Raw genomic sequence first — 57,671 nt, 5'->3', positions numbered from 1 at the left:
TAACCCCATATGCAACACCTGCAGCATATTTGCTGTGCCTAATGGATACCACGGGTCGAAGACGTCATCATGGCCAAAGCAGACGTTGATCCCCGCTTCCAGCATCTCTTTCACTCGCGTGACGCCACGACGTTTCGGGTAAGTGTCAAACCGCCCTTGCAGATGAATATTCACCAGCGGGTTGGCGACGAAGTTAATCCCCGACATTTTCAACAGGCGGAACAGGCGTGACGCATACGCGCCGTTGTACGAGTGCATAGCCGTGGTGTGGCTGGCGGTCACGCGCGCCCCCATGCCATCACGATGCGCCAGCGCCGCGACCGTTTCGACAAAGCGAGACTGCTCGTCATCAATTTCGTCGCAATGCACATCGATCAAGCGATCGTATTTCTGCGCCAGGGCGAAGATTTTGTGCAGCGATTCAACGCCATATTCCCGCGTGAACTCAAAGTGCGGAATGGCGCCAATAACGTCAGCGCCCAAACGCACGGCTTCCTCTAACAGCGCTTCACCGTTGGGATAAGACAGAATACCTTCTTGCGGAAAGGCGACGATTTGCAGGTCTACCCACGGCGCAACCTCTTGCTTCACTTCCAGCATGGCTTTCAGCGCGGTGAGCGTAGGATCTGAAACGTCAACGTGAGTACGAACGTACTGGATGCCGTTAGCCATCTGCCATTTCAGGGTCTGCATCGCGCGCGATTTCACATCTTCATGCGTGAGCATTGCTTTACGTTCTGCCCAGCGCTCAATCCCTTCAAACAGTGTGCCGGACTGGTTCCAGCTCGGTTCACCCGCCGTTTGCGTGGTATCCAGGTGGATATGTGGCTCAACAAACGGTGGAATAGACAGACCGCCTTCGGCATCAAGCACTTCGCCCTGCGGTAACGATGCGGCTTCCTGAGGCTCAATCCGGCTAAAGCGCCCGTTTTCAATCGTAATCTGCCATAATCCTTCGTGTCCCTGCAGACGCGTCTGACGAATAGTGATGTTATTGTTCTGCATGGCTGACCTCTGGTGATTTAGCAAGGCTGCGGTTGAAAAGTGGATTCAGCAGGATATAGCTGAAGACGCCGCCGAGTACGGCGTTGACGGGCACAATACCAGGAACATAATGTCCGGCGGCGATGCCCAGCGCGACGGAAAGAATAGCAATCCAGTTAACGGGAATAAAGCGCACGGTGTTGAAGTCGGCATAGCGGCGACGGTTCAACAGATAGTCGGCAATAATCACTCCGCCAATCGGTGGGATGGCAGATGACAGGAACGTCAGCCAGCCGACAAAATTATTGTAAAGCCACAGCGCGCACACGGTACCGATAATCCCGTTCACCACCGACAGCGTACGGCTGGAAAGACCGGTAATATTGGCGAAGCCCAGACCCGATGCGTACAGCGCGTTATCGTTGGTGGTCCAGATATTCAGGCCAAGCACCACAATCGCGGGCAGCAGCAGCCCCTGCGCTATCATCACGTCAGAGATATCCGCCTGACCGACGGCGGCAGCGCCTGCCGCGCCAAAGATAAACATCAGCGAGTTGCCGAGGAAAAAAGCGACCATCGCAATCAGTACGGCGCTTTTGGCATGACGCCCGAAGCGGACGAAGTCGGCGGTCAATGTACCGGCGCTGACAAACGAGCCCACCACCAGCGCCAGCGCGCTGGAAAAATCCAGCGGCGTCTGCGGCGCTATCGTTTTTAAATGCTCCAGCCCACCCACGCCGCTGACCGCCAGCCAGACGGAGTAGCTGCCCAGAATAACGATCGCGGGTACGGCAATGATAGACAAAATGGTCAACGCCGAGATGCCGAAAAAAATGGTCAGGGTCATCAGTAGACCCGAAACGGCAATCAGAATATTGGCATCAATGCCCGTCGCTTTACTGACCGGAATAGCGAACATCGCTACGCCAACGCCAACGCCAAACCAGCCTACCTGTGTGCCGCCTAGCAGCAGCGAGGGAAGCCATGATCCTTTAACGCCAAAGGAGTAACGTGCAAGGAGGTGGGTGGAGAGTCCGGTTTTTGCGCCGATGTAGCCAAGAAATGCAGTGTAGATACCGAGGAGGAGATTACCGAAGAGAACTGCGAGGAAGAAATCGTGATAGGTAAGACCGGTGCCGAGTGTCCCTCCGGTCCACATACTGGCGGAAAAAAACGTTAAACCCAACATGACAAACGTCAGTGGAATCACACCCTTCCGCGCCGCCAGAGGGACGGGGCCCTGGCTATAATTGTTGTCCTGCGACACAACGCCTCCATGAATTTTGCCCAAAAAATCCGCCGCATAATATACAGTTCTCAGAATAAAGCAAACGTTTTCGTGTGATATTTTTTTGATAATTATTCATGACATTAATGGTTCGCTAGTTTTTCTCCGTTGTCAGTGAACCACCGCGTGTGAGTTGAGTTTCCAGCATGGTTTGCGAACGAATAAGTTCGTCTGTGAGTAATTTTTCGTCGGGCAACTGCACTTTGTACTCGCTCGCCATGATGGTGTTTGGCAGGCCAGTCAGCGCGTAATGCGCTTCCCCCGCGCCTTTCCCTGCGCACAAAACCAGGCCGACTGGCGGGTTTTCTCCGGGCATTGTCCAGTGCTCTTTGGCATAGTTCAGGTACATATTCATCTGCCCGGCATCGCTATAGCTGAATTTGCCTACTTTCAGGTCAACGAGCAACAGGCAGCGCAAACGACGATGGAAGAACAGCAGATCGACGCGGAACCAGCTATCGTCTATGCGTAGTCGGCGTTGGCGGCCAACAAAAGCAAAATCGTCACCGAGCTCCAGCATAAAGTCCATCAGGTGGCTGAGCAGCGCGTCTTCGAGATCTGATTCGGAATACTCGTCCTTCAGGTTAAGAAATTCCAGAATGAACGGGTCGCGTATGGCTTGCTCCGGCAAAACGTTTGGCTCGGCGGGTGCAGGCTGCTGCAACATGGCGGATTTGTCGTGGGACAGTAGTGTTCGTTCGTAAAATTGAGTGGCGATTTGCCTGTCGAGCTGCCGTACGGACCAGCCGTTACGTAGCGTCTCTTTCTCGTAAAAAGTGCGGGCATCGGGATTTTTTACCGACAAGAGGCGGACATACGCCGACCAGGGGAGTGGGAAAGATTTAGCCAGTTGCGCCAAATGGAGAGATTCTCCAGACACTGTCTGGAGAATCTCAATTTTTTGAAAATAAAGATAAAACTTTTTAAATTGCCATAGATTACTGGCAGAAAAACCTCGTTTATATCTTTGGCTTAAATCCTGTGATAAACGATCAATTAGCTGTTCACCATAAGCAGCTCTGGCTTCACCGCCTTGTTCAAATTCAACAATGCGTCGACCCATTTCCCAATAGGTTGCTGTCATGATGGTGTTGATGCTGCGAACGGTTTGTGTCCGCGCTGTGTCCAGCAGTTGAACAATTCCGTTATGAATTTGCTGATATTCATCAGACTGTGGCGCTAAAGTTGGATTCGTCATGTCATCCCTTACGTGATAGTTTCATTGTGAAATTAGAACGCTATCAATACGCTTCAGGCGTAAACGGATCAATCTATGAACGGATTTTACATGGCATTACATCTCGATTTACGAGCGGGTTTCCAGAATCGGCAGGAGAGATATTGAGGAGAGGAATATCGGCTCCCCAGCCATCAGCCAAGGCAGTAAGCGGGGAGCCGGAAGGGTTATACTTCGAGGTAGTTCATAATCCCGTCAGCCGCTTTACGGCCTTCCGCAATCGCCGTCACCACCAGATCGGAACCGCGCACGATGTCGCCACCGGCGAAGATTTTCGGGTTGCTGGTCTGGAAAGCATTATCGCTGCGTTCCGGCGCGATAATTCGTCCCTGCGAGTCCAGTTCCACGCTGTGTTTCGCCAGCCATTCCATGCTGTGTGGACGAAAACCAAACGCCATCACCACCGCATCAGCCGGAACCACATGCTCGGAACCGGCGACGATCTCCGCCCGCCGACGGCCTTTGGCATCCGGTTCGCCCATTTCAGTGCGCACCATTTTTACGCCGCTCACTTTGCCGTTGGCATTGACTTCAATGCCCAGCGGTTGAACGTTAAACTGAAATTCGACACCTTCCTCGCGCGCGTTCTTCACTTCGCGTCTGGAACCCGGCATGTTCTCTTCATCACGACGATAAGCACAGGTTACGTGCGTTGCGCCCTGACGAATGGAGGTACGTACGCAGTCCATTGCGGTATCGCCGCCGCCCAGCACCACCACGCGCTTGCCTTCCATACTGACATATGGTTCGTCGCTGGTTTCGCCAAACCCCATGATCTGCTTCGTATTGGCGATCAGGAACGGCAAAGCGTCGAAAACCCCGTCCGCATCTTCATTTTCCAGCCCGCCGCGCATCGACTGATAGGTGCCGACGCCAAGGAATACCGCATCGTAATCTTTCAGCAGATCTTCAAGCTGTACATCACGACCCACTTCGGTATTAAGTTTGAACTCAATACCCATGCCGGTGAAGATCTCGCGACGGCGGGTCATCACCTCTTTTTCCAGTTTGAAAGCTGGAATACCGAAGGTCAGCAGGCCGCCGATTTCCGGATGGCGATCAAAAACCACCGCCTTCACGCCGTTGCGGGTCAGCACGTCGGCGCACGCCAGCCCTGCCGGACCTGCGCCGATAATCGCTACCCGTTTGTCCGTCTGGCGTACGCCGGTCATATCCGGGCGCCAGCCCATCTCAAACGCTTTATCGTTGATATAGCGCTCAATGTTACCGATGGTCACTGCGCCGAACTCATCGTGCAGCGTACAGGAGCCTTCGCACAGGCGGTCCTGCGGGCAGACGCGGCCACACACTTCCGGCAGGGTGTTGGTCTGGTGCGATAGCTCAGCCGCCTCAAAAATACGCCCTTCGTTAGCCAGTTTCAGCCAGTTCGGGATGTAGTTATGTACCGGACATTTCCACTCGCAGTAGGGGTTACCGCAGGACAAACAGCGATCCGCCTGGGCTTTCGCCTGACCTTCAGAAAACGGTTCGTAGATTTCAACAAACTCGATCTTACGGATCTTCAGCGGTTTCTTCGGCGGATCAACGCGCTGCAGGTCGATAAATTGATAAACATTCTGGCTCATTTCAATTCCTTACTGCGCCTGCACGCGCAATTCTGCCGCACTACGACTACGGTGGCCCAACAGGGCTTTGACATCGCTGGACTTGGGCTTAACTAACGCGAATTGGGTTGAGAAGCTTGACCACCTGGACAGGATCTCTTCGCCGCGTTGCGAACCAGTATGTTGCACGTGCTCGGTGATCAGGCCGCGCAGATGCTCTTCGTGGATAGCCAGCGAATCAACGTCCAGTACTTCTACCAGTTCCGGGTTCACGCGTTTACGGAATTCGCCATCTTCGTCCAGCACATAGGCGAAGCCGCCGGTCATCCCCGCGCCGAAGTTAACGCCGGTTTTACCCAGCACGCAGACGATGCCGCCGGTCATGTATTCACAGCCGTTGTCGCCGATGCCCTCTACTACGGTAATCGCCCCGGAGTTACGCACGCCGAAACGTTCGCCCGCGCGGCCCGCCGCGTACAGACGGCCACCGGTGGCTCCATACAGGCAGGTGTTGCCGATAATGCTGGCTTTATGACTGAGGAAGGCGGAACCTACCGGTGGTCTGATGGCGATCAAACCGCCTGCCATACCTTTACCGACATAGTCGTTGGCATCGCCAGTCAGATATAACTCCACGCCGCCCGCGTTCCACACGCCAAAGCTCTGGCCTGCGGTACCGCTGAAGTGCGCTTTAATCGGATCGGAAGCCAGCCCCTGATCGCCGTGGGTCTGTGCGATATAGCCGGAAAGCGACGCGCCGACGGAACGATCGGTGTTGCGGATATCAAACCAGAAGGTTTTGCTCTGGCGCTCATCAACAAACGGTTTTGCCTGCTGCAACAGCTGCGCGTTCAACACGCCGTTATCAAACGGTGGGTTGTTCTCGGTGCAGTACAGCGCTTTGCCAGGATGCGGCTCCGCAGTTTCCAGCAGACGAGACAGCTCCAGCTTCTGCTGCTTGGCGGTGAAGCCATCCAGCTCTTTGAGCAGGTCGGTGCGGCCAATCAGGTCAACGAGGCGGGTGACGCCCAGTTCAGCCATCAGCTCGCGGACTTCACGGGCGATAAATTCAAAGTAGTTGGTTACTTTGAACGGCAGGCCGTGATAGTGGTTCTTACGCAGTTTCTCATCCTGAGTCGCAACACCGGTTGCGCAGTTGTTCAGGTGGCAAATACGCAGGTATTTACAGCCCAGCGCGACCATCGGCCCGGTACCGAAGCCGAAGCTTTCCGCGCCGAGGATCGCCGCTTTAATGATGTCGACGCCCGTTTTCAGGCCGCCGTCCACCTGCAGACGAATCTTGTGACGCAGGCCGTTAGCGACCAGCGCCTGCTGCGTTTCGACCAGACCCAGCTCCCACGGACAGCCGGCGTATTTCACCGAAGACAGCGGGCTGGCGCCTGTGCCGCCGTCGTAGCCGGCGATGGTGATGAGGTCTGCATAGGCTTTTGCCACGCCGGTAGCGATGGTGCCGACGCCCGGTTCGGAAACCAGCTTCACGGAGATCATCGCTTTCGGGTTGACCTGTTTGAGGTCGAAAATCAGCTGCGCTAAGTCCTCGATAGAGTAAATATCGTGGTGCGGCGGCGGAGAAATCAGCGTCACGCCCGGTACGGAATAACGCAGTTTGGCAATGTATGGGGTGACTTTATCACCCGGCAATTGACCACCTTCGCCCGGTTTCGCGCCCTGAGCGACTTTAATCTGAATGACGTCGGCATTGACCAGGTACGCCGGGGTGACGCCAAAGCGACCGGAGGCTACCTGCTTGATGCGCGACACTTTGTTGGTGCCGTAACGCGCCGGGTCTTCGCCGCCTTCGCCGGAGTTGGAGTTGCCGCCGAGGCTGTTCATCGCTTCCGCCAGCGCTTCGTGCGCTTCCGGACTTAATGCGCCGATAGACATGGCTGCGGTATCAAAGCGTTTAAACAGCTCACTGGCGGGCTCAACCTCGTCGATAGTCACCGCCTCGCCGTCTGGATGTATCGCCAGCAGATCGCGCAGCGTTGCCGCCGGACGCTCATTGACCAGTTTGGCGTATTCCTGATAATCGCTGTACTCGCCGCTCTGTACCGCCTGTTGCAGGGTACGCACGACATCCGGGTTATAGGCGTGATATTCGCCGCCGTGGACGTACTTCAGCAGGCCGCCAGGGCTAATGGGTTTGCGCGCCAGCCAGGCGCGTTTGGAGAGATTCAGCAGATCCTGCTGGAAGTCATCAAAGCTCGCGCCGCCGATACGGCTGACCACGCCCTGGAAGCACAGGTTTACCACATCATCGTGCAGTCCGACCGCTTCAAACAGTTTGGAGCAGCGGTAAGAGGCAATGGTCGAAATGCCCATTTTGGACATAATCTTGTACAGCCCCTTGTTGATGCCGTTACGGTAGTTCTGCATCACGGTACGGTAGTTTTTGGCGATGGCCTGGGTATCAATCAGACGCCCCAGCGTTTCGTAGGCCAGGTACGGATAGATAGCCGTTGCGCCAAAGCCGAGCAGTACCGCAAAGTGATGCGGATCGCGGGCGCTTCCGGTTTCTACGATGATGTTGGCGTCGCAGCGCAGGCTTTGTTCTACCAGACGCGTTTGCACCGCGCCCACCGCCATCGGCGCGGGGACCGGCAGGCGATTCTTACCGATATTGCGATCCGAGAGGACCAGCAGCACGGTGCCGTTGCGCACCATCTGTTCCGCTTTATCGCACAGCGCCTTAACCGTCGCGTTCAGTGTGGTTTCGGTCACGTCGAAGGTGATATCCAGACGGTCAGCGCGATAATGCTCCTCTTTCATGGTGGTGAGCTGTTTGAAATCGGAGTACAGCAGAATTGGCGATTTAAAACTCAGGCGATGGGCCTGACCTTCCGCTTCGCAGAAGACGTTCATTTCGCGACCGATGCTGGTGGCGAGCGACATGACGTGCGCTTCACGCAGCGGGTCGATAGGCGGGTTAGTGACCTGCGCGAACTGCTGGCGGAAGTAGTCGTAAATAATACGCGGCTGGCTGGAGAGCACGGCAAAGGGGGTATCGTCGCCCATTGAACCGACGGCTTCCTGGCCGTTTTCGCCCAATACGCGGATAACCGAGTCCAGCTCTTCGGCGCTGTAGTTAAACTGTTTCTGATAGCTGGCGAGCAGGTCATCGTCCAGTTCGCGGCTACCAACTTCTTCATCAGGCAGCTCTTCAAACGGCACCAGGCGGCGGACGTTTTTCTCCATCCACTCTTTATATGGATGGCGGCTTTTCAGATCGTCATCGGTTTCCGCGGAATGCAGAATACGTCCGCCGCGGGTGTCGATCACCATCAGCTCGCCTGGGCCGACGCGGCCTTTCTCGACCACTTCATCCGGCTGATAGTCCCAGATACCGACTTCGGAGGCGCAGGTGATCAGCTTATCTTTGGTAATGACGTAGCGTGCCGGGCGCAGGCCGTTACGGTCAAGGTTACAGGCGGCGAAGCGCCCGTCGGACATCACGATGCCTGCCGGACCGTCCCACGGCTCCATATGCATGGAGTTAAAGTCAAAGAAGGCGCGCAGATCCTGGTCCATATCGGGGTTGTTCTGCCAGGCGGGCGGCACCAACAGGCGCATGGCGCGGATGATGTCCATCCCGCCTGCCAGCAGCAGTTCCAGCATGTTGTCCAGCGAGCTGGAATCCGAACCGGTTTCGTTAACAAACGGCGCAGCGGACTGTAAATCCGGGATCAGCGGCGTCTGGAATTTATAGGTACGGGCGCGCGCCCACTGGCGGTTGCCGGTGATAGTGTTAATCTCGCCGTTATGCGCCAGGTAGCGGAACGGCTGCGCCAGCGGCCAACGCGGCACGGTGTTAGTGGAAAAGCGCTGGTGGAACAGACAGATGGCCGATTCCAGACGCAGATCCGCAAGATCCAGGTAGAAACGCGGCAGATCCGCCGGCATACACAGACCTTTATAAATGTTGACCAGGTTCGACAGGCTGCATACGTAGAAATCCTTGTCGTTCTGCAGGCGTTTTTCAATGCGTCGGCGGGCGATAAACAGACGGCGCTCCATATCGCGCGGACGCCAGCCCGCCGGAGCGTTGACAAAAATCTGCTCAATACGCGGCAGAGAGGAGAGGGCGATTTCACCGAGCACGCCTTCATTGGTTGGCACATCGCGCCAGCCGACAATCGACAGGGTTTCCTGCTGTAATTCTTCTTCGACAATATGGCGTGACGCGGCGGCCAGTTCAGGATCTTTATTCAAAAAGATCATCCCGACGGCGTAGTTTTTGGCTAAGCGCCAGCCGCGCTCTTCGGCCACGATGCGAAAGAAACGGTCAGGTTTTTGTAACAGCAAGCCGCAACCGTCGCCGGTTTTACCGTCGGCAAGGATCGCGCCACGGTGCTGCATCCGGGCCAGCGCGTGTATGGCGGTACGCACTACCTTGTGGCTAGGTTCGCCTTCTATGTGGGCGATCAGGCCGAAACCACAGTTATCCTTCTCAAGGGATTTATCGTACAACATATCAGTGAACCTCCCCAGGCTCTACGGGACGCTCTCCCAACCGACGGCGCGCGGGCACAGCAAGAGCATGGCGACGGGGCTGGCGCATCATACGCTTACCTCGCATTCGCCCTCTTTGTGTCCTTTGCGCATTGGTAAATACGGTTAAGAGGGAATCTCAATTACTGCATAAATATGATGAGCAGACGGCTCATCCAGAAAGCTTCCAGCGGATCCCCAACTTATCGGGAATCCACACCCAGGTCAAATGGCAAACTGATTTATGCAAAAGTGTGCTGTAGCACAGATAACTTTTTGAATGTATTGAAATTAAAAGGTTTTTTATAGAGGGGCTGCTAATACGGAGCGGCAGAAAGCCTGTGATCTGTCTCACTATAAGAGCCGCTCGCCAGACGTTATCTGACCTTGTTTTTTCAAAAATCTTGGCATTTTATGCTGTTTTAAGCGTGAGCAGTATTGAATGCTACTGTTTTTATCGATGACCCAGCAAACGCTGAAAAAAGAGGGGAATATCAGGAAAAATCATCAGCGGGATTATGAATGAAATATCGTTTATTTTGCTTGATTATGCAACGGATAAAAGCCTTCCGGGACGATTGATCCAGGTCATCGCCAAAGGAGACTAAAAATGGCAGGCTTTGGCCTCTTTTTAAGAGGCGGTCTATCAGATTATGCAGTTACAGAAATTAGTCAATATGTTTGGTGGGGATCTTTTACGTCGGTATGGGCAAAAGGTTCATAAGCTGACGCTTCATGGCGGTTTTAGCTGCCCTAACCGCGACGGTACCATCGGGCGTGGCGGTTGCACCTTCTGTAATGTCTCCTCTTTTGCCGATGAGGCGCAGCAGCATCATTCGATTGCCGAGCAGCTTGCGCATCAGGCGCATCTGGTGAACCGCGCTAAACGTTATCTGGCCTATTTCCAGGCCTACACCAGCACCTTTGCGGAAGTGCAGGTGCTGCGTTCCATGTATCAACAGGCGGTCAGCCAGGCCAGTATCGTCGGGTTATGCGTCGGTACGCGTCCGGATTGTGTCCCGCAGGCAGTAGTAGATTTACTGTGTGAATATAAAGATCAAGGCTACGAGGTATGGCTGGAACTGGGATTGCAAACCGCGCACGATAAAACCCTGCACCGAATTAACCGCGGGCATGACTTCGCCTGCTATCAGCGTACCACCCGGATTGCCCGGGAGCGCGGGCTGAAAGTGTGTGCGCATCTGATTGTGGGGCTGCCGGGAGAAGGGCAGGCAGAATGCCTGCAAACCATGGAGCGTGTGGTGGAGACGGGCGTTGACGGTATTAAACTGCATCCGCTGCATATTGTGAAAGGCAGTACGATGGCCAAAGCCTGGGAAGCGGGGCGGCTGAACGGCATCGAACTGGACGACTACACGCTAACGGCAGGTGAGATGATTCGTCATACGCCGCCGGAGGTGATTTATCACCGAATTTCAGCCAGCGCTCGCCGTCCGACGCTGCTTGCCCCGCTGTGGTGCGAGAATCGCTGGACGGGGATGGTTGAGCTGGACAAATACCTGAATGAGCATGGCGTACAGGGCTCTGCGCTGGCCCGTCCCTGGATACCACCTGTAGCGTAGCGTGATGAGGGGCGCTACGCATATTTCGCACAATATTCAACGCGGTTCCCATAATTGGGTATTATGTGCGAAGTTGTGGTGAAGGAATCCTCTATGAAGCAAATTCGTATGCTGGCGCAATACTATGTCGACCTGATGATGAAATTGGGTCTGGTGCGCTTTTCCATGCTCCTGGCGTTGGCATTGGTGGTGCTGGCGATTGTCGTGCAGATGGCGGTGACCATGGTGCTGCATGGTCAGGTTGAAAGTATCGACGTTATTCGTTCCATCTTTTTTGGCCTGTTAATTACGCCCTGGGCGGTCTATTTCTTATCCGTTGTTGTTGAACAACTGGAAGAGTCAAGGCAGCGACTGTCGCGTCTGGTGCAAAAGCTGGAGGAGATGCGCGAGCGCGATCTCAAGCTTAACGTACAGTTGAAGGACAATATTGCCCAGCTTAATCAGGAAATTGCCGATCGCGAAAAAGCGGAAGCGGAGCTGCAAGAGACATTTGAACAGCTAAAAGTAGAAATTAAAGAGCGTGAAGAGGCGCAAATCCAGCTAGAACAGCAATCCTCTTTTTTGCGCTCCTTTCTGGACGCCTCGCCGGATTTGGTTTTTTATCGTAATGAGGATAAAGAATTTTCCGGCTGTAACCGCGCAATGGAATTGCTAACCGGCAAGAGCGAAAAACAGCTGGTGCATTTGAAGCCGGAAGATGTGTACTCTCCCGAAGCGGCGGAGAAAGTCATTGAAACCGATGAAAAAGTATTCCGCCATAACGTCTCCCTGACCTACGAACAGTGGCTGGATTACCCGGACGGACGAAAGGCCTGCTTTGAAATTCGTAAAGTGCCTTATTACGACCGTGTCGGTAAACGTCATGGCCTGATGGGATTTGGTCGTGATATTACCGAACGTAAGCGTTATCAGGACGCGCTGGAACGCGCCAGCCGCGACAAGACCACGTTTATCTCTACCATCAGTCATGAGCTGCGCACCCCGCTTAACGGCATCGTCGGTTTAAGCCGCATCCTGCTGGATACCGATCTTACCGCCGAACAGGAAAAATACCTTAAGACAATCCATGTCTCCGCCGTGACGTTAGGCAATATTTTCAATGATATCATTGATATGGATAAGATGGAGCGGCGTAAGGTTCAGCTTGATAACCAACCGGTTGATTTCACCAGCTTTATGGCCGATCTGGAAAACCTTTCCGGTTTGCAGGCGCAGCAAAAAGGGCTACGTTTTGTGCTTGAGCCGACGCTGCCGCTGCCGCACAAAGTCATTACCGACGGAACGCGTCTGCGCCAGATTTTATGGAATTTGATCAGCAATGCGGTGAAATTTACTCAGCAGGGCCAGGTGACGGTGCGGGCGCGCTATGATGAAGGCGACATGCTGCACTTTGAAGTGGAAGATTCCGGGATCGGCATTCCGCAGGATGAGCAGGATAAAATTTTCGCCATGTATTATCAGGTGAAAGACAGTCATGGCGGTAAACCGGCGACGGGTACCGGTATCGGGCTGGCGGTCTCCCGTCGGCTGGCGAAAAATATGGGCGGCGATATTACCGTTTCCAGTCTGCCGGGCAAAGGATCGACCTTTACGCTAACGGTTCATGCGCCAGCGGTGGCGGAAGAGGTGGAGGACGCCTTTGATGAAGACGACATGCCGCTGCCCGCGCTGCATGTTCTGCTGGTCGAAGATATTGAACTGAACGTGATCGTGGCGCGTTCGGTACTGGAAAAACTGGGGAACAGCGTGGATGTCGCGATGACCGGCAAGGCGGCGCTGGAGATGTTCGCGCCGGGCGAATATGACCTGGTCTTACTGGATATTCAACTACCGGATATGACGGGGCTGGATATTGCCAGAGAACTGACCCGTCGCCACACGCGGGAAGATTTACCGCCGCTGGTAGCGCTTACGGCTAACGTTCTGAAAGATAAAAAAGAGTATCTGGACGCTGGTATGGACGATGTGCTGAGTAAGCCGCTGTCGGTGCCGGCCTTAACCGCGATGATTAAAAAATTCTGGGATGCCACCGATAAAGAGGAGAGTACCGTGACGCCTGAAGAGAGCGATAAAGCGCAAGCGCTGCTGGATATCCCGATGCTGGAACAATACATCGAGTTGGTTGGGCCTAAATTGATCACCGACGGTCTCGCGGTGTTTGAAAAAATGATGCCTGGCTATTTAAGCGTGCTGGAGTCCAATCTGACGGCGCGTGACAAAAAAGGCGTCGTTGAGGAAGGGCATAAGATTAAAGGCGCCGCCGGTTCGGTAGGGCTGCGTCATCTGCAACAGCTTGGCCAGCAAATCCAGTCGCCGGATCTTCCCGCCTGGGAAGATAATGTCGCGGAATGGATTGAAGAGATGAAGCAGGAGTGGCAGCACGATGTCGCGGTGCTGAAAGCCTGGGTGGCAAACGCGGAAAAAAAATGACCCCGGTTTGACCGGGGTGCGCGAATACTGCGCCAACACCAGGGAAATCGTGGCTGCGCCGTGCTTATTATGATGATGTCAAAGGCGCAGTCCTGTTTTCAGGCCGCACGCAGTTAAGATAGCAAATCCTAAATGATTTGTTACATGAATCATTTAAATATGTGAAGCGTAGCATTTTAATCAAAATTATTAATGGGCTTGAGTCGGTTGCAGGAGGATGTTCACCATGAAAAAAATTGGCGTAGTGCTCAGCGGATGCGGCGTCTATGACGGCACCGAAATTCATGAGGCCGTTCTGACGCTGCTGGCCATTGCCCGCAGCGGCGCGCAGGCTGTCTGCTTCGCGCCGGATAAACCACAAGCGGATGTTATTAATCACCTGACCGGCGAAGCGATGGCGGAAACGCGTAACGTTCTGATTGAGGCGGCGCGTATTACGCGGGGCGATATTCGTCCCCTGTCCCAGGCTCAGCCAGAGGAGCTGGATGCGCTCATTGTGCCTGGTGGTTTCGGCGCGGCGAAGAACCTGAGTAATTTCGCCAGCCAGGGGAGCGAATGCCGGGTGGATAGCGATGTCGTCGCGCTGGCGAAGGCCATGCACCAGTCCGGCAAGCCGCTGGGATTCATCTGTATCGCGCCCGCAATGTTGCCGAAAATCTTTGACTTCCCGCTACGTCTGACAATAGGGACGGATATTGATACCGCTGAAGTACTTGAAGAGATGGGCGCCGAACACGTACCTTGCCCGGTTGATGATATCGTTGTGGACGAGGATAACAAGGTCGTGACCACCCCTGCCTATATGCTGGCGCAGGATATCGCCCAGGCGGCAAGCGGCATTGATAAATTAGTGTCGCGCGTGCTGGTTCTGGCGGAATGAGCAAACGACGCATCGCGCCGTTAACGTTTTTGCGCCGTCTACTTTTACGTATCCTTGCTGCGCTCGCCGTCTTTTGGGGCGGCGGCATTGCGCTGTTTAGCGTGGTTCCGGTGCCTTTTTCGGCGGTGATGGCGGAACGGCAGATTAGCGCCTGGCTCGGCGGAGAGTTCGGTTATGTGGCGCATTCTGACTGGGTCAGTATGGCGGATATCTCGCCGTGGATGGGGCTGGCGGTAATTGCGGCGGAAGACCAGAAGTTCCCTGAGCACTGGGGCTTTGATGTTCCGGCGATTGAAAAAGCGCTGGCGCATAATGAGCGGAATGAGAGCCGTATTCGCGGCGCCTCTACGCTTTCGCAGCAAACGGCGAAAAATCTCTTTTTATGGGATGGACGCAGTTGGGTGCGCAAAGGTCTGGAGGCCGGGCTAACGCTGGGCATTGAAACTGTCTGGAGCAAAAAGCGCATTCTCACGGTTTATCTGAATATCGCGGAGTTTGGCGATGGTATTTTCGGCGTGGAGGCTGCGGCACAACGGTATTTTCATAAACCTGCCAGTCGCTTGAGTGTGTCTGAAGCCGCGTTGCTGGCGGCGGTATTGCCAAATCCGTTACGCTATAAGGCGAATGCGCCGTCTGGCTATGTGCGTAGCCGGCAGGCGTGGATTATGCGCCAGATGCGACAACTGGGCGGGGAATCTTTTATGACGCGCAAACAGCTTAATTAATTTTGCCGATTGGCGGCGCGAACGCCTTATCCGGCCTGCGATCTGTGTCGTCCAGGCCTGATAAGCACAGGCCATTAAGCTTCGTGAGAAGTAAGCGCCAGCCGTTTCTTGTCTTTTGGCTGCGCGCCCCTCTCCAGGGCAACGGCCAGCGCAGGCTGGGCGATAAACCGCTGCCACACTCTCTCCAGTTTGCGTTCACAGCACCATGTTGACCAGGTCGCCAGCGGGATAAAGGTACTTTCCCCCAGATTGTCGCAAACCACCGGAACCACTTCTGACTCGCTGATACGCTGGCACAGGATGTTTTGCGGCTTCAGCGACATCGTCACAATATGGTTATCCAGCAGGTAACGTTTCAGTTTTTTCAGTAGCCGCCGCAGGACAGCGACATCCTCTTCATAACGACATTGCGCGGCGAACTCGGTCAGGGTAATAGAGGGCGCGCCGTTGAAATCGGTAATCATGTCGTAGACATAGCCAGTGCCGCAATCGGTTTCTACCGTGCCGTAATAACGGGGGATAGCGCTCCAGTCTGTCAGGTAGCGGGACAGATGCGCATAGTAGCTCAGTTCACGCCGAATCTCTTTATCACCGCCGTGGTCACGGTTGTAAATGACTTTTATGCAACGCCGGGCATTATCCGGATGCGTATAGCATTTACGATGTCGACCAGCGCCCAGCGGAGTCTGTTTCGATAAGAGGATCATGGCAAGTCCTGGAAAAATTTATTCACATAAATTTAGTATGGACAAAGAGCTTAAACAAAACCTAAACGAAATTTTTTAAGGTTTTCTTAATGTTTTTATGCATAGGTAAAGCGCACGAAATGTACAAATCTTACGAAAGGGCGGGGCTGCGGGACAAGAGGCAGGCAGGCGTAACACGCCCGGTTTTGGGGGGACTGTCATCAAATACCGGGACGGCGTTGGGGGAAATAGGGTATAGAGGGGGAGGTTTAGTCTTCGTCAAAGCCGGAATTGAACAGCGCGATAACCGCCGCCAGCGCTTCAACTTCTTGCGGGCCGGTGGCTTCAATTTCGATCTGACGCCCTTTGGCGGAGTCGAGCATTAACAGCGCGATGACGCTGTTTGCTTCCGCTTCGGTGCCTTCGTCATTGCGTAATAGCACCTCGGCGTCAAACCCCTGCATCAGTTCGAAAAGCTTCATGGCAGGCCGGGCATGCATGCCCAGCTTATTGGTGACTTCAACTGTTTGCTTTACGGTCATGTTTTGCGTTTTTCCAGCGTGCGATGGCGAGACTGGACATTTTTACCGCGCGAGCGGAAGTAGTCTGCCAGCTGTTCTGCAATATACACCGAACGGTGTTTCCCGCCGGTACAACCGATAGCGACGGTAAGGTAGCTGCGGTTGTTGGTCTCCAGCATCGGTAACCATAGCTCAAGATAGCTGCGAGTCTGATAGATAAAATTGTGAACTTCTGTGTGTCGGTCAAGAAACGCGGCTACCGGCTTATCAAGCCCGGTCATGGGGCGCAGTTTTGGATCCCAGTGCGGGTTGGGCAGAAAGCGGACATCAAACACATAGTCCGCATCAATCGGGATACCATGTTTAAAGCCGAAGGACTCAAATACCATCGTCAGTTCACGCTCGCGTTTGCCCAACAGCCGGGTACGCAGCATCTCCGCCAGCTCATGGACGGACATTTCTGAAGTGTCGACGATCAGATCCGCACGTGAGCGTAACGGCTCCAGCAAGTCACTCTCTTTATCGATCGCACTCTCTAAAGAAAGATTTTTGCTGGAAAGCGGATGCAAACGGCGCGTGTCGCTGTAGCGGCGAATCAAGGTATTGCGGTCGGCATCAAGAAACAGCAATTGCGGCGAGAAAGCGCCAGGCAGATTATTCATCGCCTGTTCAAAAATCTCAGGTGATTCAGGCATATTGCGCACATCAATGCTGACGGCGGCGGAAATCTGGCGATCGGCCAGCGTTCGCGCCAGATCGGGCAACAGCACGACGGGGAGGTTATCCACGCAGTAAAATCCCATATCTTCCAGCGCGCGCAGAGCGACAGATTTACCTGATCCGGAACGCCCGCTGACGATCATCAGTACCATGTACCGTTTCTCCTCACAACGACAGAAAGAAATGCCATTGAGTTGTTATGCCTCATTCTGCTCACCTTCGGTGTCAGTAATGATTTGATACAGCTCTTCATCATTCAGCGCCGCGCGCAGGCGGCGGCAGATCGTTTTATCCGCCAGACGTTTCGCCACCAGCGACAGCGTGTGCAGATGCGTTTTAGTTTGATCGGCGGGCACCAGCAGGGCGAAGAGGAGATCGACCGGCTGGTTATCGATGGCGTCGAACGCGATCGGCGTTTCGAGCTGAACGAACACGCCGACGGCGCGTAAGGTATCTTCTTCCAGTTTCCCGTGCGGGATGGCGATACCATTACCAATACCGGTACTGCCCATTTTTTCGCGTGTCAGAATGGCTTCAAACACGACCTGAGGAGGTAAACTGAGCTGTTTTGCCGCCAGTTCGCTGATGATTTCCAGCGCGCGTTTCTTACTCTGACAATGAACGCCGCTACGCGTACACTCCTGGTTAAGTACACTGCTCAGTTGTAGAGTCGTATCGTTATTTATCATAATTTCACCTAAGAACCTGTCCTGTCAGGTTGATGGCCAGGTTCGGAGCGCTAACTGTACAAATGGCCCGTTGTGTCACACAACAGGCCGTCCTGCACTGGCTAACTGCCCGGACAATTAGTGTTGTTTCAGTTTATCTTTATGCCTGGTTAACTGCCTTGCCAGTTTATCAATCAAGCCGTCAATGGCGGCATACATATCCTGGCCTTCCGCGCTGGCGTGAATTTCGCCGCCGTTAACGTGTAGCGTCGCATCCGAGATATGCGTGACCTTCTCCACTTTCAACACCACGTATACCTGATTAATCCGCTCAAAATACTGTTCAAGTTTGGCGAATTTTGTCGTCACAAATTCACGCAGGGCTTCAGTAATTTCGACATTATGTCCGGTGATATTGAGCTGCATAGTGTCTTCCTTATCGGTTGGGTCAAACCAGCTGTTTGCGTTGGTTTGACGGCGGAATGGATAAAGACTCTCGGTACTTCGCAACAGTGCGGCGCGCCACCATGATACCTTGTTCTGACAGCAGAGAGGTTAACTTGCTGTCGCTCAGCGGTTTCGCGGGGTTTTCCGCCGCAATTAACTTCTTCACCAGCGCGCGAATCGCGGTGGAAGAGGCTTCGCCTCCGCCTTCGGTATTGACGTGGCTGGAAAAGAAATATTTGAGTTCAAAAATACCGCGCGGGCTGTGCAAATACTTCTGCGTGGTCACGCGGGATATAGTGGATTCGTGCATCTCGACGGCCTGGGCGATATCCGCCAGTACCATCGGTTTCATATATTCTTCGCCCTGTTCAAAAAAGGCTTGCTGTTGCTCGACGATGCAGCGACTGACGCGCAGCAGCGTGTCGTTGCGGCTTTCAAGGCTTTTTATCAGCCATTTCGCATCCTGTAAATTACTGCGGATGAACTGGCTGTCGGCATCGTTGCGCGCGCTATTGCACATGGCGGCATAGTGCTGGTTAATCTGTAAACGGGGAATACTGTCGCTATTAAGCTCCACCGTCCAGCGACCGTTATGCTTGCGTACCAGCACATCCGGGATAACGTACTCCGGCTCGCCGGTCTGGATCGATTGACCGGGTCTGGGATCGAGCGACTGAATCAGGTTTACCGCCTCTTTCAGCACCTCTTCTTTCAGTCGGGTAACGCGCATCAACGTGCGGAAATCGTGGTTGGCCAGCAGATCAAGGTGATCGCAGATAATAAGCCGCGCCTCTTCCAGCCACGGCGTGGATTTGTCGAATTGTGAAAGCTGGATCAGCAGACAGTCGCGAAGATCTTTTGCCGCGACGCCTACCGGATCAAAACGCTGAATGCGCTTCAGGACGGCTTCAACCTCATCGAGATCCACCTCTACATCGCCCATGCTTTCGCGAATTTCGTCCAGGGATACGGTGAGATAGCCGGTATCATCTACCGCGTCGACAATGGATGTCGCAATAGCGCGATCGGTGTCCGAGAAGGGCGTTAGCTCAACCTGCCACATCAGATAATCCTGCAACGACTGCGTCGTTTCGCCCTGATAGACGGGCAGCTCATCGTCGATATAATCGCCGCTGGGGCCGGACGGCGTCCCGGCGGTGTAAATTTCATCCCAACTGGCGTCAAGCGGCAGCTCTTCCGGCATCTCTTTTTGTTCGAGCGCGTCGGCGGTATCGAGAGGATCGTTATCCTGAGGTTGCTGAGTGTCGATTTCGTCATGAAGATCGGTTTGCTCAAGCAGCGGGTTATTTTCCAGCGCTTGCTGGAGTTCCTGCTGAAGTTCCAGCGTAGACAACTGCAACAGACGGATGGCCTGTTGTAGCTGAGGCGTCATCGCCAGTTGTTGGCTAAGCCTGAGTTGCAAACCTTGCTTCATATTCAGAGTCGTTTTCTCCCGCTAGAGCAGCATAGCCCTCTACCCTATCAGAGTCTGAAGTCTTCCCCAAGATATACACGCTTAACGTGTTCGTCTTGCAGGATTTCTGTCGGCGTACCGTGGGCAATAAGGTGGCCCTGGCTCACGATATAGGCACGTTCACAGACTGCCAGCGTCTCACGGACGTTATGGTCGGTGATCAGCACGCCGAGCCCGCTATCGCGCAGATGCTCGATAATGCGTTTGATGTCGATAACGGAAATCGGGTCAACGCCGGCAAAGGGTTCATCCAGCAGGATAAATTTGGGATTAGCGGCCAACGCGCGGGCTATTTCTACACGACGGCGTTCACCACCGGACAGCGCCTGTCCCATGCTGTCGCGCAGATGCTCGATATGAAACTCTTCCATCAGCTCGTTGGCGCGGTCTTCTCGCTGTTCTGCGGTCAAATCGTCACGAATTTGCAGTACCGCCATCAGGTTATCAAATACGCTGAGACGGCGGAAAATAGAGGCTTCCTGCGGCAAATAGCCGATACCGCGGCGCGCGCGCGCGTGCAGCGGCAGCAGACTGATATCTTCATCATCAATGATGATATTGCCCGCGTCACGCGGCACGATACCGACGACCATATAAAAGGTGGTGGTTTTACCCGCGCCGTTTGGACCGAGCAGCCCGACAATCTCCCCGGAGTTAACGGTCAGACTGACATCTTCCACTACGCGACGGCCTTTATAGGCCTTCGCCAGATTCTTTGCAGTTAATGTTGCCATAACGAATTAGTTACTCTTCTTTTGCGCCGGAGTCTGGCCTTTGTTTTTGTCTTGCAACTGCGACGGCACCAGAACGGTAGTGACGCGCTTGCCTTTCTCGCTGAAGGCCTGCATTTTCTGCTCTTTCACCAGGTAGGTGATTTTGTCGCCGGTAATGTTGCTGTCAAGCTGCTCCAGATAAGCGTTGCCGGTTAGCACCACAAAATCTTTCGCCAGCTCGTAATGCATATGGGAAGCGTGGCCTTTCACCGGCTTACCGTTGTCCTGCATCTGGTAGAAGGTGGCCGGATTGCCGTAACCGTCGATCACCTCTTTCCCCTGTTCGCCGCCAGGGCGGGTAACCACGACTTTATCGGCGTTGATCTTAATCGTGCCTTGGGTCATCACCACGTTGCCCGTAAAGGTCACGACGTTGCCTTGCATATCCAGCGACTGTTGATCCGAGTCAATATGAATAGGCTGTTCGGTATCGCCCGTGACGGCGAAAGCCGGAATGCTGGCGGCCAGCAGCGAGCCGGCAAGCATAAGATTAAGGCTGAGTTTGTTTGTTTTGAATTTCATAAGAGGTTCTAACCTTTTCAATCAGCTCGGCGTTCTTGCTGCGTAAGTTACCGCGCATTTTCAGTCCGCTGGAGTTAAATGTTGTGCCGTATAACGTCACCAGATCGTTCGAGGTAACATCCTGCGTCACCAGATTAATCTGCGCGTTATCGGTGGTAATTCTGCGTAATTGAGCGTCAGGCACCAGGGCGTTGACTTCAACATGGCCATACAGATAGAGCATCCGATCGTTAGTCAATTTGGCTTTATCGGCCTTGATCGACCATGTCGGCACCTTATCCTTATCAAAGGTGGTTAATACCGGTTGCGTAAACCATGAGACCGCCTGATCGGAAAAATATTCAACGTGCTGCGCAATCAGACGATAGCTCAACGCGCCTTCCGGACTGTACACGACGGTATCCGTATGCTCGCTTTTATACGTGGGATCGTTGCTGTTGACCATCACGGCAGCAGGATCGTCTTTATCCGCCAGATTGATACCAATCAGTACCAGAATGGCCAGCGACAGTAGAATGATAACCCAACGTCTGGTTTTACTCATATCGATTGCCCTTTGGCCTCATCCAGCTTGCCCTGCGCCAGCAGCAGCAAATCGCACACCTCACGTACCGCGCCGCGCCCGCCGGCAATGTGCGTCACATAGTCAGCGCGGGGGATCAGCAGCGGATGCGCATCCGCAACGGCAACGCTTAACCCCACTTTTTCCATCACTGGCCAGTCAATCAGATCATCGCCGACATAGGCAACATTTTCCGGCGCAATGGCCAGTTTTTCCAGCAGATCGCTAAAGGCGATCAGCTTATTCGACTGTCCCTGATAAAGATGGACAATCCCCAGCGTGGCGCAGCGATCTTCTACAAGTTTAGCCTTTCGTCCGGTAATAATGGCAACCTCGATATTGGAGGTCAAAGCACAGCGAATACCATAGCCGTCACGAACGTTGAAAGCCTTCAGCTCTTCGCCGTTATTGCCCATATAAATCAGGCCGTCAGACAATACGCCATCCACGTCCAGGATGAGCAGGCGGATATTCTCCGCTTTGGTCATGACATGGGTGCTGACGGGGCCATAACAGGTCGCAAGCGACGCACCTGCTTTACTCATCGTTAATTATCCTTGAGTTTCTACACGACGCCTGCACGCAGGAGATCATGCATATGTAACACACCGAGTAACTGGTCGCCATCAGCAACCAGTACGGAGGTGATATGGCGGGACTGCATTAAATTCAGCGCATCGACAGCGAGAATACCGGGACGCACGCGAATGCCCCCTGGCGTCATCACCTCGGCGATCCCCAACTGGCGCATATCGCCGCCCATATCGAACACGCGACGTAAATCGCCGTCGGTGAAGATACCGTCGATCTTCATGGATTCATCGCAAATGACGGTCATACCGAGATTTTTACGCGTAATTTCTAACAGCGCATCACGCAGGGTGGCATGTTTATTAACATGCGGGATTTCATCGCCAGTATGCATAATATCGCTTACGCGCAGCAGTAGCTTACGTCCCAGCGCGCCGCCAGGATGCGACAGAGCGAAATCCTCGGCGGTAAAGCCGCGCGCTTTTAACAATGCCACGGCGAGCGCGTCGCCCATCACCAGCGTTGCGGTGGTACTACTGGTAGGCGCCAGTCCTAACGGACACGCTTCTTTGGGCACTTTAACACACAGATGCACATCTGCCGCACGCGCCATGCTGCTTTCCGGTCGCCCGGTAATGCAAATTAACGGTACGTGCAGACGTTTAAGCACCGGTATTAGCGCCGCGATCTCGCTGGATTCGCCGGAGTTGGAGATAGCGATAACCACATCCTGCGGCGTAACCATCCCCAAATCGCCGTGCGCGGCTTCGCCCGGATGTACAAAAAAGGAAGAGGTGCCGGTACTGGCGAACGTGGCGGCCATTTTCCGTCCGATATGGCCGGATTTCCCCATCCCCATGACCACCACTTTTCCGGTGCAGTTGAACATTTTTTCACAGGCCAGCGTGAAATGCTGGTTGATATATTGATCAAGCTCCGCCAGGCCTTCACGTTCAATTTCCAGGACCTCTTTGCCTGCCTGCTGAAAGTCAAACCCCGGTTGCAACGCTAAATGCGACATAATCCGTTTCCAGTTATCCAACAAGAAGTGGCGATAGCCAATAGAGCATCGCCAGCCATACGATAAACCCGCCGGTCAGCAGTATACCTGCGCCCCGACCAATCTGGCGCGGATGCCGCCAGCAAAGTAAAGCGAAAACCACGCTAACCAGCAACATCACGCTATAATCTCGCCCAAACGCCAGCGCGTTGATCTCCCCCGGCGCGATCAGCGCAGGCAGTCCCAGCACGATGGCGAGATTAAAAATATTGGCGCCAATGAGATTACCAACGGCAATATCATTTTCGCCTTTTCGCACGCCGGCAATCGCTGTCGCCAGCTCTGGCAGACTGGTGCCGACAGCGATGACTGTCAGACCGAGCGTTAATTCACTCATGGCGAAATAGTTCGCCAGCACCGTAGCGTTATCGATTACCATGCGCGTCGCCATCGGCATGATGACCAGCGCAATGCCCAGCCATAAGAACGCGACGGGGAGCCCGCCTTCGCGCGGTAGCTCCGCCAGTTGTTCGCGGGTGAGGCTGTCATTCCCCTGGCGTTCGGCCAGACGCGCGATTTTAACAATGAATAACAGCCATAGCACAGCCAGAAGCAGGAGAAAGATACCATCACTGCGACTTAACTGTCCGTCATGCAGTACGGAACCGGCTACCACGCTAACAAATAACATTAATGGCAATTCGCGACGTAGAACATCGGAATGCACGGTAAATGGACGAACCAGCGCCGCCAGCCCTAAGATCAGCAAAATATTGGTGATGTTAGAACCGAGCGCCGCGCCGACGGCCAAATCGAGCTGACCGTGTAGCGATGCGGCGGCCGACACAATAATTTCCGGCAGCGAGGTGCCGATACTCACGACCGTCATCCCGATGATCAGCGGGGGAATACCGAATGTACGGCATAAAATAGAGGCCGCAAACACCAGACGATCGGCGCCGTAGGCCACCAGAAGCAAACCAATTATGAGTAGCGCCATCGCTAAAAGCATCTAAAGTCCTTTCTTCAGGTATACTCGCCGGTCCCCTGGAAGGGATATCTGGAAGCCGTAACGAAGTCCTAATTTTGACTTTATGCGGCTAAAAAGTAAAACGAATGCCAGCTTTCGCTAACCCTGTCAGTTAATATTCTGTAATTATGTCGAACCCATGGTTAAATTCAGCGCCATGGTTACCTCAACAAGGCAATACGAAGGATGAATCAATGGGTCAGTCTGCGGCCAATTTAGTCGATATGCGCGACGTCAGCTTTTCCCGTGGCGAACGCTGCATTTTCGATAATATTTCCCTGACGGTGCCGCGCGGGAAGATCACGGCGATCATGGGGCCGTCGGGCATCGGTAAAACCACGCTGTTGCGCCTGATTGGCGGACAGATCCCGCCGGATAAGGGCGAGATCTTATTTGATGGCGAGAATGTGCCGGCCATGTCCCGTTCGCGGCTCTACACCGTCCGCAAACGTATGAGTATGCTGTTTCAGTCGGGAGCGCTGTTTACCGACATGAACGTGTTTGACAATGTGGCCTATCCGCTACGGGAGCACACCAATTTACCCGCGCCGCTGCTAAAAAGCGTCGTGATGATGAAACTGGAAGCTGTCGGGCTGCGCGGCGCGGCAAAACTGATGCCTTCCGAGCTCTCCGGTGGGATGGCGCGCCGCGCCGCGTTGGCGCGCGCCATCGCTCTGGAACCGGATCTCATCATGTTCGATGAGCCGTTTGTCGGCCAGGACCCGATTACCATGGGCGTTCTGGTGAAGCTGATTTCAGAATTGAACAGCGCGCTGGGCGTGACCTGCGTGGTGGTCTCGCATGATGTGCCAGAGGTGCTCAGTATTGCTGATCACGCCTGGATCATGGCGGACAAAAAAATCGTCGCTCACGGTAGCGCTCAGGCGTTGCAGGAGAATACGGACCCGCGCGTGCGTCAGTTCCTTGACGGCATTGCCGACGGGCCGGTTCCGTTCCGCTATCCGGCGGGCGACTATCACCTTGATTTACTCGAAACAGGGAGTTAAGCCACTCATGCTGTTAAATGCGCTGGCAGCACTCGGACACAGCGGGATCAAAACCGTCAGGACGTTCGGGCGCGCCGGGTTAATGTTATTCAATGCGATTATCGGTAAGCCGGAGTTTCGCAAACATGCGCCGCTGCTGGTGCGCCAGCTTTATAATGTGGGCGTCTTGTCGATGCTTATCATTATTGTCTCCGGCGTATTCATCGGTATGGTGCTGGGGCTGCAAGGCTATCTGGTTCTGACCACTTACAGCGCGGAGACCAGTCTTGGCATGTTAGTGGCGCTTTCGCTGCTGCGCGAGCTGGGGCCGGTGGTCGCGGCGTTGCTGTTTGCCGGGCGGGCCGGGTCGGCGTTGACGGCGGAAATCGGCCTGATGCGGGCGACGGAGCAGCTCTCCAGTATGGAGATGATGGCGGTCGATCCATTGCGCCGGGTGATTTCGCCGCGCTTTTGGGCGGGCGTGATTTCATTGCCGCTACTGACCATTATCTTTGTGGCGGTCGGTATCTGGGGCGGCTCGCTGGTCGGCGTAAGCTGGAAGGGAATCGACGCCGGGTTCTTCTGGTCCGCGATGCAGAATGCCGTCGACTGGCGTATGGACCTGGTGAACTGTCTGATAAAGAGCGTGGTGTTCGCCATTACGGTAACATGGATTGCGTTATTCAACGGTTATGACGCAATACCGACTTCTGCCGGGATTAGCCGGGCAACGACGCGTACCGTGGTTCACGCATCGTTGGCCGTTCTGGGGCTGGATTTTGTGCTGACCGCACTGATGTTTGGGAATTGAGTTCATGCAAACGAAAAAAAATGAAATTTGGGTAGGCGTTTTTTTGCTGGTAGCGTTGCTGGCGGCGCTGTTTGTTTGCCTGAAGGCGGCAAATGTGACCTCTATGCGCACGGAGCCGACCTATAAGGTTTATGCGACCTTCGATAACATCGGCGGTCTGAAAGTGCGTTCCCCGGTACGCATCGGCGGGGTGGTTGTCGGGCGGGTTGAAGATATCTCGCTTGATCCGAAAACATACCTGCCGCGTGTAACGCTCGACATCGAAGAGCGTTATAACCATATTCCCGATACCAGCTCGTTGAGTATTCGAACTTCCGGACTGCTGGGGGAGCAATATCTGGCATTAAACGTCGGTTTTGAAGATCCTGAGCTGGGAACGTCTATCCTCAAAGATGGGAGTACGATTCAGGACACCAAGTCTGCAATGGTGCTGGAAGATATGATTGGCCAGTTCCTTTATAACAGCAAAGGCGACGACAATAAGAATTCTGGCGATGCGCCAGCCGCAACGGAAGGTCATACTGAAGCCACAACGCCCGCGGGCGAAACGAAATAATCTCAGGAGAATTGAGGCATGTTTAAACGACTGATGATGGTGGCCCTGCTGGTCATTGCGCCATTAAGCGCAGCAACGGCAGCGGATCAGAGCAATCCTTATAAACTGATGAACGAGGCGGCGCAGAAAACTTTTGATCGCCTGAAAAACGAACAGCCGAAAATTCGTGCCAATCCGGATTACCTGCGAGACGTTGTTGATCAGGAACTTCTGCCGTACGTGCAGGTAAAATATGCCGGCGCGCTGGTGTTGGGCCGCTACTACAAAGAGGCGACCCCGGCGCAGCGTGAAGCCTATTTTGCAGCGTTTCGCGAATACCTGAAACAGGCATACGGTCAGGCGCTGGCGATGTACCACGGTCAGACTTACCAGATAGCGCCTGAGCAACCGCTGGGCGATGCGACCATTGTGCCTATCCGTGTAACGATTATCGATCCCAACGGTCGTCCGCCGGTACGCCTGGATTTCCAGTGGCGAAAAAACACCCAGACCGGCAACTGGCAGGCGTATGACATGATTGCGGAAGGCGTCAGCATGATCACCACCAAGCAAAATGAGTGGAGCGACCTGCTGCGTACTAAAGGCATCGACGGCCTGACCGCACAACTGAAATCTATCTCTCAACAGAAAATTACTTTGGACGAGAAACAGTAATGACGCCGCAACTCACCTGGACGCGTGAGGCGGACACTCTGGTGCTGGCGGGAGAGCTGGATCAGGACGTGTTGGCGCCGCTATGGGACGCGCGCGTAGAAGCGATGAATGGCGTTACCCGTATCGACCTGAGCCAGATCTCCAGGGTAGATACGGGGGGACTGGCGCTGCTGGCGCACCTTGTGAACCAGGCAAAAAAGCAGGGCAATGCCGTGTCGCTGTCTGGCGTTAACGACAAGGTTTACGCGCTGGCGCAATTATATAACTTGCCCGAAGACGTACTTCCCCATATGTAATGAATGCCGGATGGTTTATCCGGCCTACACTTCGCATGATCCCCGTAGGCCGGATAAGTTGCGTTAGCAGCACCATCCGGCACTTTTACCGCGCTGATTTATCAGCGTAATCTTTTGCTTATTTAAGACGGCGCGACTTTGCTCTAAGATGTTGGGCTGTTTTCACTATTTGACGAATAAAGAACCCATGGAAAATCATGAAATTCAGAGTGTGCTGATGAATGCCCTCTCCCTCCAGGAAGTCCACGTCTCCGGCGATGGCAGTCACTTTCAGGTTATTGCCGTGGGCGAGATGTTTGACGGCATGAGCCGGGTCAAGAAACAGCAAACGGTCTATGGGCCGCTAATGGAGTACATTGCGGACAACCGTATCCATGCCGTATCGATCAAAGCATATACCCCGGCGGAATGGGCGCGCGATCGTAAACTTAACGGATTTTAAGCTACGGGTAACCTGCCGGTAGCGGAGATGAATGCTTAACTGAGAATACAATAATGGATAAATTTCGTGTACAGGGGCCAACGACGCTCCAGGGCGAAGTCACAATTTCCGGCGCCAAAAACGCCGCGCTGCCGATCCTGTTCGCCGCTCTGCTGGCAGAAGAACCGGTAGAGATCCAAAACGTTCCAAAACTGAAAGACGTGGATACGTCGATGAAGCTCCTGAGCCAATTAGGCGCGAAAGTGGAACGCAATGGATCGGTACACATTGACGCCAGCCAGGTGAACGTGTTCTGCGCGCCTTATGATCTGGTTAAGACCATGCGCGCCTCGATATGGGCGCTGGGGCCGCTGGTTGCCCGTTTTGGTCAGGGACAAGTCTCTCTGCCGGGGGGCTGTACTATCGGCGCGCGTCCGGTTGATCTGCATATTACCGGTCTGGAACAACTGGGTGCGACCATCAAGCTGGAAGAGGGCTACGTAAAGGCCTCCGTAGAAGGGCGTCTTAAAGGGGCGCATATCGTGATGGATAAGGTCAGCGTCGGCGCGACCGTCACCATTATGTGCGCCGCTACGCTGGCGGAAGGGACGACCATCATTGAAAACGCCGCGCGCGAGCCGGAAATTGTCGACACCGCTAACTTCCTGGTTACGCTGGGGGCGAAGATCGCCGGGCAGGGCACCGATCGTATTACGATCGAGGGTGTAGAGCGTCTGGGCGGCGGCGTTTATCGTGTGCTGCCGGATCGTATCGAAACGGGGACTTTCCTGGTGGCGGCAGCGATCTCTCGCGGCAAAATCCTCTGCCGTAACGCGCAACCGGACACTCTGGACGCGGTACTGGCGAAACTGCGCGATGCTGGCGCGGATATCGAAGTGGGCGAGGACTGGATTAGTCTGGACATGCACGGCAAACGACCGAAGGCGGTCAATGTCCGTACCGCGCCGCACCCGGCATTCCCGACCGATATGCAGGCGCAGTTCACGTTGCTGAACCTGGTGGCGGAAGGGACGGGCTTTATCACTGAAACCGTCTTTGAAAACCGCTTTATGCACGTGCCTGAACTCAGCCGCATGGGCGCGCGTGCGGAAATTGAAAGCAATACCGTCATATGCCATGGCGTAGAAACGCTCTCTGGCGCCCAGGTCATGGCGACAGATCTGCGGGCATCTGCGAGCCTGGTGCTGGCGGGCTGTATTGCGGAAGGCACGACGATTGTGGATCGCATTTATCACATCGATCGCGGTTATGAGCGCATCGAAGACAAACTGCGCGCGCTAGGCGCGAATATTGAACGCGTGAAAGGCGAATAACCTTCTGTACGCTGAATAACCCCCGCGAACGCGATGCGGGGGTTGTTTTACAGGCACTTACTCTACATTCTGTTTGTTTTTATTACGCGCTCTCATAAGCCGCGTTCTGTCGATAAACTCATGCGTGCGCGGATCGTGATAACGCGATGGCCAAATAACCCAGGGTTCCGTTCCCAATGCTTTCGCGATAATCAACTCTCCTTTCGGCCATGGGCGCGTTAATGCATTGGCCAGCGTGGATGAACTCAATCCATTCCGACGTGACTCAGCGGCCATTGAAGTCCCTTTTTTACGTAGTCCGGCAATGATATCGGCCGGATGCCAGTCAATAAGCTTGCTTTCCATACATCCATCACTCCTTAGATTAATCACTTACGGTTTTAACAACCCGACGACGTTCGATACTATAACGCTTCGTGAAGGAATGTTCTAAAAAGTTCATGTAAGTGTCGGAAATATTCAGAATATGCCAGGGGAAATCCTGGATGAGTATGTGAAAAACAGGCGATAGGGTATCTGGAGTTTATTAGAACTTAATGGGATATCCCGCGCAGTACGCGGGATAAGAGAACGGCATTAACGATCGCGCTGCACCGCGATGTGTGCGAGACCGATTAGCGCCTCACGCCATGGGGTATCCGGCAATATCTGCAACGCGGATATCGCTTTGTCGGCTTCTTCTTCCGCTCGCTGACGCGTCCATTCCAGCGAGCCGCAGGTGGTCATCGCTTCCAGAACCGGTTCCAGAAGATGACGGCCATTACCTTGTTCAATAGCGGTACGGATCATCGCTGACTGTTCTGGCGTACCGTGGCGCATGGCGTGAAGCAACGGTAAGGTAGGTTTGCCCTCATTGAGGTCATCACCCACATTTTTACCGAGATGCTCGCCGTCGGCACTGTAATCCAGCAGATCGTCAATGAGCTGGAAAGCCGTACCAAGGTAGCGACCATAGTCCTGCAACCCTTTCTCTTGCTCAGGCGTACAACCAGCGAGAATACCGGAGCACTGGGCGGCAGCTTCGAACAGACGGGCCGTTTTACTGTAAATCACCCGCATGTAATTTTCTTCGGTAATGTCCGGGTCATTCACGTTCATCAATTGCAGCACTTCGCCTTCTGCAATCACGTTGACCGCTTCCGACATCACTTCCAGCACTTTTAACGAGCCGAGGCTGGTCATCATCTGGAAGGCGCGGGTATAGATAAAGTCGCCGACCAACACGCTGGCGGCATTACCGAAAGCGGCATTTGCCGTCGCTTTGCCGCGACGCATATCGGATTCATCCACCACATCATCATGTAGCAGCGTCGCCGTGTGGATAAACTCGATCAGAGCGGCGATAGTCACGTGCGCGTTACCCTGATAACCCACCGCGCGCGCGGCAAGAACGGCAATCATCGGACGAATGCGTTTTCCGCCGCCGCTAATAATGTAATATCCTAGCTGATTAATCAGTTGAACGTCGGAATTAAGCTGTTCAAGGATTGTCGCATTGACACCCGCCATATCTTGCGCGGTTAACTCGTTGATTTTTTCTAAATTCATCGCAAAAGCCGGGCTTATCGCCCCGATTATCCCATGTCTGAATGAGGTAACGTAGGGTTTATGGTTAGAAATATACCCTGATTGTACTGAAAAAACGCCGCAGATAAACGTTACCGTATGCGTTGTGTTTTTTTTCTTCATGTATTGATGGTAGCACTTGTCAAAGCCGTGCAATTTGCGTAATATTCGCGCCCTATTGTGAATATTTATAGCGCGCTCTGAATCATTGAAAGGTGTGCGCGGAAGCGGAGTTTTTTATGTACGCGGTTTTCCAAAGTGGTGGTAAACAACACCGAGTAAGCGAAGGTCAGACCGTTCGCCTGGAAAAGCTGGACATCGCAACTGGCGAAACTATCGAGTTCGCTGAAGTTCTGATGATCGCAAACGGTGAAGAAGTCAAAATCGGCGTTCCTTTCGTTGATGGCGGCGTAATCAAAGCTGAAGTTGTTGCCCACGGTCGTGGCGAGAAAGTTAAAATCGTTAAGTTTCGTCGCCGTAAACACTACCGTAAGCAGCAGGGCCATCGTCAGTGGTTCACTGATGTGAAAATTACCGGCATCAGCGCTTAAGATTAGGGGAGCAGATTAAATGGCACATAAAAAGGCTGGCGGCTCGACTCGTAACGGTCGCGATTCTGAAGCTAAACGTCTGGGCGTAAAACGCTTTGGCGGTGAAGCAGTTCTGGCAGGCAGCATCATCGTTCGTCAACGTGGTACTAAATTCCACGCTGGTACCAACGTTGGTTGCGGTCGTGACCACACTCTGTTTGCTAAAGCAGACGGTAAAGTGAAATTCGAAGTTAAAGGCCCGAAAAACCGTAAATACATCAGCATCGTTGCTGAGTAAGTTTTTTGTGGTCCGGTAACGGATGAAAGCCCCGCACCTGTTGCGGGGCTTTTTACATTCGATGGCCGACTAAAATATACCCGTGTGGCTGTGCGAATGCCGTTAACGGGTCTTTGCAGGGAACACGGCATGAAGCAGCAGGCAGGCATTGGCATTCTTTTAGCGCTCACTACCGCGATGTGCTGGGGAGCGTTGCCAATAGCAATGAAGCAAGTGCTGGAGGTGATGGAGCCTTCAACCATTGTCTTCTACCGCTTCTTAATGGCCAGTATTGGCCTCGGGGCGATACTGGCAGTAAAAAGAAAGCTGCCGCCGCTGCGTATTTTTCGTAAGCCGCGCTGGTTGGTGTTATTGGCGATAGCGACCTGCGGACTGTTCGGTAATTTCATTTTGTTCAGTTCTTCCCTGCAATATTTAAGCCCAACCGCGTCGCAGGTTATCGGCCAGCTCTCGCCGGTTGGCATGATGGTCGCCAGCGTCTTTATTCTGAAAGAAAAGATGCGCGGTACGCAGGTGATTGGCGCGCTGATGTTATTGAGCGGGCTGGTGATGTTTTTTAACACCAGTCTGATCGAGATTTTTACCCGACTGACCGACTACACCTGGGGCGTTATTTTTGGCGTAGGCGCGGCGATGGTGTGGGTGAGCTATGGCGTGGCGCAAAAAGTATTATTGCGACGTCTGGCCTCGCAGCAGATCCTGTTTTTACTGTACACTTTATGTACGATAGCGCTCTTGCCGCTGGCAAAACCGATGGTGATAGCGCAACTGAGCGACTGGCAGCTCGCCTGTTTGATTTTCTGCGGGCTAAATACGCTGGTAGGATATGGCGCCCTGGCGGAAGCGATGGCGCGTTGGCAGGCGGCGCAGGTGAGCGCGATAATCACGCTTACACCGCTATTTACCCTGCTGTTTTCAGATCTTTTATCTATGGCCTGGCCCGATTTCTTCGCCAGACCGATGTTAAACCTTTTAGGTTATCTCGGTGCGTTTGTCGTGGTTGCGGGCGCGATGTATTCCGCCATTGGTCATCGTATTTGGGGCGGTTTACGCAAGCATGAAACGGTGGTTTCGCAACCCCGCTCAGGCGAATGATTTACGGAGAATAAAATGAAGTTTGTTGATGAAGCATCGATTCTGGTCGTTGCAGGCGATGGCGGTAATGGCTGTGTGAGCTTCCGCCGCGAAAAATATATCCCGAAAGGCGGCCCGGACGGCGGTGATGGCGGCGACGGCGGCGACGTCTGGATGGAAGCCGATGAAAACCTGAATACGCTGATCGATTACCGCTTTGAAAAATCGTTCCGCGCTGAACGTGGTCAGAATGGCGCGAGCCGCGACTGTACCGGTAAACGCGGTAAAGACGTGACCATCAAAGTGCCGGTCGGTACGCGCGTTATCGACCAGGGAACCGGTGAAACGATGGGCGACATGACCAAACACGGTCAGCGTCTGTTGGTCGCGAAGGGCGGCTGGCATGGGCTAGGCAATACCCGTTTTAAATCCTCGGTTAACCGTACGCCGCGCCAGAAAACCAATGGTACGCCGGGCGATAAGCGCGACCTGCTGCTGGAACTGATGCTGCTGGCGGATGTCGGGATGCTGGGGATGCCAAACGCCGGTAAATCAACGTTCATTCGCGCGGTATCGGCAGCAAAACCGAAAGTCGCGGACTATCCGTTTACCACGCTGGTGCCGAGCCTGGGCGTGGTACGTATGGACAGCGAAAAGAGTTTTGTGGTGGCCGACATTCCGGGGTTGATCGAAGGCGCGGCGGAAGGCGCGGGCCTGGGGATTCGCTTCCTGAAGCACCTCGAACGTTGCCGCGTACTGCTGCACCTCATTGATATCGATCCGATCGACGGTTCCGATCCGGTGGAAAACGCCCGTATCATTATTGGCGAACTGGAAAAATACAGCCAGGATCTGGCGGCTAAACCGCGCTGGTTAGTGTTCAACAAGATCGATCTGATGGATAAAACCGAAGCGGAAGAGAAAGCGAAAGCGATCGCCGAAGCGTTGGGCTGGGAAGGGAAATACTATCTGATTTCCGCCGCCAGTCAGCTAGGGGTGAAAGATCTCTGCTGGGATGTGATGACCTTTATCATCGAGAATCCGATCGCGCAGGCTGAAGAAGCAAAACAGCCGGAAAAAGTCGAGTTCATGTGGGACGATTATCATCGCCAGCAGTTGGCTGAAGTGGAAGAAGACGCAGACGATGACTGGGATGACGACTGGGATGAAGACGACGAAGAAGGCGTCGAATTCATCTACAAACGTTAATCTCGTAGCCGGATGGCGCTAAAGCTTATCCGGCCTACAAAAGCCAACGGGCCGCATTTGCGGCCCATTTTATTATGTTCGTTGTAGGCCGGATAAGACGCGTTAGCGCCGCCATCCGGCAATAATGCACTCAGTTAGTCTGATAAATATCCTTATACAACCGACTCTCGAAGCGTACCAGCGGGATTCGGCGATTACGCTGATCGGCAGGTGGAACCGCGTAGCCGGACAAATACTGTACAAATGCCATCCGTTGTCCGCTTGCGGTGGTAATAAAGCCCGCCAGATTATACACGCCCTGCAGTGATCCGGTTTTCGCCGAAACCTTACCGTCTACGCCCGCCTGATGCAGCCCGGCGCGGTATTGTAATGAACCATCATAGCCCGCCAGCGGCAGCATAGAGATAAAGTTCAGCTCGTTATCGTGTTGGGCGATATATTGCAGCACCTGCATCATCGTGGCGGGAGCGATCAGGTTATGGCGAGAAAGACCGGAACCGTCGGCAATAATGGTATTGCCGATATCAATTCCCGCCTGTTGGCGCAGGATCTGGCGAACGGCATCCGATCCCGCCCGCCAGGTGCCAGGCACGTTAAACCTGACATGACCAATCATCCGAAAAACAGTATCGGCGATCATGTTGTCTGACTTTTTCAGCATAATCTTAAGCAGATCGTGCAGTGGCGCCGACTGTTTACTGGCGACGATCGTTCCGGGCTCGTTAACCTGCGTCTGGCGCAGCAGCGTGCCGCGGTAAGTTATCCCGGCCTCTTTCAGTTCCTGCTTGAGGATCGCGCCCGCGTAGCTGGCGCCGTCCTGAATAGCAAAGGCCAGCGGCAGCGGGTCGGCGCGCTGTGATAAACAGCCGGTAAGCGTATAACGGTTCAAATCGCCAGGCACAACATCCAGCTCGCAATACTGCGCGTCTGCCGAACCGCGCGGTAGAGTCCGTACCTGGCTGAACATCGTTACCGGATAATAAGAGGCCACGCGAATAAAGGCTAAATCGTTTGGTTTTTGCGCGCTATAAAGCGACACAGAAAAACAGTTGCGGTCAACAATGGCGGCGGCGGGAGGCGCGCTGAAACACTGCGTCAGGTCGTTCCACGGCCAGCCTGGCGCTTTATCGTGGCTGGCGAAAATCGACGTGTCGATAAGCACATTGCCGTCGATTTGCGTGACGCCGGACTTTTTCAGCGTCGCGACCATATTGCGAATATCCTGACGTTTTAGCGTTGGATCGCCACCGAAGCGAGCAATTACGTCACCTTTCAGGATGCCGTTATCGACGTTGCCTTTAGTCTCCAGCGTGGTCGTAAAACGGAAATCCGGGCCGAGTTGAATCAGCGCCGCCAGCGCGGTAATCACCTTTTGGGTACTGGCGGGAAGCGCCATCTGCTGACTATGATAATCAATAGCCGGCGCGGGCGCGCCAATCTTTTGCACCATCAGCGCGAGGTTGGCGCCGGCCGGAAGCTGTTTGATGTATTCGTCAATATTCGCGGCCTGAACGCTGAACGCTATACTGGTGGTCAATCCGATGATAAATCTGGAAAATCGCATAATCTCGCGCTAACACCCTGGAAACAAGCCGTCATACTACGGCGCAACGCCCTAAAAAGTAAACGATGACCCATAGGGAACTCCAGGGTAAAATGGTTATCAAAGAGGAAATTGTAGCTGACCTGGGACTGCGCGCCCGGGTTGGTGTTTTTTTGCTTCTGACCCTGGTATGGCATATGCCGGGGCTGGCTTAGCAGCCGGGGTAGAGTTCATTGCCCCCTACAGGAATGTTCAAGAGGTATAACAAATGCAAGCTATTCCGATGACCTTACGCGGAGCCGAAAAACTGCGCGAAGAGCTGGATTTTCTGAAATCTGTGCGCCGTCCTGAAATCATCGCCGCTATCGCCGAAGCGCGCGAACATGGCGATTTAAAAGAAAACGCGGAGTATCATGCTGCACGCGAACAGCAGGGTTTCTGCGAAGGGCGCATTAAAGATATCGAAGCAAAACTGTCGAATGCGCAGGTGATTGATGTCACTAAAATGCCGAACAATGGTCGCGTGATTTTCGGCGCTACCGTCACGGTGCTGAACCTGGACACCGACGAAGAGCAGACCTACCGCATTGTTGGCGATGATGAGGCGGATTTTAAGCAAAATCTCATTTCGGTAAACTCGCCAATCGCTCGCGGTCTGATCGGCAAAGAGCAGGATGACGTCGTGGTGATCAAAACGCCTGGCGGCGATGTGGAATACGAAGTGCTTAAAGTGGAATACCTTTAAGCAGTACTCAATACGCAAATTGTTGGTGTATTGTAAAGAAAGGAAAAAGGCCGCATAGCGGCCTTTTATCAACGGAGAGAGCGTGGCATTTTGCTCTCCTGCTCGTGGAAAACCCCTCGTTTTACACAGATTTTGTGTTCGACTTTAGGATATCCTTAACGCGGCAGCGAGATTTTACGCTCTTTAGTTGGGCGATACAGCACCAGCGTTTTACCGATGACCTGTACGTTACAGGCGCCGGTTTCGCGCACGATAGCGTCCACGATCAAGGTTTTTGTTTCGCGATCTTCCGAGGCGATTTTCACCTTGATAAGTTCATGGTGCTCTAACGCTTGTTCAATCTCGGCCAGTACCCCTTCGGTCAAACCATTATTGCCAAGCATAACAACAGGCTTGAGCGGATGTGCCAGACCTTTTAGGTGCTGTTTTTGTTTAGTACTCAGATTCATCGTATATTTTTGCTTACGTTGGGATTGAAAACGGGTCATTCTACCGCCATCTCCCTTATATCGCCAAATAGGCGTGTAGAAATTTACGCCATTGGCTACGATGAACTGCCCCGACGGGAAAGTTAAATGACAGGTAAAAAGCGTTCTGCCAGCTCAAGCCGCTGGCTTCAGGAACACTTTAGCGATAAATATGTTCAACAGGCGCAGAAAAAGGGGCTACGCTCCCGTGCCTGGTTTAAACTTGATGAAATACAGCAAAGTGACAAACTTTTTAAGCCGGGAATGACGGTAGTCGATCTCGGCGCTGCGCCAGGAGGCTGGTCACAGTATGTGGTCACGCAGATTGGCGGCAAAGGCCGCATCATCGCTTGTGATCTTTTACCTATGGATCCTATCGTTGGTGTGGACTTTCTTCAGGGCGATTTTCGTGATGAACTTGTCATGAAAGCGTTACTGGAACGCGTGGGTGACAGTAAAGTACAAGTTGTCATGTCGGATATGGCACCAAACATGAGCGGAACACCGGCGGTGGATATCCCCCGCGCCATGTATCTGGTGGAGCTGGCGTTAGAGATGTGCCGCGATGTGCTGGCGCCAGGCGGAAGTTTTGTAGTGAAGGTGTTCCAGGGCGAAGGTTTCGATGAGTATCTAAGGGAAATTCGCTCCCTGTTTACGAAGGTTAAAGTTCGTAAGCCGGACTCTTCGCGTGCGCGTTCGCGTGAAGTGTACATTGTAGCGACCGGGCGAAAGTGATAACCGGCAGATTTCAGACGTAAGGTTTGAAAGAAACTGGATATAGAGTATCCTGACGCTGTTTTTAACACAGTTGTAATAAGAGGTTAATCCCTTGAGTGACATGGCGAAAAACCTAATACTCTGGCTGGTCATTGCCGTTGTGCTGATGTCAGTATTCCAGAGCTTTGGGCCCAGCGAGTCTAATGGCCGTAAGGTGGATTACTCTACCTTCCTGCAAGAGGTCAATCAGGACCAGGTTCGCGAAGCGCGTATCAACGGACGTGAGATCAACGTTACCAAGAAAGATAGTAACCGTTACACGACTTACATTCCGATTAATGATCCGAAGCTGCTTGATAACCTGCTGACTAAAAACGTCAAGGTTGTTGGCGAACCACCTGAAGAGCCAAGCCTGCTGGCTTCTATCTTCATTTCCTGGTTCCCGATGCTGTTGCTGATCGGCGTCTGGATCTTCTTCATGCGTCAGATGCAGGGCGGCGGTGGCAAAGGCGCCATGTCGTTCGGTAAGAGCAAGGCGCGTATGCTGACGGAAGATCAGATCAAAACCACGTTTGCTGACGTCGCGGGTTGTGACGAAGCGAAAGAAGAAGTGGCGGAACTGGTTGAATACCTGCGTGAACCGAGCCGTTTCCAGAAGCTGGGCGGTAAAATTCCGAAAGGCGTCCTGATGGTCGGCCCGCCGGGTACCGGTAAAACCCTGCTGGCAAAAGCCATTGCGGGTGAAGCGAAGGTGCCATTCTTTACGATTTCCGGTTCTGACTTTGTGGAAATGTTCGTCGGTGTCGGCGCGTCTCGTGTGCGTGACATGTTCGAACAGGCCAAGAAAGCGGCGCCGTGCATTATCTTCATCGATGAAATCGACGCCGTAGGCCGCCAGCGTGGCGCAGGTCTGGGCGGTGGTCACGATGAACGTGAGCAGACGTTGAACCAGATGCTGGTTGAGATGGACGGCTTCGAAGGTAACGAAGGTATCATCGTTATCGCGGCAACCAACCGTCCGGACGTTCTGGACCCGGCGCTGCTGCGTCCAGGTCGTTTTGACCGTCAGGTGGTGGTAGGCCTGCCGGATGTGCGCGGTCGTGAGCAGATTCTGAAGGTGCATATGCGTCGCGTACCGTTAGCGACGGATATTGATGCGGCGATCATTGCGCGCGGTACGCCGGGCTTCTCCGGTGCTGACCTCGCGAACCTGGTGAACGAAGCGGCGCTGTTTGCGGCTCGTGGTAACAAGCGCGTTGTGTCGATGGTTGAGTTCGAGAAAGCGAAAGACAAAATCATGATGGGCGCCGAACGTCGCTCCATGGTGATGACGGAAGCGCAGAAAGAGTCGACCGCGTACCACGAAGCGGGCCACGCGATTATCGGTCGCCTGGTGCCGGAACACGATCCGGTGCACAAAGTGACGATTATCCCGCGCGGTCGTGCGCTGGGCGTGACCTTCTTCCTGCCTGAAGGCGACGCGATCAGCGCCAGCCGTCAGAAGCTGGAAAGCCAAATCAGCACGCTGTACGGTGGCCGTCTGGCGGAAGAGATTATCTACGGCGTTGAGCATGTTTCTACCGGCGCGTCGAACGACATTAAAGTCGCGACTAACCTGGCGCGTAACATGGTCACCCAGTGGGGCTTCTCGGAGAAACTCGGTCCGTTGCTGTACGCGGAAGAAGAGGGCGAAGTGTTCCTCGGCCGTAGCGTCGCAAAAGCGAAACATATGTCTGATGAAACTGCGCGTATCATCGACCAGGAAGTGAAAGCGCTGATTGAACGTAACTACAATCGCGCTCGTCAGATCCTGACTGACAATATGGATATTCTGCACGCGATGAAAGATGCGCTGATGAAATATGAAACCATCGATGCGCCGCAGATTGATGACCTGATGGCGCGTCGTGAAGTGCGTCCGCCTGCGGGCTGGGAAGATCCAAACGGCACCAATAACTCTGACAGCAATGGTACGCCTCAGGCGCCGCGTCCGGTTGATGAACCACGCACGCCGAACCCGGGCAACACGATGTCAGAGCAGCTGGGCGACAAATAAGCGTTTGTTGTACAACATTATGTTTAGCGCTCACCGAAACCCTGGGGCTTGCCCCGGGGTTTTTCTTTTTTAACTCACCATAAATAAAACAGGGATTTTGACCATGAAACTCTTCGCTCAGGGCGCCACGCTCGATCTCACTCATCCGCATGTTATGGGTATCCTGAACGTAACGCCGGATTCGTTCTCCGACGGCGGTGCGCATAACACGCTGATTGAGGCGGTGAAACATGCGAATTTAATGGTGAATGCCGGGGCGACAATTATTGATGTGGGGGGGGAATCAACGCGACCAGGCGCGGCAGAAGTGAGCGTGGAAGAAGAGCTGGATCGCGTTATTCCGGTACTGGAAGCAATTGCGCAACGTTTTGAAGTGTGGATTTCTGTGGATACCTCTAAACCCGAGGTGATCCGTGAAGCGGCAAGGGCGGGCGCGCATATTATCAATGATGTCCGTTCGCTCTCCGAGCCCGGCGCGTTGGAAGCGGCAGCGGAAACCGGCTTGCCGGTCAGTCTTATGCACATGCAGGGCAACCCCAAAACTATGCAGGAGGCGCCGAAATATGACGATGTCTTTGCCGAGGTGAATCGCTACTTTATTGAGCAAATAGCACGTTGTGAGAAGGCCGGCATCGCAAAAGAGAAATTGTTGCTCGACCCCGGATTCGGTTTCGGTAAAAATCTCTCTCACAATTATACCTTACTGGCGCGGCTGGGTGAGTTTCATCATTTTAACCTGCCGCTGCTGGTGGGCATGTCACGTAAAACGATGGTTGGTCAGTTACTTAACGTGGGACCATCAGACCGTCTGAACGGCAGCCTTGCGTGCGCGGTAATTGCCGCGATGCAGGGCGCGCAGATCATTCGCGTCCATGACGTCAAAGAAACCGTAGAGGCGATGCGGGTGGTGGAAGCCACTCTGTCTGCAAAGGGAAACAAACGCTATGAGTAATCGTAAATATTTCGGTACCGATGGGATTCGCGGACGTGTAGGCAATGCCCCCATTACACCTGATTTCGTGCTTAAACTGGGTTGGGCTGCCGGAAAAGTGCTGGCGCGTCATGGTTCGCGTAAAATCATTATCGGTAAAGATACGCGTATTTCCGGCTATATGCTGGAATCCGCGCTGGAGGCGGGCCTTGCCGCTGCGGGACTGTCGGCCTCGTTTACCGGACCTATGCCAACGCCAGCCGTCGCCTATCTGACGCGGACTTTCCGCGCGGAGGCGGGTATCGTTATCTCGGCTTCCCATAACCCGTTCTATGATAACGGCATTAAATTCTTCTCTATCGACGGTACGAAACTGCCTGACGATGTGGAAGAAGCCATCGAAGCCGAAATGGAAAAAGAGATCACCTGCGTAGACTCCGCCGAGCTGGGTAAAGCCAGCCGCATCGTCGACGCCGCCGGACGCTATATTGAGTTCTGTAAAGGCACCTTCCCGAACGAACTGAGCCTCAACGGCCTGAAAGTGGTTGTGGATTGCGCCAACGGCGCTACCTACCATATCGCGCCGAATGTGCTGCGCGAGCTGGGCGCGACCGTTATCGCTATTGGCTGTGAGCCAAACGGCGTCAACATTAACGAAGAAGTGGGCGCGACCGACGTGCGCGCGTTGCAGGCGCGCGTGTTGGCGGAGAAGGCGGACCTCGGCATCGCGCTTGACGGCGACGGCGACCGGGTCATCATGGTTGACCATGAAGGCAATAAAGTCGATGGCGATCAGATCATGTATATCATCGCGCGCGAAGGGCTGCGCCAGGGGCAACTGCGCGGCGGCGCGGTGGGGACGCTGATGAGCAATATGGGGCTGGAGCTGGCGCTCAAGCAGCTTGGCATTCCGTTTGCCCGGGCGAAAGTGGGCGACCGCTACGTGCTGGAAAAATTGCAGGAAAAAGGCTGGCGCATCGGCGCGGAAAACTCTGGTCACGTTATTCTGTTGGATAAAACGACCACTGGCGACGGTATTGTAGCGGGGCTACAAGTTCTGGCGGCGATGGTGCGTAATCATATGAGTCTGCACGATCTGTGCAGCGGTATGAAAATGTTCCCGCAGATTCTGGTTAACGTGCGTTACACCGCCGGTAGCGGCGATCCGCTGGAAAATGAAGCGGTGAAAGCGGTAACGGCGGACGTAGAAGCCACGCTCGGCAATCGTGGGCGGGTACTGCTACGTAAATCCGGTACCGAACCGCTGATTCGCGTGATGGTGGAAGGCGAGGATGAAGCGCAGGTTACGGCATTCGCCCATCGTATCGCGGATGCGGTAAAAGCCGTTTAAGTGACTAAAAAGGCGGCGGTTGCCGCCTTACGGCCCGCAAAAAACAACGCTTTTGCTGTTTTTTTCCGCAGTTGATACAATGCGCTTAAATTGCCCTTGCGAAGGTCATTCGCTTTGGTTAGTATTCACACCCGCTTCAGTGGGAAACAGTAAAAATCCCGCTTTATTGGTAGAAGCATTGGTACGCGGCAACTCCGCAAGGAACAGGTTGATTATGTACGAAGCTCTTTTAGTTGTTTTCCTTATTGTGGCAATTGGCCTTGTAGGTCTGATCATGCTGCAGCAAGGTAAAGGCGCTGATATGGGAGCCTCCTTCGGAGCAGGCGCTTCCGCTACGCTATTTGGTTCAAGTGGTTCTGGTAACTTCATGACCCGAATGACGGCGGTATTGGCGACGCTGTTTTTCATCATCAGTCTGGTGTTGGGTAATATCAATAGCAACAAAACCAATAAAGGAAGCGAGTGGGAAAATCTGAGCGCGCCGGCGAAGACCGAGCAGACTCAACCTGCTGCACCGGCCCAGCCGACCAGCGATATCCCGCGCTAATAGCAGTATCCGTGCCGAGGTGGTGGAATTGGTAGACACGCTACCTTGAGGTGGTAGTGCCCAATAGGGCTTACGGGTTCAAGTCCCGTCCTCGGTACCAATATTCCGAAAGAAAGACGCTGAAAAGCGTCTTTTTTTTCGTCTGTTGAAACTGCTCTCAGAGAGGAGGTTGAAGCACGCTTACACGCGTCCCTGGCATGGCCCCGTCAATACGTTGAGATAGCCCTACATACATACTCATGTATGTCCTCTCTGGTGATCTCCCTGCGTCAGGTTCACTCCACCGATTACGAGATCATCTTCGTTCATTGAAGCCAGTAGTTGCTCAGCTATAATCTGAAATGCTTGTATCTGTTATCCCCCTCCATATCTTTTGCTCAAGTAGTTTTATCTAATCTTCCTTTGCACTGAGCCGAATATCTAAGGAAGAGATTAATGAGTTTATTTTTCGATCGTGCTGGATTGATTGCTGAATTGCGCACATCCAATTTGAGCTCTGCTATTCAGGAGAAAGTCGTGCAACAGGCACGTGCTGCTATTGCATTTAAACGTTGTCTGCGGGATATGGAAACAGTAAAGGTGGGGGCATCGCGGTTGGGCGGTCTACCCGACTGGCCATTAGGACAAAGCTGGCCTATACGAAAAAAATCGGTTAATGCCACATCTCGCGTACTAAAGCTGAAAGCTGAAAAAACGCGAAATGCCAGGTTTGTTCATGAAATGAAAATGAGTTATGAGCTGCTCAATGAAGGGCGTAAGCTGCTTGGGCAGCCAGCGGAAGATTTTGACGAGGAAAAGTATCGGTTAGTGCAGCAGCGGTTATTAACCGAAATTGACATCCGCATAGAGAATCAGTTGGTTGATTTTCCGCTTGCTTTCGTTGCCCAACTAAACTTGAGTGACCTGGCGTTACTCCCGGGGTTTGATCCACTGCTTCCCAGGCGGGGGTTATTGAGCTTCTTTGTCGATGTTACCTGGGAAGATCGGCAGCCCTTTGTTTTCTGGCACGATGTTGAGGTAGATACATTAAGCACGCTAGCTGTGCCAGATGACTTGCTGGCTTTTTACAATAAGATTGAATTTCGTGAACCATGGCAATTGTGTACACAGGTTGAGTGCCTGGAACCTCTTTCCGTTATCAGTGTTTCGTCAGTCTGCGAGGGGTTAAGCGTTACGCAGCAGAAAGCGTATGAATCATGGTATGACGCGTTAAGTGATTACGAACAGGACAACCCGTATCGAGTTGATGCCTGCTATTCCGGCGATCTTCTGGGAGGGTGGACAATTCCTCTCCAACGTAGTGTGGAAGATGAACTGAATCAAAATGATACAAGGTGGCGACAGCTTTTTAGCTGGGATGAAGAAATTCATTCTACAACAGCATTACTGGCTGTCGCTGGGCCGGATTTTGGCGGGGGCATTGACTATATAATGATGACTGAAAAAGACATGGCTGCACAATGCTTTGACAGGGTGCGAAATGTTGTCCAGTTAGATTAACCGGCAAATCAGCCATTTGCATCAACCTGGGGTGATATTCACAAAAAAGGCCGCTTTCGCGGCCTGTTGCATCAACGACGCGGGCTTATTTGCCTTTGTTTTCCAGATTCTCAACCTGCGGCAGACCGGTCGCGGAAGAGGCGGTTAACAGACCCGCTTTCGCGTAGCCGAACAGTTTCTCGCGGGTATCGGTAATGTCCAGATTACGCATGGTCAACTGGCCAATACGATCGTCCGGTGAGAATACGGACTCGCCTTTCTCCATGGTCAGACGCTCAGCCTTATAGGTCAGGTTGTCTGACACGGTGTTCAGGATGGAGTAGTCGTTGCCGCGACGCAGCTCCAACGTCACTTCACCGGTAATCTGGCTGGCGACCCAACGTTGCAGGCCGTCACGCAGCATCAGCGCCTGCGAGTCGAACCAGCGGCCCTGATACAGCAGTTTGCCCAACTGACGACCATGAGAGTGATATTGCTCAATGGTGTCTTCGTTGTGAATACCGGTCAACAGACGCTCGTAAGCGATGTGCAGCAGTGCCATTCCGGGGGCTTCATAAATACCGCGGCTTTTTGCTTCAATGATGCGGTTTTCAATTTGGTCGCTCATACCCAGGCCGTGACGGCCGCCGATGCGGTTTGCTTCCAGCATCATCTCAACATCATCGCTGAAGGTTTTGCCATTCAGCGCTACCGGATGTCCTTGTTCAAAACGGACGGTCACCTCTTCTGCCGGGATCTTCACGCTCTCGTCCCAGAACTTCACGCCCATAATCGGGTTGACGATCTTGACGCTGGAGTTAAGAAACTCCAGATCTTTCGCTTCGTGCGTCGCGCCGAGCATGTTGGAGTCGGTGGAGTAGGCTTTTTCGACTGACATCTTATAGTCGAAACCGCAGGCAATCATAAATTCAGACATCTCATGGCGACCACCCAGCTCATCGATAAAGTCGGTATCCAGCCACGGTTTGTAAATCTGTAATTCAGCATTCGTCAGCAGGCCGTAACGATAGAAACGTTCAATATCGTTACCTTTATAGGTGCTGCCGTCGCCCCAGATATTCACGCCGTCTTCTTTCATCGCGGCGACCAGCATCGTGCCGGTCACGGCACGGCCCAGCGGCGTGGTATTGAAATAGGTCAGTCCGCCAGTCGTATTATGGAAAGCGCCGCACTGAATCGCTGCGATCCCTTCTGCAACCAACTGCTTGCGGCAATCAATCAGGCGAGCATTCTCTGCGCCATACTCCATTGCGCGACGAGGAATGGCGTCATAGTCATCCTCATCCGGTTGTCCCAGATTCGCAGTATAGGCATATGGGACAGCTCCTTTTTGTCGCATCCACAGCAGTGCGGCGCTGGTGTCCAGACCGCCGGAAAAAGCGATACCAATACGTTGACCTGCTGGAAGATGCTTAAGAATCGTCGTCATAGAATAGAACCCTGCTTGATTGACTGATAATGAGATCGGTTTCTGCTTTAGTGCATTTTTATGCAAAATAAATGAGTTTTCATTTAATCATCTTTTAGCAGAGACAGGAAGCGTTTAGTGAAGGTTTACTGAAATAACGTTGTGAAATGCGTGCATAAGCCGGAGAGATGGGATGAGTATAACGAAGAGTGATATTCATTCATCTGCATATTGGGAATAGGGTTGACATAACTCATGCCTGGTCACTATACTGTGCGCAGATTTTACGTCCCGTCCTCGGTACCAAATCCCAGCAGTATTTGCAAATTTTGCCCAAAACGAGTAGAATTTGCCACGTTTCAGGCGCGGGGTGGAGCAGCCTGGTAGCTCGTCGGGCTCATAACCCGAAGGTCGTCGGTTCAAATCCGGCCCCCGCAACCACTTTCCCTTAGAGTTCTTTTTCAAATATACTGTGAAGATTATGTCCTTCGTAGCTGGATTTGAAAAAAATTCTTTCGGAAGGTACACCAGACCGCCGTTGCGGTTATAGGGTTCAGTTATCTAAAGCCCCGATTTATCGGGGTTTTTTGTTATCTGACTACAGAATAACTGGGCTTTAGGCCCTTTTTTTATGTCTTGGGGGTGGGCTTGTCCACATTAGAGCAAAAATTAACAGAGATGATTACAGCGCCAGTTGAAGCCTTAGGCTACGAGCTGGTCGGCATCGAATTTATTCGCGGTCGCACATCCACACTGCGCATCTATATTGATAGTGAAGATGGCATCAATGTTGATGATTGTGCTGATGTGAGCCACCAGGTAAGCGCGGTGCTGGACGTTGAAGATCCTATCTCCGTGGCTTACAACCTTGAAGTCTCGTCACCGGGTCTCGACCGTCCTATGTTCACTGCCGATCATTATGCGCGTTTCCAGGGTGAAGAAGTCGCGCTGGTTCTTCGCATGGCGGTACAGAACCGTCGCAAGTGGCAGGGCATTATCAAAGCGGTGGACGGTGAAATGATTACCGTCACAGTCGAAGGCAAAGATGAAGTGTTCGCGCTGAGTAATATCCAGAAGGCGAACCTGGTTCCCCACTTTTAACAGTCTGGATGAGGTGAAAAGCCCGCGATGAACAAAGAAATTTTGGCTGTTGTTGAAGCCGTCTCCAACGAAAAAGCGCTGCCACGCGAAAAAATTTTTGAAGCGCTGGAAAGTGCGCTGGCGACAGCAACAAAGAAAAAATATGAGCAGGAGATCGATGTTCGTGTAGAAATCGATCGTAAAAGCGGTGATTTTGATACTTTCCGCCGTTGGTTGATCGTTGAAGAAGTGACCATGCCGACGAAGGAAATTACGCTGGAAGCGGCGCGTTTTGAAGACGAAAGCCTGAATGTCGGCGACTATGTTGAAGATCAGATTGAATCTGTCACCTTTGACCGTATCACCACGCAGACTGCGAAACAGGTTATCGTACAGAAGGTCCGTGAAGCTGAACGCGCGATGGTTGTCGATCAGTTCCGCGACCAGGAAGGCGAAATCGTCACTGGCGTGGTGAAGAAAGTGAACCGCGACAATATCTCTCTGGAAATTAAATCCGAAGGGATGGCCGGTAACGCTGAAGCGGTGATTCTGCGTGAAGATATGCTGCCGCGCGAAAACTTCCGTCCTGGCGACCGTATTCGCGGCGTGCTGTACGCTGTTCGCCCGGAAGCGCGTGGCGCGCAGCTGTTCGTCACCCGTTCCAAGCCGGAAATGCTGATCGAACTGTTCCGCATCGAAGTGCCGGAAATCGGCGAAGAAGTGATTGAAATTAAAGCGGCGGCTCGCGATCCGGGTTCTCGTGCGAAAATCGCAGTGAAAACCAACGATAAACGTATCGATCCGGTCGGCGCTTGCGTGGGGATGCGCGGCGCGCGCGTTCAGGCGGTCTCTACCGAACTGGGCGGTGAGCGTATCGATATCGTGCTGTGGGATGATAACCCGGCGCAGTTCGTCATTAATGCGATGGCGCCGGCAGACGTCGCGTCTATCGTGGTGGACGAAGATAAACATACCATGGATATCGCCGTTGAAGCCGGTAATCTGGCGCAGGCGATCGGACGTAATGGTCAGAACGTCCGCCTGGCTTCGCAATTGAGCGGCTGGGAACTCAACGTAATGACCGTTGATGACTTGCAGGCTAAACATCAGGCTGAAGCACATGCCGCTATCGAGATCTTTACTAAATATCTTGATATTGATGAAGAGTTCGCGACCGTTCTGGTAGAAGAAGGTTTCTCCACGCTCGAGGAACTGGCCTATGTGCCAATGAAAGAACTGCTGGAAATTGACGGCCTTGATGAGCCGACCGTTGAAGCACTGCGCGAGCGTGCTAAAAACGCACTGGCCACTCTGGCGCAGGACCAGGAAGCAAGCCTCGGTGATAACAAACCGGCTGACGATCTGCTGAATCTGGAAGGATTAGATCGCGATATGGCTTTCAAACTGGCGGCTCGTGGTGTTTGTACGCTGGAAGATCTCGCCGACCAGGGCATTGATGATCTGGCTGATATCGAAGGGTTGACCGACGAAAAAGCCGGTGAGCTGATTATGGCTGCCCGTAATATTTGCTGGTTCGGCGACGAAGCGTAATAAACTGTAGCAGGAAGGAACAGCATGACAGATGTAACCCTAAAAGCGCTGGCCGCAGAGAGACAGGTTTCCGTGGATCGCCTGGTACAGCAGTTTGCTGATGCAGGTATCCGGAAATCTGCTGACGACTCTGTGTCCGCACAAGAAAAACAGACTTTACTGGCGCACCTGAACCGCGAAGCGGTTTCTGGTCCCGATAAACTGACGCTGCAGCGTAAGACGCGCAGCACCCTGAACATTCCAGGTACCGGTGGAAAAAGTAAATCGGTACAAATCGAAGTCCGCAAGAAGCGCACCTTTGTGAAACGCGATCCGCAAGAGGCTGAACGCCTGGCCGCGGAAGAGCAGGCGCAGCGTGAAGCGGAAGAGCAAGCCCGTCGTGAGGCAGAAGAACAGGCCAAACGCGAGGCGCAACAAAAAGCTGAACGCGAGGCCGCAGAACAAGCTAAGCGTGAAGCCGCTGAAAAAGCGAAACGTGAAGCTGCGGAAAAAGACAAAGTGAGCAATCAACAGACTGACGATATGACCAAAACCGCCCAGGCCGAAAAAGCCCGCCGTGAGAATGAAGCTGCAGAGCTGAAGCGTAAAGCGGAAGAAGAAGCACGTCGCAAACTCGAAGAAGAAGCGCGTCGTGTAGCAGAAGAAGCTCGCCGCATGGCGGAAGAAAACAAATGGACCGCAACGCCTGAGCCAGTAGAAGACACCAGTGACTATCATGTCACCACTTCTCAGCACGCGCGCCAGGCCGAAGACGAAAATGATCGTGAAGTTGAAGGCGGTCGTGGTCGTGGCCGTAATGCAAAAGCGGCGCGTCCGGCGAAAAAAGGCAAACATGCCGAATCCAAAGCCGATCGCGAAGAAGCTCGTGCTGCGGTTCGCGGCGGTAAAGGCGGCAAGCGTAAAGGGTCTTCTTTACAGCAAGGCTTCCAGAAGCCCGCTCAGGCCGTTAACCGCGACGTGGTGATCGGTGAAACCATCACCGTTGGCGAACTGGCGAACAAGATGGCGGTGAAAGGTTCTCAGGTCATCAAAGCGATGATGAAGCTGGGCGCCATGGCCACCATCAACCAGGTCATCGACCAGGAAACCGCACAGCTGGTTGCCGAAGAGATGGGCCACAAAGTTATCCTGCGTCGTGAAAACGAACTGGAAGAAGCGGTAATGAGCGACCGTGATACCGGCGCTGCGGCTGAACCGCGCGCACCGGTTGTGACCATCATGGGCCACGTTGACCACGGTAAAACCTCTCTGCTGGACTACATTCGTTCCACGAAAGTAGCCTCTGGCGAAGCGGGCGGCATTACCCAGCACATCGGTGCTTACCACGTTGAAACTGACAACGGGATGATCACCTTCCTGGATACCCCGGGTCACGCCGCGTTTACTTCTATGCGTGCTCGCGGCGCCCAGGCAACGGATATCGTGGTTCTGGTGGTAGCGGCAGACGACGGCGTGATGCCGCAGACTATCGAAGCTATCCAGCACGCGAAAGCGGCAGGTGTGCCGGTCGTGGTTGCGGTGAACAAAATCGATAAGCCGGAAGCCGATCCGGATCGCGTTAAGAACGAACTGTCCCAGTACGGCATTCTGCCGGAAGAGTGGGGCGGTGAAAGCCAGTTCGTTCACGTGTCTGCGAAAGCGGGTACCGGTATTGACGAACTGCTTGATGCTATCCTGCTGCAGGCCGAAGTTCTGGAACTGAAAGCGGTACGCAAAGGTATGGCGAGCGGCGCGGTGATCGAATCCTTCCTGGATAAAGGTCGTGGTCCGGTGGCTACCGTTCTGGTACGCGAAGGTACGCTGCATAAGGGCGATATCGTGCTGTGTGGCTTCGAATACGGTCGCGTGCGTGCGATGCGTAACGAACTGGGTCAGGAAGTGCTGGAAGCGGGTCCGTCCATTCCGGTGGAAATCCTCGGCCTGTCCGGCGTTCCGGCTGCGGGTGACGAAGTGACCGTGGTTCGCGACGAGAAGAAAGCGCGTGAAGTTGCTCTGTATCGTCAGGGTAAATTCCGTGAAGTTAAACTGGCTCGTCAGCAGAAATCTAAACTCGAGAACATGTTCGCCAACATGACCGAAGGCGAAGTTCACGAAGTGAACATCGTGCTGAAGGCCGACGTACAGGGTTCTGTGGAAGCGATCTCCGACTCCTTGCTGAAACTGTCTACCGACGAAGTGAAAGTGAAGATCATCGGTTCTGGCGTAGGTGGTATCACCGAAACCGACGCGACCCTGGCTGCGGCGTCCAACGCCATTCTGGTTGGCTTCAACGTTCGTGCCGATGCCTCTGCGCGTAAAGTGATCGAATCTGAAAGCCTGGATCTGCGTTACTACTCCGTCATCTATAACCTGATCGACGAAGTGAAAGCGGCGATGAGCGGTATGCTGTCTCCGGAACTGAAACAGCAGATCATCGGTCTGGCTGAAGTGCGCGATGTGTTCAAATCGCCGAAATTCGGCGCGATCGCGGGCTGTATGGTTACCGAAGGTACAATTAAACGCCATAACCCAATCCGCGTTCTGCGCGACAACGTGGTTATCTATGAAGGCGAGCTGGAGTCCCTGCGCCGCTTCAAAGATGACGTTAACGAAGTCCGTAACGGCATGGAATGTGGTATCGGCGTGAAGAACTACAACGACGTTCGCGTTGGCGATATGATTGAAGTGTTCGAGATTATCGAGATCCAACGTACCATCGCTTAATCTTCGTCGTCTTTTGGGCCGCAACGGCGTTGGCTGCGCTCGCTCACCCCGGTCACATAGTTATCTATGCTCCCGGGGATTTACGAGCTTGCCGCCTTGTTGCAATCCAAAATCCTTAGAAGATGATTAGGCGTAGGCCGGGTAAGCGAAGCGCCACCCGGCAAGAAATTTAAAAAGGGGCTTATGGCCCCTTTTTTGTCTTTATTCTGGAGAATTTATTATGGCGAAAGAATTTGGTCGCCCGCAGCGCGTAGCGCAAGAGATGCAGAAAGAGATCGCGCTCATCCTGCAACGCGAAATCAAAGATCCACGTGTAGGTATGATGACCACCGTATCGGGTGTTGAAATGTCCCGCGATCTGGCATACGCCAAAGTATTCGTGACGTTCCTCAACGATCAGGACGAAGCGGCTGTGAAAAACGGCATTAAGGCCCTGCAGGAAGCGTCTGGTTTCATCCGCAGCTTGCTGGGTAAAGCGATGCGTCTGCGCATCGTACCGGAACTGACCTTCTTCTACGACAACTCGCTGGTGGAAGGGATGCGTATGTCCAACCTGGTGACTAACGTGGTGAAACATGACGAAGAACGTCGTGTGAACCCGGACGACAGCAAGGAGGACTGATGAGTCGTCCTCGTCGTCGTGGCCGCGACATTCACGGCGTTCTGCTGCTGGATAAGCCGCAGGGTATGTCCAGCAATGACGTGCTGCAGAAAGTTAAGCGCATCTACAATGCCAACCGCGCCGGGCATACCGGCGCGCTGGACCCGCTGGCGACCGGCATGTTGCCGATTTGCCTCGGCGAAGCGACAAAATTTTCGCAGTACCTGCTGGATTCTGACAAACGCTATCGTGTTATTGCCCGTCTGGGGCAGCGCACGGATACCTCTGACGCCGATGGTCAAATCGTGCAGGAGCGTCCGGTGACTTTCAGCGCTGAGCAGCTTGCGAGCGCGCTGGAGACCTTTCGTGGGGATATCGAACAGATTCCCTCGATGTATTCGGCGCTGAAGTATCAGGGCAAGAAGCTGTACGAATATGCCCGCCAGGGTATCGAAGTGCCGCGAGAAGCCCGCCCGATTACCGTCTATGAGCTGCTGTTTATTCGCCATGAAGGTAACGAGCTGGAGCTGGAAGTTCACTGCTCCAAAGGCACCTATATTCGTACCATTATTGATGATTTAGGTGAGAAACTGGGCTGTGGCGCGCACGTAACGTACCTGCGTCGTCTGACGGTCAGCAAGTATCCGGTGGATCGTATGGTGACGCTGGAGCATTTGCAGACGCTGGTAGCACAGGCGGAACAGCAGGGCGTTCCGGCGGCGCAGTTGCTCGATCCATTATTGATGCCAATGGACAGTCCAGCTTCGGACTATCCTGTTGTTAATCTGCCGTTAACATCTTCGGTATACTTCAAAAATGGCAACCCGGTTCGTACCGCGGGCGCGCCGTTGAAGGGACTGGTTCGTGTGACGGAAGGTGAAGACGATAAATTTATCGGTATGGGCGAAATTGACGACGAAGGCCGTGTCGCGCCTCGTCGGCTGGTAGTAGAGTACCCGGCGTAATGTCGCTTCGTCTTGCGATAAGAGAGCGCTGCGAGTAGAATACCGCCGCTTAACGTCGCGTAAATTATTTAACAGTTTACGCGGCGTACACTGGGATCGCTGAATTAGAGATCGGCGTCCTCTCATTCTTAAATACTTTGGAGTTTTAAAATGTCTCTAAGTACTGAAGCTACAGCTAAAATCGTTTCTGAGTTCGGTCGTGACGCAAACGACACCGGTTCTACCGATGTTCAGGTTGCTCTGTTGACTGCACAGATTAACCACCTGCAGGGTCACTTTGCAGAGCATAAAAAAGATCACCACAGCCGTCGTGGTCTGCTGCGTATGGTTTCTCAGCGTCGTAAACTGCTCGACTACCTGAAACGTAAAGATGTTGCACGCTACACCGCGCTGATTGAGCGTCTGGGTCTGCGTCGCTAATTCTTTCGAGTTTCAGAAAGAGGGGGCCTTCATGGCCCCTTTTTTCCAGCAGATGGCAGCAATTCGCTGGAAACTAATGTATTGTTGCTATGAATGATCTTCCGTTGCAGAGGTTCGCGCGGCTAATGAGAGGCTTTACCCATATCAGGGTTAGGGTTGTCATTAGTCGCGAGGATGCGCAGAAGATCGGGTATTAACGACGGCGCGTATTATGCCGTCAAAAATTGGAAAGGATATTATTTTGCTTAATCCGATCGTTCGTAAATTCCAGTACGGTCAGCATACCGTTACGCTGGAAACTGGCATGATGGCGCGTCAGGCCACTGCCGCTGTTATGGTAAGCATGGATGACACCGCCGTATTCGTTACCGTTGTCGGCCAGAAAAAAGCCAAGCCAGGCCAGGACTTCTTCCCACTGACCGTTAACTATCAGGAGCGTACCTACGCTGCTGGTCGTATCCCGGGCAGCTTCTTCCGTCGTGAAGGCCGTCCAAGCGAAGGCGAAACCCTGATCGCGCGTCTGATTGACCGCCCGGTTCGTCCGCTGTTCCCGGAAGGCTTCGTTAACGAAGTGCAGGTTATTGCGACCGTCGTTTCCGTTAACCCGCAGGTTAACCCAGACATCGTTGCCATGATCGGCGCATCCGCTGCGCTGTCCCTGTCCGGCATTCCGTTCAACGGCCCAATCGGCGCGGCGCGCGTAGGTTACATCAATGACCAGTACGTGCTGAACCCGACCCAGGACGAGCTGAAAGAAAGCAAGCTGGACCTGGTGGTTGCCGGTACCGAAGCGGCTGTGCTGATGGTGGAATCCGAAGCTGAACTGCTGAGCGAAGACACTATGCTGGGCGCGGTGGTATTCGGTCACGAGCAGCAGCAGGTTGTTATCCAGGCGATCAACGATCTGGTGAAAGAAGCCGGTAAACCGCGTTGGGACTGGCAGCCGGAAGCCGTCAACGACGCGTTGAACGCGCGTGTTGCTGCGCTGGCTGAATCTCGTCTGAGCGACGCGTACCGCATCACCGATAAACAAGAGCGCTATGCTCAGGTTGACGTAATCAAATCCGAAACCATCGAGCAGCTTATTGCAGAAGATGAAACTCTGGATGCTAACGAGCTGGGCGAAATCCTGCACGCTATCGAGAAAAACGTGGTGCGTAGCCGCGTACTGGCAGGCGAGCCGCGTATTGATGGCCGTGAAAAAGACATGATCCGTGGTCTGGACGTGCGCACTGGCGTACTGCCGCGTACTCACGGTTCCGCTCTGTTTACCCGTGGTGAAACGCAGGCGCTGGTTACCGCAACTCTGGGTACTGCCCGTGACGCGCAGGTGCTTGATGAACTGATGGGCGAGCGTACTGACAGCTTCCTGTTCCACTACAACTTCCCTCCGTACTCCGTAGGCGAAACCGGCATGGTCGGTTCTCCGAAGCGTCGTGAAATTGGTCACGGTCGTCTGGCGAAGCGCGGCGTGCTGGCAGTGATGCCGGACATGGATAAATTCCCGTACACCGTTCGCGTGGTGTCTGAAATCACCGAATCCAACGGTTCTTCTTCTATGGCTTCCGTGTGCGGCGCTTCTCTGGCGCTGATGGACGCTGGCGTGCCAATTAAAGCCGCCGTAGCAGGTATCGCTATGGGTCTGGTGAAAGAAGGCGACAACTACGTTGTACTGTCTGACATTCTGGGCGACGAAGATCACCTGGGCGATATGGACTTCAAAGTGGCGGGTTCCCGCGACGGTATCTCTGCGCTGCAGATGGATATCAAAATTGAAGGTATCACCAAAGAGATCATGCAGGTTGCGTTGAACCAGGCTAAAGGTGCGCGTCTGCACATCCTGGGCGTGATGGAACAGGCGATCAACGCGCCGCGCGGCGATATCTCTGAATTCGCGCCGCGTATCCATACCATCAAGATCAGCACGGACAAGATCAAAGACGTGATCGGTAAAGGCGGTTCTGTGATCCGCGCGCTGACTGAAGAGACCGGCACCACCATCGAAATTGAAGATGACGGTACTGTGAAGATCGCGGCGACCGACGGTGAAAAAGCGAAATACGCTATCCGTCGTATCGAAGAGATCACCGCAGAGATCGAAGTCGGCCGTATCTACAATGGTAAAGTGACCCGTATCGTTGACTTTGGCGCGTTTGTTGCCATCGGCGGCGGTAAAGAAGGTCTGGTTCACATCTCTCAAATCGCGGATAAGCGTGTAGAGAAAGTGACCGATTATCTGCAGATGGGTCAGGAAGTCCCGGTTAAGGTTCTGGAAGTTGACCGCCAGGGCCGTGTACGTCTGAGCATTAAAGAAGCAACCGAGCAGTCTCAACCTGCGGCTGCGCCGGAAGCTCCGGCGAGCGAACAGGCCGAGTAAGGTAGCCTTTTGCCCTCCGCAGTGCGGAGGGCTTTAGACCTGGCTGGACGCCTTGTTGAGCCACCGGGGAACAGGACGTTCATTCAATCGTTGTCTTCGGGAGTGGGAAATGAAGCCTTTTTTGCGCTGGTGTTTCGTTGCGACAGCACTTACGCTTGCAGGATGCAGTAATTCCGCCTGGCGTAAAAGTGAAGTCCTCGCAGTACCATTGCAACCGACTTTACAGCAGGAAGTGATTCTGGCGCGTATGGAACAGATTCTTGCCAGTCGGGCTTTAACCGATGACGAACGCGCACAGCTTTTATATGAGCGCGGAGTGTTGTATGATAGTCTTGGTTTGAGGGCATTAGCGCGAAATGATTTTTCACAAGCGCTGGCAATCAGACCGGATATGCCTGAAGTATTCAATTACTTAGGCATTTATTTAACGCAGGCAGGCAATTTTGATGCTGCCTATGAAGCGTTTGATTCTGTACTAGAGCTTGATCCAACTTACAACTACGCGCACTTAAACCGCGGTATCGCATTGTATTACGGCGGCCGTGATAAGTTAGCGCAAGATGATCTGCTGGCGTTTTATCAAGACGATCCCAATGATCCTTACCGCAGCCTGTGGCTGTATCTTGTTGAGCAGAAGCTTAATGAGAAGCAGGCGAAAGAAGCGTTAAAAGCACGTTTCGAAAAATCGGATAAAGAGCAATGGGGATGGAACATTGTCGAGTTCTACCTGGGCGACATTAGCGAAGCAACGCTGATGGAAAGGCTCAAGGCGGACGCAACGGATAACACCTCGCTCGCTGAGCATCTCAGTGAAACCAACTTCTATTTAGGTAAGTATTACCTAAGTCTGGGGGATTTGGACAGCGCCACGGCTCTGTTCAAACTGGCGGTGGCCAACAACGTTCATAACTTTGTTGAGCACCGATACGCATTGTTGGAATTATCGCTCCTGGGCCAGGACCAAGATGACCTGGCAGAATCGGACCAGCAATAGCTGACGAACATATCAGCCCGTAATCTTTTTGATTGCCATCACCTTCGCGGGTGAGGGCGTTGTTGTTCGTTAATACACCTACTTTGAGCCGGTTCACACTTTTCAATGAAAATTGCAGATCAATTTCATGATGAGTTATGTAGACTGGCCGCCATTAATTTTGAGGCACACGTACTACATGGCTGAATTCGAAACCACTTTTGCAGATCTGGGGCTGAAGGCTCCTATCCTTGAAGCCCTTACCGATCTGGGTTACGAAAAACCATCTCCAATCCAGGCAGAGTGCATTCCGCATCTGCTGGGCGGTCGCGACGTGCTGGGCATGGCCCAGACCGGTAGCGGCAAAACCGCAGCGTTCTCTTTACCGCTGCTCAACAATCTTGATCCTGAGCTGAAGGCACCTCAGATTCTGGTGCTGGCGCCAACCCGCGAACTGGCGGTACAGGTGGCCGAAGCCATGACGGATTTCTCTAAACACATGCGCGGCGTAAACGTGGTTGCCCTGTACGGCGGTCAGCGTTATGACGTGCAGTTACGCGCCCTGCGTCAGGGGCCGCAGATCGTTGTCGGTACGCCGGGACGTCTGCTTGATCACTTAAAACGTGGCACTCTCGACCTCTCTAAACTGAGTGGTCTGGTGCTGGATGAAGCCGACGAAATGCTGCGTATGGGCTTCATCGAAGACGTTGAAACTATTATGGCGCAGATCCCGGAAGGTCATCAGACCGCTCTGTTCTCCGCCACCATGCCGGAAGCGATTCGTCGCATTACCCGCCGCTTTATGAAAGAGCCGCAGGAAGTGCGCATTCAGTCCAGCGTGACTACCCGTCCTGACATCAGCCAGAGCTACTGGACTGTCTGGGGTATGCGTAAAAACGAAGCGCTGGTGCGTTTCCTGGAAGCGGAAGACTTTGATGCGGCGATTATTTTCGTACGTACCAAAAACGCGACCCTGGAAGTAGCAGAAGCGCTGGAACGTAGCGGCTACAACAGCGCCGCGTTGAATGGCGATATGAACCAGGCGCTGCGTGAGCAGACTCTGGAACGCCTGAAAGATGGTCGTCTGGACATCCTGATCGCCACCGATGTTGCGGCACGTGGTCTGGACGTTGAACGTATCAGCCTGGTGGTGAACTACGATATCCCGATGGACTCCGAGTCCTACGTTCACCGTATCGGTCGTACCGGTCGTGCGGGTCGCGCCGGTCGCGCGCTGCTGTTCGTTGAGAACCGCGAGCGTCGTCTGCTGCGCAACATCGAACGCACCATGAAGCTGACCATTCCGGAAGTGGAACTGCCGAACGCAGAACTGCTGGGTAAACGCCGTCTGGAAAAATTCGCCGCGAAAGTTCAGCAGCAACTGGAAAGCAGCGATCTGGATCAGTACCGTGCGCTGCTGGCGAAAATCCAGCCGTCTGCCGAAGGTGAAGAGCTGGATCTCGAAACGCTGGCTGCCGCACTGCTGAAAATGGCGCAGGGCGAGCGTCCGCTGATTCTGCCGCCGGATGCGCCGATGCGTCCTAAGCGTGAATTCCGTGACCGTGACGACCGTGGTCCGCGCGATCGTAATGACCGTGGCCCGCGTGGCGACCGTGAAGAACGTCCGCGTCGTGAACGTCGTGACGTTGGCGATATGCAGTTATACCGCATTGAAGTGGGCCGTGATGACGGCGTTGAAGTTCGTCATATCGTGGGCGCTATCGCTAACGAAGGCGACATCAGCAGCCGTTACATTGGTAACATTAAGCTGTTCGCGTCTCACTCCACCATCGAGCTGCCGAAAGGTATGCCGGGCGAAGTGCTCCAGCACTTCACGCGTACCCGCATCCTGAACAAGCCGATGAA

General features: G+C 53.7%; 54 protein-coding genes and 2 tRNA genes (2 of these 56 running past the window's edge). 34 read left to right on the top strand and 22 right to left on the bottom strand.

All coding sequences use genetic code 11. The annotated features are described in order from the left end of the window. The 5 genes from J4728_RS12405 to gltB form a co-directional block, all read right to left on the bottom strand. Positions 1–1,005: the 5' portion of a cytosine deaminase gene (locus J4728_RS12405; RefSeq protein WP_129396654.1), read on the bottom strand. It extends 276 nt beyond the left edge of the window; 1,005 of the gene's 1,281 nt are visible here — the first part of the coding sequence; the start codon lies at positions 1,003–1,005; its stop codon lies beyond the left edge, outside the window. Continuing rightward, positions 992–2,251: a cytosine permease gene (gene codB / locus J4728_RS12400; RefSeq protein ID WP_208211822.1), complete on the bottom strand. Its 1,260-nt coding sequence runs from the start codon at positions 2,249–2,251 to the stop codon at positions 992–994. The genes J4728_RS12405 and codB overlap by 14 nt, the downstream gene beginning before the upstream one ends. A 115-nt stretch (positions 2,252–2,366) precedes the next feature. Then, positions 2,367–3,470 carry a YhcG family protein gene (locus J4728_RS12395; RefSeq protein ID WP_115285636.1) on the bottom strand — a complete coding sequence of 368 codons (1,104 nt, stop codon included), beginning with the start codon at positions 3,468–3,470 and terminating at the stop codon, positions 2,367–2,369. Positions 3,471–3,676: 206 nt separating this feature from the next. Then, a complete protein-coding gene (gene gltD, locus J4728_RS12390) occupies positions 3,677–5,095 on the bottom strand; it encodes a glutamate synthase subunit GltD (RefSeq protein WP_000081635.1) in 1,419 nt (472 codons plus the stop codon). A gap of 9 nt (positions 5,096–5,104) precedes the next feature. After that, entirely contained in the window at positions 5,105–9,565 is a 4,461-nt protein-coding gene (gene gltB, locus J4728_RS12385; protein WP_208211820.1) for a glutamate synthase large subunit, read from the bottom strand. Between the two features lie 671 nt (positions 9,566–10,236). On the opposite strand from gltB, the gene J4728_RS12380 reads away from it, so the two are divergent. From J4728_RS12380 to mtgA, 4 genes are all read left to right on the top strand, one after another. Continuing rightward, positions 10,237–11,166: a TIGR01212 family radical SAM protein gene (locus tag J4728_RS12380; protein ID WP_208211818.1), complete on the top strand. Its 930-nt coding sequence runs from the start codon at positions 10,237–10,239 to the stop codon at positions 11,164–11,166. Positions 11,167–11,259: 93 nt separating this feature from the next. Then, positions 11,260–13,596 (top strand): aerobic respiration two-component sensor histidine kinase ArcB, encoded by a 2,337-nt coding sequence (arcB, locus tag J4728_RS12375; protein ID WP_000809819.1) that lies wholly within the window; start codon positions 11,260–11,262, stop codon positions 13,594–13,596. A gap of 226 nt (positions 13,597–13,822) precedes the next feature. Beyond that, positions 13,823–14,476, top strand: coding sequence for an isoprenoid biosynthesis glyoxalase ElbB (elbB, locus tag J4728_RS12370; protein ID WP_000719822.1), 654 nt, complete (start codon positions 13,823–13,825; stop codon positions 14,474–14,476). Continuing rightward, positions 14,473–15,201 carry a monofunctional biosynthetic peptidoglycan transglycosylase gene (mtgA, locus tag J4728_RS12365; RefSeq protein ID WP_208211816.1) on the top strand — a complete coding sequence of 243 codons (729 nt, stop codon included), beginning with the start codon at positions 14,473–14,475 and terminating at the stop codon, positions 15,199–15,201. The genes elbB and mtgA overlap by 4 nt, the downstream gene beginning before the upstream one ends. Before the next feature lie 74 nt (positions 15,202–15,275). Here mtgA and yrbL read toward each other — a convergent pair whose 3' ends face one another. The 12 genes from yrbL to J4728_RS12305 all read right to left on the bottom strand — a co-directional run bounded on the left by yrbL (position 15,276) and on the right by J4728_RS12305 (position 24,117). Further along, positions 15,276–15,908, bottom strand: coding sequence for a PhoP regulatory network protein YrbL (yrbL, locus tag J4728_RS12360; RefSeq protein WP_000602197.1), 633 nt, complete (start codon positions 15,906–15,908; stop codon positions 15,276–15,278). Positions 15,909–16,156: 248 nt separating this feature from the next. Beyond that, positions 16,157–16,429 carry a PTS phosphocarrier protein NPr gene (npr, locus tag J4728_RS12355; RefSeq protein ID WP_000216797.1) on the bottom strand — a complete coding sequence of 91 codons (273 nt, stop codon included), beginning with the start codon at positions 16,427–16,429 and terminating at the stop codon, positions 16,157–16,159. Then, a complete protein-coding gene (gene rapZ, locus J4728_RS12350; RefSeq protein WP_000243749.1) occupies positions 16,426–17,280 on the bottom strand; it encodes an RNase adapter RapZ in 855 nt (284 codons plus the stop codon). Before rapZ ends, npr begins: the two co-directional genes overlap by 4 nt. A 45-nt stretch (positions 17,281–17,325) precedes the next feature. Further along, positions 17,326–17,817, bottom strand: coding sequence for a PTS IIA-like nitrogen regulatory protein PtsN (gene ptsN / locus J4728_RS12345; protein WP_000609332.1), 492 nt, complete (start codon positions 17,815–17,817; stop codon positions 17,326–17,328). A 117-nt stretch (positions 17,818–17,934) separates the two neighbouring features. After that, complete coding sequence (hpf, locus tag J4728_RS12340) at positions 17,935–18,222, bottom strand: ribosome hibernation promoting factor (protein ID WP_001176589.1); 288 nt, start codon at positions 18,220–18,222, stop codon at positions 17,935–17,937. A 22-nt stretch (positions 18,223–18,244) separates the two neighbouring features. After that, positions 18,245–19,678, bottom strand: a complete 1,434-nt coding sequence (rpoN, locus tag J4728_RS12335) for an RNA polymerase factor sigma-54 (protein WP_000809020.1) — start codon at positions 19,676–19,678, stop codon at positions 18,245–18,247. Between the two features lie 47 nt (positions 19,679–19,725). Next, positions 19,726–20,451 carry an LPS export ABC transporter ATP-binding protein gene (gene lptB, locus J4728_RS12330; protein WP_000224104.1) on the bottom strand — a complete coding sequence of 242 codons (726 nt, stop codon included), beginning with the start codon at positions 20,449–20,451 and terminating at the stop codon, positions 19,726–19,728. A 6-nt stretch (positions 20,452–20,457) separates the two neighbouring features. Next, positions 20,458–21,012 carry a lipopolysaccharide ABC transporter substrate-binding protein LptA gene (lptA, locus tag J4728_RS12325; RefSeq protein ID WP_000669770.1) on the bottom strand — a complete coding sequence of 185 codons (555 nt, stop codon included), beginning with the start codon at positions 21,010–21,012 and terminating at the stop codon, positions 20,458–20,460. Further along, a complete protein-coding gene (gene lptC, locus J4728_RS12320; protein WP_000047845.1) occupies positions 20,981–21,556 on the bottom strand; it encodes an LPS export ABC transporter periplasmic protein LptC in 576 nt (191 codons plus the stop codon). Before lptC ends, lptA begins: the two co-directional genes overlap by 32 nt. Next, on the bottom strand, positions 21,553–22,119 hold the full coding sequence (gene kdsC, locus J4728_RS12315; protein WP_000030029.1) for a 3-deoxy-manno-octulosonate-8-phosphatase KdsC: 567 nt from the start codon (positions 22,117–22,119) through the stop codon (positions 21,553–21,555). Before kdsC ends, lptC begins: the two co-directional genes overlap by 4 nt. 20 nt (positions 22,120–22,139) lie before the next feature. Then, on the bottom strand, positions 22,140–23,126 hold the full coding sequence (gene kdsD / locus J4728_RS12310) for an arabinose-5-phosphate isomerase KdsD (protein ID WP_000018617.1): 987 nt from the start codon (positions 23,124–23,126) through the stop codon (positions 22,140–22,142). 13 nt (positions 23,127–23,139) lie between these two features. Continuing rightward, the gene (locus tag J4728_RS12305; RefSeq protein ID WP_000922735.1) at positions 23,140–24,117 is read right to left on the bottom strand and encodes a calcium/sodium antiporter; all 978 of its coding nucleotides are present in this window, start codon (positions 24,115–24,117) and stop codon (positions 23,140–23,142) included. A gap of 212 nt (positions 24,118–24,329) precedes the next feature. On the opposite strand from J4728_RS12305, the gene mlaF reads away from it, so the two are divergent. From mlaF to murA, 7 genes are all read left to right on the top strand, one after another. Beyond that, positions 24,330–25,142 (top strand): phospholipid ABC transporter ATP-binding protein MlaF, encoded by an 813-nt coding sequence (gene mlaF, locus J4728_RS12300; RefSeq protein WP_000531566.1) that lies wholly within the window; start codon positions 24,330–24,332, stop codon positions 25,140–25,142. 7 nt (positions 25,143–25,149) lie between these two features. Further along, on the top strand, positions 25,150–25,932 hold the full coding sequence (gene mlaE, locus J4728_RS12295; RefSeq protein WP_000925786.1) for a lipid asymmetry maintenance ABC transporter permease subunit MlaE: 783 nt from the start codon (positions 25,150–25,152) through the stop codon (positions 25,930–25,932). A 4-nt stretch (positions 25,933–25,936) separates the two neighbouring features. Then, entirely contained in the window at positions 25,937–26,488 is a 552-nt protein-coding gene (gene mlaD / locus J4728_RS12290) for an outer membrane lipid asymmetry maintenance protein MlaD (RefSeq protein WP_001193591.1), read from the top strand. An 18-nt stretch (positions 26,489–26,506) separates the two neighbouring features. Continuing rightward, positions 26,507–27,142: a phospholipid-binding protein MlaC gene (mlaC, locus tag J4728_RS12285; protein WP_000476475.1), complete on the top strand. Its 636-nt coding sequence runs from the start codon at positions 26,507–26,509 to the stop codon at positions 27,140–27,142. Beyond that, positions 27,142–27,438, top strand: a complete 297-nt coding sequence (mlaB, locus tag J4728_RS12280) for a lipid asymmetry maintenance protein MlaB (RefSeq protein WP_208211814.1) — start codon at positions 27,142–27,144, stop codon at positions 27,436–27,438. Before mlaC ends, mlaB begins: the two co-directional genes overlap by 1 nt. Positions 27,439–27,625: 187 nt before the next feature. Further along, a complete protein-coding gene (ibaG, locus tag J4728_RS12275; protein ID WP_001518349.1) occupies positions 27,626–27,880 on the top strand; it encodes a BolA family iron metabolism protein IbaG in 255 nt (84 codons plus the stop codon). A 53-nt stretch (positions 27,881–27,933) separates the two neighbouring features. After that, positions 27,934–29,193, top strand: a complete 1,260-nt coding sequence (gene murA / locus J4728_RS12270) for a UDP-N-acetylglucosamine 1-carboxyvinyltransferase (protein WP_000357288.1) — start codon at positions 27,934–27,936, stop codon at positions 29,191–29,193. Positions 29,194–29,250: 57 nt separating this feature from the next. Here murA and sfsB read toward each other — a convergent pair whose 3' ends face one another. Together sfsB and ispB are read right to left on the bottom strand one after the other, a co-directional pair. Then, positions 29,251–29,538 (bottom strand): DNA-binding transcriptional regulator SfsB, encoded by a 288-nt coding sequence (gene sfsB, locus J4728_RS12265; RefSeq protein WP_000444168.1) that lies wholly within the window; start codon positions 29,536–29,538, stop codon positions 29,251–29,253. Positions 29,539–29,769: 231 nt separating this feature from the next. Next, positions 29,770–30,741 (bottom strand): octaprenyl diphosphate synthase, encoded by a 972-nt coding sequence (gene ispB / locus J4728_RS12260; RefSeq protein ID WP_001047354.1) that lies wholly within the window; start codon positions 30,739–30,741, stop codon positions 29,770–29,772. 257 nt (positions 30,742–30,998) lie between these two features. Between ispB and rplU the strand changes: the two genes are divergently transcribed. The 4 genes from rplU to cgtA all read left to right on the top strand — a co-directional run bounded on the left by rplU (position 30,999) and on the right by cgtA (position 33,870). After that, positions 30,999–31,310, top strand: a complete 312-nt coding sequence (gene rplU / locus J4728_RS12255; protein ID WP_000271396.1) for a 50S ribosomal protein L21 — start codon at positions 30,999–31,001, stop codon at positions 31,308–31,310. A 19-nt stretch (positions 31,311–31,329) separates the two neighbouring features. Next, complete coding sequence (rpmA, locus tag J4728_RS12250) at positions 31,330–31,587, top strand: 50S ribosomal protein L27 (RefSeq protein ID WP_000940593.1); 258 nt, start codon at positions 31,330–31,332, stop codon at positions 31,585–31,587. A 129-nt stretch (positions 31,588–31,716) separates the two neighbouring features. Next, on the top strand, positions 31,717–32,682 hold the full coding sequence (locus J4728_RS12245) for a DMT family transporter (protein ID WP_000813052.1): 966 nt from the start codon (positions 31,717–31,719) through the stop codon (positions 32,680–32,682). 15 nt (positions 32,683–32,697) lie between these two features. Continuing rightward, positions 32,698–33,870, top strand: coding sequence for an Obg family GTPase CgtA (cgtA, locus tag J4728_RS12240; RefSeq protein WP_000673556.1), 1,173 nt, complete (start codon positions 32,698–32,700; stop codon positions 33,868–33,870). Between the two features lie 130 nt (positions 33,871–34,000). Here cgtA and dacB read toward each other — a convergent pair whose 3' ends face one another. After that, on the bottom strand, positions 34,001–35,434 hold the full coding sequence (gene dacB / locus J4728_RS12235; RefSeq protein ID WP_208211812.1) for a serine-type D-Ala-D-Ala carboxypeptidase: 1,434 nt from the start codon (positions 35,432–35,434) through the stop codon (positions 34,001–34,003). A gap of 247 nt (positions 35,435–35,681) precedes the next feature. Between dacB and greA the strand changes: the two genes are divergently transcribed. Next, a complete protein-coding gene (greA, locus tag J4728_RS12230; RefSeq protein ID WP_001148008.1) occupies positions 35,682–36,158 on the top strand; it encodes a transcription elongation factor GreA in 477 nt (158 codons plus the stop codon). A 155-nt stretch (positions 36,159–36,313) separates the two neighbouring features. Here the strand turns inward: greA and yhbY are convergent, their stop codons facing one another. After that, positions 36,314–36,607 (bottom strand): ribosome assembly RNA-binding protein YhbY, encoded by a 294-nt coding sequence (gene yhbY / locus J4728_RS12225; protein WP_001592995.1) that lies wholly within the window; start codon positions 36,605–36,607, stop codon positions 36,314–36,316. Positions 36,608–36,733: 126 nt separating this feature from the next. Here yhbY and rlmE point away from each other — a divergent pair, with 126 nt between their 5' ends. The 7 genes from rlmE (at position 36,734) to J4728_RS12190 (ending at position 43,727) form a co-directional block, all read left to right on the top strand. Then, a complete protein-coding gene (rlmE, locus tag J4728_RS12220) occupies positions 36,734–37,360 on the top strand; it encodes a 23S rRNA (uridine(2552)-2'-O)-methyltransferase RlmE (protein WP_000145974.1) in 627 nt (208 codons plus the stop codon). A 103-nt stretch (positions 37,361–37,463) separates the two neighbouring features. Beyond that, the gene (gene ftsH, locus J4728_RS12215; protein WP_001107481.1) at positions 37,464–39,398 is read left to right on the top strand and encodes an ATP-dependent zinc metalloprotease FtsH; all 1,935 of its coding nucleotides are present in this window, start codon (positions 37,464–37,466) and stop codon (positions 39,396–39,398) included. Positions 39,399–39,501: 103 nt separating this feature from the next. After that, positions 39,502–40,350, top strand: a complete 849-nt coding sequence (gene folP / locus J4728_RS12210) for a dihydropteroate synthase (protein ID WP_000764711.1) — start codon at positions 39,502–39,504, stop codon at positions 40,348–40,350. Beyond that, entirely contained in the window at positions 40,343–41,680 is a 1,338-nt protein-coding gene (gene glmM, locus J4728_RS12205) for a phosphoglucosamine mutase (protein ID WP_000071169.1), read from the top strand. The genes folP and glmM overlap by 8 nt, the downstream gene beginning before the upstream one ends. 214 nt (positions 41,681–41,894) lie before the next feature. Beyond that, a complete protein-coding gene (gene secG, locus J4728_RS12200; RefSeq protein WP_000272680.1) occupies positions 41,895–42,227 on the top strand; it encodes a preprotein translocase subunit SecG in 333 nt (110 codons plus the stop codon). Between the two features lie 13 nt (positions 42,228–42,240). Beyond that, a tRNA-Leu gene (locus J4728_RS12195) sits at positions 42,241–42,327 on the top strand. A gap of 335 nt (positions 42,328–42,662) precedes the next feature. Then, positions 42,663–43,727, top strand: a complete 1,065-nt coding sequence (locus J4728_RS12190; RefSeq protein ID WP_000051504.1) for a DUF1963 domain-containing protein — start codon at positions 42,663–42,665, stop codon at positions 43,725–43,727. Between the two features lie 85 nt (positions 43,728–43,812). Here the strand turns inward: J4728_RS12190 and argG are convergent, their stop codons facing one another. Then, on the bottom strand, positions 43,813–45,156 hold the full coding sequence (argG, locus tag J4728_RS12185) for an argininosuccinate synthase (RefSeq protein ID WP_000207646.1): 1,344 nt from the start codon (positions 45,154–45,156) through the stop codon (positions 43,813–43,815). 343 nt (positions 45,157–45,499) lie between these two features. Here argG and J4728_RS12180 point away from each other — a divergent pair. From J4728_RS12180 to deaD, 11 genes are all read left to right on the top strand, one after another. Then, positions 45,500–45,576 (top strand) — tRNA-Met (locus tag J4728_RS12180). A gap of 207 nt (positions 45,577–45,783) precedes the next feature. Next, a complete protein-coding gene (gene rimP, locus J4728_RS12175; RefSeq protein WP_000105461.1) occupies positions 45,784–46,236 on the top strand; it encodes a ribosome maturation factor RimP in 453 nt (150 codons plus the stop codon). Positions 46,237–46,263: 27 nt separating this feature from the next. Further along, positions 46,264–47,766, top strand: a complete 1,503-nt coding sequence (nusA, locus tag J4728_RS12170) for a transcription termination factor NusA (protein ID WP_001031038.1) — start codon at positions 46,264–46,266, stop codon at positions 47,764–47,766. 24 nt (positions 47,767–47,790) lie between these two features. Continuing rightward, on the top strand, positions 47,791–50,469 hold the full coding sequence (gene infB / locus J4728_RS12165) for a translation initiation factor IF-2 (RefSeq protein WP_000133064.1): 2,679 nt from the start codon (positions 47,791–47,793) through the stop codon (positions 50,467–50,469). 220 nt (positions 50,470–50,689) lie between these two features. Further along, entirely contained in the window at positions 50,690–51,091 is a 402-nt protein-coding gene (rbfA, locus tag J4728_RS12160) for a 30S ribosome-binding factor RbfA (protein ID WP_001040208.1), read from the top strand. Further along, a complete protein-coding gene (gene truB, locus J4728_RS12155; RefSeq protein WP_000089672.1) occupies positions 51,091–52,035 on the top strand; it encodes a tRNA pseudouridine(55) synthase TruB in 945 nt (314 codons plus the stop codon). The genes rbfA and truB overlap by 1 nt, the downstream gene beginning before the upstream one ends. Before the next feature lie 150 nt (positions 52,036–52,185). After that, entirely contained in the window at positions 52,186–52,455 is a 270-nt protein-coding gene (gene rpsO, locus J4728_RS12150) for a 30S ribosomal protein S15 (protein ID WP_000059465.1), read from the top strand. A 241-nt stretch (positions 52,456–52,696) separates the two neighbouring features. Further along, positions 52,697–54,832, top strand: coding sequence for a polyribonucleotide nucleotidyltransferase (pnp, locus tag J4728_RS12145; RefSeq protein ID WP_001670767.1), 2,136 nt, complete (start codon positions 52,697–52,699; stop codon positions 54,830–54,832). Positions 54,833–54,941: 109 nt separating this feature from the next. Next, positions 54,942–55,826 (top strand): lipoprotein NlpI, encoded by an 885-nt coding sequence (nlpI, locus tag J4728_RS12140; RefSeq protein ID WP_000802069.1) that lies wholly within the window; start codon positions 54,942–54,944, stop codon positions 55,824–55,826. A gap of 105 nt (positions 55,827–55,931) precedes the next feature. Beyond that, positions 55,932–56,012 carry a protein YrbN gene (gene yrbN / locus J4728_RS12135; protein ID WP_010723222.1) on the top strand — a complete coding sequence of 27 codons (81 nt, stop codon included), beginning with the start codon at positions 55,932–55,934 and terminating at the stop codon, positions 56,010–56,012. Continuing rightward, on the top strand, positions 56,005–57,671 hold the 5' portion of the coding sequence (gene deaD / locus J4728_RS12130; protein WP_000807248.1) for an ATP-dependent RNA helicase DeaD. The gene runs 223 nt beyond the window's last position; 1,667 of the gene's 1,890 nt are visible here — the first part of the coding sequence; it begins with the start codon at positions 56,005–56,007; its stop codon lies off the right edge, out of view. Before yrbN ends, deaD begins: the two co-directional genes overlap by 8 nt.

It is taken from the genome of Salmonella sp. 32070601201500089SM, from assembly GCF_017573605.1.
Taxonomy (GTDB): Bacteria; Pseudomonadota; Gammaproteobacteria; order Enterobacterales; family Enterobacteriaceae; genus Salmonella; species Salmonella enterica.
This window is presented reverse-complemented; position numbering and strand designations above follow the sequence as displayed.

Bases quoted from the DNA above. Each gene is read 5' to 3' on its own strand.
- infB (WP_000133064.1), top strand. From the start codon at position 47,791: ATGACAGATGTAACCCTAAAAGCGCTGGCCGCAGAGAGACAGGTTTCC.
- hpf (WP_001176589.1), bottom strand. From the start codon at position 18,222: ATGCAGCTCAATATCACCGGACATAATGTCGAAATTACTGAAGCCCTG.
- lptC (WP_000047845.1), bottom strand. From the start codon at position 21,556: ATGAGTAAAACCAGACGTTGGGTTATCATTCTACTGTCGCTGGCCATT.
- truB (WP_000089672.1), top strand. From the start codon at position 51,091: ATGAGTCGTCCTCGTCGTCGTGGCCGCGACATTCACGGCGTTCTGCTG.
- mlaF (WP_000531566.1), top strand. From the start codon at position 24,330: ATGGGTCAGTCTGCGGCCAATTTAGTCGATATGCGCGACGTCAGCTTT.
- ibaG (WP_001518349.1), top strand. From the start codon at position 27,626: ATGGAAAATCATGAAATTCAGAGTGTGCTGATGAATGCCCTCTCCCTC.
- rplU (WP_000271396.1), top strand. From the start codon at position 30,999: ATGTACGCGGTTTTCCAAAGTGGTGGTAAACAACACCGAGTAAGCGAA.
- ptsN (WP_000609332.1), bottom strand. From the start codon at position 17,817: ATGATAAATAACGATACGACTCTACAACTGAGCAGTGTACTTAACCAG.
- secG (WP_000272680.1), top strand. From the start codon at position 41,895: ATGTACGAAGCTCTTTTAGTTGTTTTCCTTATTGTGGCAATTGGCCTT.
- gltB (WP_208211820.1), bottom strand. From the start codon at position 9,565: ATGTTGTACGATAAATCCCTTGAGAAGGATAACTGTGGTTTCGGCCTG.
- gltD (WP_000081635.1), bottom strand. From the start codon at position 5,095: ATGAGCCAGAATGTTTATCAATTTATCGACCTGCAGCGCGTTGATCCG.
- npr (WP_000216797.1), bottom strand. From the start codon at position 16,429: ATGACCGTAAAGCAAACAGTTGAAGTCACCAATAAGCTGGGCATGCAT.
- rpoN (WP_000809020.1), bottom strand. From the start codon at position 19,678: ATGAAGCAAGGTTTGCAACTCAGGCTTAGCCAACAACTGGCGATGACG.
- rapZ (WP_000243749.1), bottom strand. From the start codon at position 17,280: ATGGTACTGATGATCGTCAGCGGGCGTTCCGGATCAGGTAAATCTGTC.
- J4728_RS12380 (WP_208211818.1), top strand. From the start codon at position 10,237: ATGCAGTTACAGAAATTAGTCAATATGTTTGGTGGGGATCTTTTACGT.
- mlaE (WP_000925786.1), top strand. From the start codon at position 25,150: ATGCTGTTAAATGCGCTGGCAGCACTCGGACACAGCGGGATCAAAACC.
- argG (WP_000207646.1), bottom strand. From the start codon at position 45,156: ATGACGACGATTCTTAAGCATCTTCCAGCAGGTCAACGTATTGGTATC.
- dacB (WP_208211812.1), bottom strand. From the start codon at position 35,434: ATGCGATTTTCCAGATTTATCATCGGATTGACCACCAGTATAGCGTTC.
- yrbN (WP_010723222.1), top strand. From the start codon at position 55,932: ATGAAAATTGCAGATCAATTTCATGATGAGTTATGTAGACTGGCCGCC.
- mtgA (WP_208211816.1), top strand. From the start codon at position 14,473: ATGAGCAAACGACGCATCGCGCCGTTAACGTTTTTGCGCCGTCTACTT.
- glmM (WP_000071169.1), top strand. From the start codon at position 40,343: ATGAGTAATCGTAAATATTTCGGTACCGATGGGATTCGCGGACGTGTA.
- yrbL (WP_000602197.1), bottom strand. From the start codon at position 15,908: ATGATCCTCTTATCGAAACAGACTCCGCTGGGCGCTGGTCGACATCGT.
- elbB (WP_000719822.1), top strand. From the start codon at position 13,823: ATGAAAAAAATTGGCGTAGTGCTCAGCGGATGCGGCGTCTATGACGGC.
- sfsB (WP_000444168.1), bottom strand. From the start codon at position 29,538: ATGGAAAGCAAGCTTATTGACTGGCATCCGGCCGATATCATTGCCGGA.
- nusA (WP_001031038.1), top strand. From the start codon at position 46,264: ATGAACAAAGAAATTTTGGCTGTTGTTGAAGCCGTCTCCAACGAAAAA.
- murA (WP_000357288.1), top strand. From the start codon at position 27,934: ATGGATAAATTTCGTGTACAGGGGCCAACGACGCTCCAGGGCGAAGTC.
- J4728_RS12245 (WP_000813052.1), top strand. From the start codon at position 31,717: ATGAAGCAGCAGGCAGGCATTGGCATTCTTTTAGCGCTCACTACCGCG.
- mlaC (WP_000476475.1), top strand. From the start codon at position 26,507: ATGTTTAAACGACTGATGATGGTGGCCCTGCTGGTCATTGCGCCATTA.
- greA (WP_001148008.1), top strand. From the start codon at position 35,682: ATGCAAGCTATTCCGATGACCTTACGCGGAGCCGAAAAACTGCGCGAA.
- ftsH (WP_001107481.1), top strand. From the start codon at position 37,464: ATGGCGAAAAACCTAATACTCTGGCTGGTCATTGCCGTTGTGCTGATG.
- ispB (WP_001047354.1), bottom strand. From the start codon at position 30,741: ATGAATTTAGAAAAAATCAACGAGTTAACCGCGCAAGATATGGCGGGT.
- mlaD (WP_001193591.1), top strand. From the start codon at position 25,937: ATGCAAACGAAAAAAAATGAAATTTGGGTAGGCGTTTTTTTGCTGGTA.
- yhbY (WP_001592995.1), bottom strand. From the start codon at position 36,607: ATGAATCTGAGTACTAAACAAAAACAGCACCTAAAAGGTCTGGCACAT.
- kdsC (WP_000030029.1), bottom strand. From the start codon at position 22,119: ATGAGTAAAGCAGGTGCGTCGCTTGCGACCTGTTATGGCCCCGTCAGC.
- folP (WP_000764711.1), top strand. From the start codon at position 39,502: ATGAAACTCTTCGCTCAGGGCGCCACGCTCGATCTCACTCATCCGCAT.
- rlmE (WP_000145974.1), top strand. From the start codon at position 36,734: ATGACAGGTAAAAAGCGTTCTGCCAGCTCAAGCCGCTGGCTTCAGGAA.
- mlaB (WP_208211814.1), top strand. From the start codon at position 27,142: ATGACGCCGCAACTCACCTGGACGCGTGAGGCGGACACTCTGGTGCTG.
- J4728_RS12395 (WP_115285636.1), bottom strand. From the start codon at position 3,470: ATGACGAATCCAACTTTAGCGCCACAGTCTGATGAATATCAGCAAATT.
- arcB (WP_000809819.1), top strand. From the start codon at position 11,260: ATGAAGCAAATTCGTATGCTGGCGCAATACTATGTCGACCTGATGATG.
- cgtA (WP_000673556.1), top strand. From the start codon at position 32,698: ATGAAGTTTGTTGATGAAGCATCGATTCTGGTCGTTGCAGGCGATGGC.
- rbfA (WP_001040208.1), top strand. From the start codon at position 50,690: ATGGCGAAAGAATTTGGTCGCCCGCAGCGCGTAGCGCAAGAGATGCAG.
- lptA (WP_000669770.1), bottom strand. From the start codon at position 21,012: ATGAAATTCAAAACAAACAAACTCAGCCTTAATCTTATGCTTGCCGGC.
- lptB (WP_000224104.1), bottom strand. From the start codon at position 20,451: ATGGCAACATTAACTGCAAAGAATCTGGCGAAGGCCTATAAAGGCCGT.
- rpmA (WP_000940593.1), top strand. From the start codon at position 31,330: ATGGCACATAAAAAGGCTGGCGGCTCGACTCGTAACGGTCGCGATTCT.
- nlpI (WP_000802069.1), top strand. From the start codon at position 54,942: ATGAAGCCTTTTTTGCGCTGGTGTTTCGTTGCGACAGCACTTACGCTT.
- rpsO (WP_000059465.1), top strand. From the start codon at position 52,186: ATGTCTCTAAGTACTGAAGCTACAGCTAAAATCGTTTCTGAGTTCGGT.
- J4728_RS12305 (WP_000922735.1), bottom strand. From the start codon at position 24,117: ATGCTTTTAGCGATGGCGCTACTCATAATTGGTTTGCTTCTGGTGGCC.
- J4728_RS12190 (WP_000051504.1), top strand. From the start codon at position 42,663: ATGAGTTTATTTTTCGATCGTGCTGGATTGATTGCTGAATTGCGCACA.
- kdsD (WP_000018617.1), bottom strand. From the start codon at position 23,126: ATGTCGCATTTAGCGTTGCAACCGGGGTTTGACTTTCAGCAGGCAGGC.